The sequence below is a fragment of the Pseudomonas sp. efr-133-TYG-103a genome, from assembly GCF_030209235.1.
Classification (GTDB): Bacteria; Pseudomonadota; Gammaproteobacteria; order Pseudomonadales; family Pseudomonadaceae; genus Aquipseudomonas.
The window spans coordinates 56,272-113,942 of sequence record NZ_JARVSK010000019.1; the positions used below are offsets into that span (position 1 = coordinate 56,272).

52 protein-coding genes (2 of these 52 only partly in view) are annotated in these 57,671 nt (G+C 57.6%); 11 read left to right on the forward strand and 41 right to left on the reverse strand.

Going from position 1 to position 57,671, the window contains the following annotated elements:
• From QRN36_RS16625 to QRN36_RS16635, 3 genes are all read left to right on the forward strand, one after another.
• A protein-coding gene (locus QRN36_RS16625; protein ID WP_285425054.1) for a TlpA disulfide reductase family protein crosses the window boundary here: on the forward strand, nucleotides 1–804 show its 3' portion. Its footprint begins 39 nt before the window's first position; the window shows 804 of its 843 coding nt (coding positions 40–843); its start codon lies off the left edge, out of view; it ends in the stop codon at nucleotides 802–804.
• Nucleotides 801–1,568: a thiol:disulfide interchange protein DsbG gene (gene dsbG, locus QRN36_RS16630; protein ID WP_285425055.1), complete on the forward strand. Its 768-nt coding sequence runs from the start codon at nucleotides 801–803 to the stop codon at nucleotides 1,566–1,568. Before QRN36_RS16625 ends, dsbG begins: the two co-directional genes overlap by 4 nt.
• A 125-nt stretch (nucleotides 1,569–1,693) precedes the next feature.
• Nucleotides 1,694–2,257, forward strand: coding sequence for a TetR/AcrR family transcriptional regulator (locus tag QRN36_RS16635; protein WP_285425056.1), 564 nt, complete (start codon nucleotides 1,694–1,696; stop codon nucleotides 2,255–2,257).
• Nucleotides 2,258–2,301: 44 nt separating this feature from the next.
• On the opposite strand, the gene fabF is transcribed toward QRN36_RS16635, so the two are convergent.
• From fabF to mtnA, 32 genes are all read right to left on the reverse strand, one after another.
• Nucleotides 2,302–3,576, reverse strand: coding sequence for a beta-ketoacyl-ACP synthase II (gene fabF / locus QRN36_RS16640; RefSeq protein ID WP_285425057.1), 1,275 nt, complete (start codon nucleotides 3,574–3,576; stop codon nucleotides 2,302–2,304).
• A gap of 41 nt (nucleotides 3,577–3,617) precedes the next feature.
• Nucleotides 3,618–4,424 (reverse strand): SDR family oxidoreductase, encoded by an 807-nt coding sequence (locus QRN36_RS16645; protein ID WP_285425058.1) that lies wholly within the window; start codon nucleotides 4,422–4,424, stop codon nucleotides 3,618–3,620.
• 178 nt (nucleotides 4,425–4,602) lie between these two features.
• The gene (locus QRN36_RS16650; protein ID WP_285425059.1) at nucleotides 4,603–4,932 is read right to left on the reverse strand and encodes a helix-hairpin-helix domain-containing protein; all 330 of its coding nucleotides are present in this window, start codon (nucleotides 4,930–4,932) and stop codon (nucleotides 4,603–4,605) included.
• Between the two features lie 223 nt (nucleotides 4,933–5,155).
• A complete protein-coding gene (locus QRN36_RS16655; protein WP_285425060.1) occupies nucleotides 5,156–6,532 on the reverse strand; it encodes a phosphomannomutase in 1,377 nt (458 codons plus the stop codon).
• Nucleotides 6,533–6,800: 268 nt separating this feature from the next.
• Nucleotides 6,801–8,795 (reverse strand): nucleoside-diphosphate sugar epimerase/dehydratase, encoded by a 1,995-nt coding sequence (locus tag QRN36_RS16660; RefSeq protein WP_285425061.1) that lies wholly within the window; start codon nucleotides 8,793–8,795, stop codon nucleotides 6,801–6,803.
• 66 nt (nucleotides 8,796–8,861) lie between these two features.
• The gene (locus QRN36_RS16665) at nucleotides 8,862–9,911 is read right to left on the reverse strand and encodes a glycosyltransferase family 4 protein (protein WP_373568762.1); all 1,050 of its coding nucleotides are present in this window, start codon (nucleotides 9,909–9,911) and stop codon (nucleotides 8,862–8,864) included.
• A 20-nt stretch (nucleotides 9,912–9,931) separates the two neighbouring features.
• On the reverse strand, nucleotides 9,932–10,681 hold the full coding sequence (locus QRN36_RS16670) for a glycosyltransferase family 2 protein (protein ID WP_285425063.1): 750 nt from the start codon (nucleotides 10,679–10,681) through the stop codon (nucleotides 9,932–9,934).
• 4 nt (nucleotides 10,682–10,685) lie between these two features.
• On the reverse strand, nucleotides 10,686–12,101 hold the full coding sequence (locus QRN36_RS16675) for a mannose-1-phosphate guanylyltransferase/mannose-6-phosphate isomerase (RefSeq protein WP_285425064.1): 1,416 nt from the start codon (nucleotides 12,099–12,101) through the stop codon (nucleotides 10,686–10,688).
• Between the two features lie 78 nt (nucleotides 12,102–12,179).
• Nucleotides 12,180–13,154: a GDP-L-fucose synthase gene (locus QRN36_RS16680; RefSeq protein ID WP_285425065.1), complete on the reverse strand. Its 975-nt coding sequence runs from the start codon at nucleotides 13,152–13,154 to the stop codon at nucleotides 12,180–12,182.
• A gap of 1 nt (nucleotide 13,155) precedes the next feature.
• Nucleotides 13,156–14,274 carry a GDP-mannose 4,6-dehydratase gene (gmd, locus tag QRN36_RS16685; RefSeq protein ID WP_285425066.1) on the reverse strand — a complete coding sequence of 373 codons (1,119 nt, stop codon included), beginning with the start codon at nucleotides 14,272–14,274 and terminating at the stop codon, nucleotides 13,156–13,158.
• A gap of 48 nt (nucleotides 14,275–14,322) precedes the next feature.
• Nucleotides 14,323–15,447 carry a hypothetical protein gene (locus QRN36_RS16690; RefSeq protein WP_285425067.1) on the reverse strand — a complete coding sequence of 375 codons (1,125 nt, stop codon included), beginning with the start codon at nucleotides 15,445–15,447 and terminating at the stop codon, nucleotides 14,323–14,325.
• Nucleotides 15,437–16,369, reverse strand: a complete 933-nt coding sequence (locus QRN36_RS16695) for a hypothetical protein (RefSeq protein ID WP_285425068.1) — start codon at nucleotides 16,367–16,369, stop codon at nucleotides 15,437–15,439. Before QRN36_RS16695 ends, QRN36_RS16690 begins: the two co-directional genes overlap by 11 nt.
• Nucleotides 16,350–17,408: a pseudaminic acid synthase gene (gene pseI, locus QRN36_RS16700; protein ID WP_285425069.1), complete on the reverse strand. Its 1,059-nt coding sequence runs from the start codon at nucleotides 17,406–17,408 to the stop codon at nucleotides 16,350–16,352. The genes QRN36_RS16695 and pseI overlap by 20 nt, the downstream gene beginning before the upstream one ends.
• Nucleotides 17,405–17,935, reverse strand: a complete 531-nt coding sequence (gene pseH, locus QRN36_RS16705) for a UDP-4-amino-4,6-dideoxy-N-acetyl-beta-L-altrosamine N-acetyltransferase (protein ID WP_285425070.1) — start codon at nucleotides 17,933–17,935, stop codon at nucleotides 17,405–17,407. Before pseH ends, pseI begins: the two co-directional genes overlap by 4 nt.
• Nucleotides 17,936–18,004: 69 nt before the next feature.
• Nucleotides 18,005–18,706, reverse strand: a complete 702-nt coding sequence (gene pseF, locus QRN36_RS16710) for a pseudaminic acid cytidylyltransferase (protein ID WP_285425071.1) — start codon at nucleotides 18,704–18,706, stop codon at nucleotides 18,005–18,007.
• On the reverse strand, nucleotides 18,706–19,863 hold the full coding sequence (pseC, locus tag QRN36_RS16715) for a UDP-4-amino-4,6-dideoxy-N-acetyl-beta-L-altrosamine transaminase (protein WP_285425072.1): 1,158 nt from the start codon (nucleotides 19,861–19,863) through the stop codon (nucleotides 18,706–18,708). The genes pseF and pseC overlap by 1 nt, the downstream gene beginning before the upstream one ends.
• Before the next feature lie 2 nt (nucleotides 19,864–19,865).
• Complete coding sequence (pseB, locus tag QRN36_RS16720; protein WP_285425073.1) at nucleotides 19,866–20,864, reverse strand: UDP-N-acetylglucosamine 4,6-dehydratase (inverting); 999 nt, start codon at nucleotides 20,862–20,864, stop codon at nucleotides 19,866–19,868.
• An 18-nt stretch (nucleotides 20,865–20,882) separates the two neighbouring features.
• Nucleotides 20,883–22,220, reverse strand: coding sequence for a hypothetical protein (locus tag QRN36_RS16725; protein ID WP_285425074.1), 1,338 nt, complete (start codon nucleotides 22,218–22,220; stop codon nucleotides 20,883–20,885).
• A gap of 78 nt (nucleotides 22,221–22,298) precedes the next feature.
• Entirely contained in the window at nucleotides 22,299–22,820 is a 522-nt protein-coding gene (rfaH, locus tag QRN36_RS16730) for a transcription/translation regulatory transformer protein RfaH (protein ID WP_285425075.1), read from the reverse strand.
• 117 nt (nucleotides 22,821–22,937) lie between these two features.
• Entirely contained in the window at nucleotides 22,938–24,389 is a 1,452-nt protein-coding gene (locus QRN36_RS16735; protein ID WP_285425076.1) for an MBL fold metallo-hydrolase RNA specificity domain-containing protein, read from the reverse strand.
• Between the two features lie 115 nt (nucleotides 24,390–24,504).
• Nucleotides 24,505–25,590: an LPS O-antigen chain length determinant protein WzzB gene (locus QRN36_RS16740; RefSeq protein WP_285425077.1), complete on the reverse strand. Its 1,086-nt coding sequence runs from the start codon at nucleotides 25,588–25,590 to the stop codon at nucleotides 24,505–24,507.
• Nucleotides 25,591–25,750: 160 nt separating this feature from the next.
• The gene (locus QRN36_RS16745; protein ID WP_285425078.1) at nucleotides 25,751–26,818 is read right to left on the reverse strand and encodes a Wzz/FepE/Etk N-terminal domain-containing protein; all 1,068 of its coding nucleotides are present in this window, start codon (nucleotides 26,816–26,818) and stop codon (nucleotides 25,751–25,753) included.
• Nucleotides 26,819–26,966: 148 nt separating this feature from the next.
• A complete protein-coding gene (locus tag QRN36_RS16750) occupies nucleotides 26,967–27,224 on the reverse strand; it encodes a LapA family protein (protein WP_285425079.1) in 258 nt (85 codons plus the stop codon).
• A 26-nt stretch (nucleotides 27,225–27,250) separates the two neighbouring features.
• The gene (ihfB, locus tag QRN36_RS16755) at nucleotides 27,251–27,550 is read right to left on the reverse strand and encodes an integration host factor subunit beta (protein ID WP_037011901.1); all 300 of its coding nucleotides are present in this window, start codon (nucleotides 27,548–27,550) and stop codon (nucleotides 27,251–27,253) included.
• Between the two features lie 269 nt (nucleotides 27,551–27,819).
• On the reverse strand, nucleotides 27,820–29,505 hold the full coding sequence (gene rpsA / locus QRN36_RS16760; protein ID WP_093460660.1) for a 30S ribosomal protein S1: 1,686 nt from the start codon (nucleotides 29,503–29,505) through the stop codon (nucleotides 27,820–27,822).
• Nucleotides 29,506–29,626: 121 nt separating this feature from the next.
• The gene (gene cmk / locus QRN36_RS16765; protein ID WP_285425080.1) at nucleotides 29,627–30,316 is read right to left on the reverse strand and encodes a (d)CMP kinase; all 690 of its coding nucleotides are present in this window, start codon (nucleotides 30,314–30,316) and stop codon (nucleotides 29,627–29,629) included.
• Nucleotides 30,313–32,520, reverse strand: coding sequence for a bifunctional prephenate dehydrogenase/3-phosphoshikimate 1-carboxyvinyltransferase (locus QRN36_RS16770; RefSeq protein WP_285425215.1), 2,208 nt, complete (start codon nucleotides 32,518–32,520; stop codon nucleotides 30,313–30,315). The genes cmk and QRN36_RS16770 overlap by 4 nt, the downstream gene beginning before the upstream one ends.
• 28 nt (nucleotides 32,521–32,548) lie before the next feature.
• The gene (gene hisC / locus QRN36_RS16775) at nucleotides 32,549–33,661 is read right to left on the reverse strand and encodes a histidinol-phosphate transaminase (RefSeq protein ID WP_285425081.1); all 1,113 of its coding nucleotides are present in this window, start codon (nucleotides 33,659–33,661) and stop codon (nucleotides 32,549–32,551) included.
• A 124-nt stretch (nucleotides 33,662–33,785) separates the two neighbouring features.
• A complete protein-coding gene (pheA, locus tag QRN36_RS16780) occupies nucleotides 33,786–34,880 on the reverse strand; it encodes a prephenate dehydratase (RefSeq protein WP_285425082.1) in 1,095 nt (364 codons plus the stop codon).
• Nucleotides 34,880–35,965 carry a 3-phosphoserine/phosphohydroxythreonine transaminase gene (serC, locus tag QRN36_RS16785; RefSeq protein ID WP_285425083.1) on the reverse strand — a complete coding sequence of 362 codons (1,086 nt, stop codon included), beginning with the start codon at nucleotides 35,963–35,965 and terminating at the stop codon, nucleotides 34,880–34,882. Before serC ends, pheA begins: the two co-directional genes overlap by 1 nt.
• A gap of 277 nt (nucleotides 35,966–36,242) precedes the next feature.
• Complete coding sequence (gene gyrA, locus QRN36_RS16790) at nucleotides 36,243–39,038, reverse strand: DNA gyrase subunit A (protein WP_093460675.1); 2,796 nt, start codon at nucleotides 39,036–39,038, stop codon at nucleotides 36,243–36,245.
• Between the two features lie 304 nt (nucleotides 39,039–39,342).
• Nucleotides 39,343–40,419, reverse strand: a complete 1,077-nt coding sequence (mtnA, locus tag QRN36_RS16795) for an S-methyl-5-thioribose-1-phosphate isomerase (protein WP_285425084.1) — start codon at nucleotides 40,417–40,419, stop codon at nucleotides 39,343–39,345.
• 225 nt (nucleotides 40,420–40,644) lie between these two features.
• Between mtnA and QRN36_RS16800 the strand changes: the two genes are divergently transcribed.
• From QRN36_RS16800 to QRN36_RS16820, 5 genes are all read left to right on the forward strand, one after another.
• Nucleotides 40,645–41,973 (forward strand): TRZ/ATZ family hydrolase, encoded by a 1,329-nt coding sequence (locus QRN36_RS16800; RefSeq protein ID WP_285425085.1) that lies wholly within the window; start codon nucleotides 40,645–40,647, stop codon nucleotides 41,971–41,973.
• 65 nt (nucleotides 41,974–42,038) lie between these two features.
• The gene (gene ubiG, locus QRN36_RS16805) at nucleotides 42,039–42,737 is read left to right on the forward strand and encodes a bifunctional 2-polyprenyl-6-hydroxyphenol methylase/3-demethylubiquinol 3-O-methyltransferase UbiG (RefSeq protein ID WP_285425086.1); all 699 of its coding nucleotides are present in this window, start codon (nucleotides 42,039–42,041) and stop codon (nucleotides 42,735–42,737) included.
• Nucleotides 42,738–42,740: 3 nt separating this feature from the next.
• On the forward strand, nucleotides 42,741–43,412 hold the full coding sequence (gene mupP, locus QRN36_RS16810; RefSeq protein ID WP_285425087.1) for an N-acetylmuramic acid 6-phosphate phosphatase MupP: 672 nt from the start codon (nucleotides 42,741–42,743) through the stop codon (nucleotides 43,410–43,412).
• Nucleotides 43,413–43,563: 151 nt separating this feature from the next.
• Nucleotides 43,564–44,310 (forward strand): YciK family oxidoreductase, encoded by a 747-nt coding sequence (locus QRN36_RS16815; RefSeq protein WP_285425088.1) that lies wholly within the window; start codon nucleotides 43,564–43,566, stop codon nucleotides 44,308–44,310.
• A gap of 295 nt (nucleotides 44,311–44,605) precedes the next feature.
• On the forward strand, nucleotides 44,606–45,529 hold the full coding sequence (locus QRN36_RS16820; RefSeq protein ID WP_285425090.1) for a GGDEF domain-containing protein: 924 nt from the start codon (nucleotides 44,606–44,608) through the stop codon (nucleotides 45,527–45,529).
• Nucleotides 45,530–45,533: 4 nt separating this feature from the next.
• On the opposite strand, the gene QRN36_RS16825 is transcribed toward QRN36_RS16820, so the two are convergent.
• The 7 genes from QRN36_RS16825 to QRN36_RS16855 form a co-directional block, all read right to left on the reverse strand.
• Nucleotides 45,534–46,334, reverse strand: a complete 801-nt coding sequence (locus QRN36_RS16825) for an iron-containing redox enzyme family protein (RefSeq protein WP_285425091.1) — start codon at nucleotides 46,332–46,334, stop codon at nucleotides 45,534–45,536.
• Nucleotides 46,335–46,370: 36 nt separating this feature from the next.
• On the reverse strand, nucleotides 46,371–48,836 hold the full coding sequence (locus tag QRN36_RS16830; RefSeq protein WP_285425092.1) for an EAL domain-containing protein: 2,466 nt from the start codon (nucleotides 48,834–48,836) through the stop codon (nucleotides 46,371–46,373).
• 263 nt (nucleotides 48,837–49,099) lie between these two features.
• Entirely contained in the window at nucleotides 49,100–51,001 is a 1,902-nt protein-coding gene (locus tag QRN36_RS16835) for an ABC transporter ATP-binding protein (RefSeq protein WP_373568763.1), read from the reverse strand.
• Nucleotides 50,931–51,533, reverse strand: coding sequence for a DsbA family protein (locus QRN36_RS16840; protein WP_285425217.1), 603 nt, complete (start codon nucleotides 51,531–51,533; stop codon nucleotides 50,931–50,933). The genes QRN36_RS16835 and QRN36_RS16840 overlap by 71 nt, the downstream gene beginning before the upstream one ends.
• 36 nt (nucleotides 51,534–51,569) lie before the next feature.
• The gene (locus tag QRN36_RS16845; RefSeq protein WP_285425093.1) at nucleotides 51,570–52,541 is read right to left on the reverse strand and encodes a rhodanese-related sulfurtransferase; all 972 of its coding nucleotides are present in this window, start codon (nucleotides 52,539–52,541) and stop codon (nucleotides 51,570–51,572) included.
• Between the two features lie 331 nt (nucleotides 52,542–52,872).
• Nucleotides 52,873–53,169 carry a BolA family transcriptional regulator gene (locus QRN36_RS16850; RefSeq protein WP_285425094.1) on the reverse strand — a complete coding sequence of 99 codons (297 nt, stop codon included), beginning with the start codon at nucleotides 53,167–53,169 and terminating at the stop codon, nucleotides 52,873–52,875.
• A gap of 12 nt (nucleotides 53,170–53,181) precedes the next feature.
• Complete coding sequence (locus QRN36_RS16855) at nucleotides 53,182–53,718, reverse strand: DUF2059 domain-containing protein (protein WP_093460708.1); 537 nt, start codon at nucleotides 53,716–53,718, stop codon at nucleotides 53,182–53,184.
• A gap of 261 nt (nucleotides 53,719–53,979) precedes the next feature.
• Here QRN36_RS16855 and QRN36_RS16860 point away from each other — a divergent pair, with 261 nt between their 5' ends.
• The 3 genes from QRN36_RS16860 to QRN36_RS16870 all read left to right on the forward strand — a co-directional run bounded on the left by QRN36_RS16860 (nucleotide 53,980) and on the right by QRN36_RS16870 (nucleotide 56,463).
• Complete coding sequence (locus tag QRN36_RS16860; RefSeq protein ID WP_093460710.1) at nucleotides 53,980–55,374, forward strand: class II fumarate hydratase; 1,395 nt, start codon at nucleotides 53,980–53,982, stop codon at nucleotides 55,372–55,374.
• The gene (locus QRN36_RS16865) at nucleotides 55,367–55,981 is read left to right on the forward strand and encodes an NAD(P)H-dependent oxidoreductase (protein WP_285425095.1); all 615 of its coding nucleotides are present in this window, start codon (nucleotides 55,367–55,369) and stop codon (nucleotides 55,979–55,981) included. Before QRN36_RS16860 ends, QRN36_RS16865 begins: the two co-directional genes overlap by 8 nt.
• Before the next feature lie 263 nt (nucleotides 55,982–56,244).
• Complete coding sequence (locus tag QRN36_RS16870; protein WP_285425096.1) at nucleotides 56,245–56,463, forward strand: DUF6316 family protein; 219 nt, start codon at nucleotides 56,245–56,247, stop codon at nucleotides 56,461–56,463.
• A 1-nt stretch (nucleotide 56,464) separates the two neighbouring features.
• Here the strand turns inward: QRN36_RS16870 and QRN36_RS16875 are convergent, their stop codons facing one another.
• Together QRN36_RS16875 and QRN36_RS16880 are read right to left on the reverse strand one after the other, a co-directional pair.
• Nucleotides 56,465–57,058: a tRNA-uridine aminocarboxypropyltransferase gene (locus tag QRN36_RS16875; protein ID WP_285425097.1), complete on the reverse strand. Its 594-nt coding sequence runs from the start codon at nucleotides 57,056–57,058 to the stop codon at nucleotides 56,465–56,467.
• A 12-nt stretch (nucleotides 57,059–57,070) separates the two neighbouring features.
• Nucleotides 57,071–57,671, reverse strand: partial view of a LysR family transcriptional regulator gene (locus tag QRN36_RS16880; RefSeq protein ID WP_285425098.1) — the 3' portion only. The gene runs 293 nt beyond the window's last position; only the last 601 of its 894 coding nucleotides appear in the window; its start codon lies beyond the right edge, outside the window — the gene reads right to left on this strand; its stop codon occupies nucleotides 57,071–57,073.

Consider the following 57,671-nt stretch of genomic DNA (forward strand, 5'->3'; position numbering starts at 1 on the left):
ACGCATCTGCTGCTGTTGATGGCCCTGGCGCTGGCGACACTGGTCGGTTGGCTGGCCGGTCGCAGGCAGCGGATCAATCCGGAGCGTGCGTTATTTGCGCTGTTCCTTCTCGGGCTTCTGGTCGCACGACTGGCCTTCGTCGCCGCGTACTGGCCGCAGTATCAAAGCCAGATTCTGCGCATCGTCGACATTCGTGACGGCGGGTTTCTGATCTGGCCTGGCGTTGTTGCTGTGGTGATCGCCACCACAGTGCTGGCCTGGAAGCGGCCGCTGCAACGCACGGCCCTGGGACTTGGCGTCGCGAGCGGATTGCTGTTCTGGTGGCTGGCGGGGCTCGTCGTCATCGCGCAGCATCAGAATGTTTCCCTGCCCGACCTCACGCTGCGCGATAACGCGGGACGGCCGGTGCAACTGAGCGACTATGCCGGACGCCAGCTGGTCATCAACCTGTGGGCGACCTGGTGCCCGCCGTGTCGTCGTGAAATGCCGGTGCTGCAGGCCGCGCAACGGCTCAATCCCGATGTCGTGTTTCTGTTCGTCAATCAGGCAGAAAGTCCTCGGGAGGTGGCGACTTTTTTCGCCAGCCAGGGTCTGCATCTGGACAACGTTTTATTCGATGACAGCGGTGAGCTGGCCAGAAGCGTCGGTTCCGCCGCCCTGCCCACCACCCTGTTCTACAACCCGGACGCGAGCCTGTCGGGCAGCCATCTGGGCGAACTTTCCGACGCCAGCCTGAAGCATTATCTGGACAATCTCAGCGCACCGGCGATGCCTTCTTCCTCCCAGCCAAGGAGCACTCAATGAGTTTCATGCGTTTATCGATCATGGCCGCAGCCGGCGTGCTTACCCTGCAGAGCACGCTGTTGCAGGCCGAAGAATTACCCGCGCCGATCAAGGCGCTGGAGGCAAAAGGCGCGACCATCAAGGGCAGTTTCGATGCGCCCGGCGGGCTCAAGGGTTACGCCGCGCAATACCAGAATCAGGGCATGGCGCTGTACCTCACGCCCGATGGCAAGCACGTGCTGGCGGGTAATCTGTTCGACGAAAAGGGCGAGGACATCAGCGAAGCGCCGCTGCAGAAGCTGGTCTACGAGCCCATGACCAAGGCCATGTGGACCCAGATGGAGAACAGCGCGTGGATCGAGGACGGCGCAAAGACCGCGCCTAAAGTGATCTATCTGTTCAGCGACGCCAATTGCCCCTACTGCAACATGTTCTGGGAACAGGCGCGGCCGTGGGTCAAGTCCGGCAAAGTGCAGTTGCGCCACATCATGGTCGGTGTGATTCGCGAAGACAGCGCCGCCAAAGCCGCCGCCCTGATGGCTGATGCCAACCCGGAAATGGCGCTGCAAAAACACGAACAAGCCGGTAAAAGCAGTTCGCTGAAGCCTCTGCAGACCATTCCAAAAGACATTCAGGCCAAGCTCGACGGCAACATGAAACTGATGGAAGACATGGGGCTGTCGGCAACGCCGTCGATCTTCTACAAGGACGAAAACGGCCACGTGCAACAGCAGCAAGGGGCGCCCCGGCCTGAGGTGCTGGCGAAGATGATGGGCCCCAAATAAGTGTCTGCGCGCGTGTGACCAACTGACCAATGGCAACCTGGCCCGAAAAGTGGATACTGCATCGGCACACCATACATGTAAAAATGTCGATCAACATTTCAAGGGCCAAGCGGGAGGCTCGTTCCATGCGTTACGCCGAAGATCACAAAGCCCAGACTCATCAGCGAATCCTCAACGAGGCTGCCGCACGCTTTCGTCGCGACGGCATCGGTGCCACGGGGTTGCAACCGCTGATGAAAGCCCTGGGCCTGACCCACGGTGGCTTTTATGCCCATTTCAAATCCAAGGATGATCTGGTCGAAAAAGCCCTGCGTTGCGCAGTGGACCAGATGAGCGAGACCCGGGACGAGAAGTTGGCCGGGGACGCTTCGACCCAGGCTTTCATTGATATGTACCTGAGCAAGGCCCATCGCGACGAGCCGGAAAAAGGCTGCCCGTTGCCCACCATGGCGTCGGAGCTGGGCCAGCGCGGTCAGCCCAGCGAAATCACCGACGAACTCATCACCGACATGCTGCAGACCCTTGAGTCGGGCATGGCAACCGAAGAGGACAGCGAAAAAAGCGTGATGCTCATGTCGAGCCTCGTCGGTGCACTGGTGCTCTCTCGCAGTGCAAAGGATCCGGCACTGGCCGAGCGCATTCTCAGCAGCACCCGTGAGCAGCTGAAGCAGCAGATCAAAGCCGCCTGACCCCGCACTCCCCTGTCAGCGATGACAGGGGAGCTTTGCGTCACTCAGGGCTGCCAGCGTCGGAACAGCACGCTGGCATTCACGCCCCCGAATCCGAAACCATTGGAAAGCGCGTACTCGATCTGCATCTCGCGGGCCTTGCCGTGAACGATGTCGATGCCTTCGGCAACTTCGTCCGGGTTTTCGAAGTTCAGGGTCATCGGCGCGACCTGATCGCGAATCGCCAACGCCGTGAAAATCGCCTCGATGCCTCCCGCCGCGCCCAGCAAGTGCCCGGTCGCGGATTTGGTCGAGGTCACGGCGACGCCATTCTGATCGCCAAATACCGTCTTGATCGCCGCCATTTCACCCTTGTCGCCGACCGGCGTGGACGTCGCGTGCGCATTGAGATGCTGAATCTGCGCAGGCTCGATGCCCGCCTGCCGAATGGCCGCCTGCATCGCGCGACGCGCCCCGCTGCCGTCTTCCGGACCGGCCGTGAGGTGATAGGCATCGGCGCTGGTGCCGTAACCCACCAGTTCGACAATCGGCGTGGCGCCCCGGGCAAGCGCGTGCTCCAGGGTCTCGATGACCATGATGCCGGCGCCCTCACCCATGACGAAGCCGTCGCGGTCGCGGTCGAACGGCCTTGAAGCGCGTTCCGGCGTGTCATTGAAACCGCTGGACAGCGCCCGTGCAGCCGCGAATCCACCCAGCGCGACACGATCGATACAGGCTTCGGCGCCGCCGCAGATCGCGATGTCCGCTTCGCCATTGCGGATCAACCGGGCCGCATCGCCAATCGCCTGCACCCCGGCCGCGCAAGCGGTCACCGGTGCGCCGAGCGGACCCTGGAAACCGTGCTGGATCGACACGTGGCCGGCCGCCAGGTTGACCAGAAACGACGGAATGGTGAACGGCGAAAGACGCCGCGGGCCGCGCGAGTCGGTCGTGCGCACCGCGTCGGCAATGGCGCCGAAACCGCCGACGCCTGCGCCGATGATGGTCGCGGTACGCTCGCGCTCTTCGTCGGTCGAGGGTGCCCAGCCTGCCTGCGCCACGGCCTGTTGCGCAGCGCCGAGGGCAAACAGGATGAAGCGGTCCATTTTCTTCTGCTCTTTGGGAGGCGCTGCAGCGTCGGCGTCAAAACCGGCCTCAGGATCTTCCGCCAGCGTCGGAACCGGCCCGCCCACTTTGCCCGGCAAGTCAGCAACGGTCTCCTCGGGCAACCGGACGATGCCGGAACGCCCTTCGAGCAAGCGCCGCCAGACCGCCTCGACACCTGTGCCCAAAGGCGTGACCAGCCCCATTCCCGTCACTACGATGCGACGTTCGCTCATGCATTCACCTTTTCAACATTCATGGCGTAAACAGGTACGTTTCACGCACCCGACGTTTTGTAACGCGCCGCTGCGTGCTGCAGCGAGAGATTCGGCCCCAACGCGAGACGTGCATTGACGAAGTTCTGCCAATCCTCTGCGTTTGGCAGCGATGGAATGGTGACCAGCTCTTTTTGATCGAAGCCGGCCAGCGACGCGTCGACCATTTCGTTGACGTCCATCACCATCTCCGCCGGGAAGGCGCTCAGGTCCATGCCGGCACGTTCCCAGATTTCGGTACGCGTCGCGCCAGGCATCACCGCCTGAACCTGCACGCCCTTCTCACCGATTTCAGCATTCAACGATTGGGTCAGGCTCAGCACGTATGCCTTGCTCGCTGTGTAGACCGCGTTGAAACGCTCGGGAATCATCGGCACCACAGACGCGATGTTGATGATCGCTCCGCGCTTGCGAGCGACGAAACCAGCGGCGGCCGCTGCGGCCAGGTGCGTCAGCGCGGTGATGTTCAGCGAGATCAGTCGGTCGACGTCGCCCAGGTCTGCTTCCGACAGCGGCGCGTTCAAGGCCACGCCCGCGTTATTGACCAGCAGCGTGATCGCCGCATCGTCACGCAGACGCTGCTCGACCTTGGCAACGTCGGCAGCATCGGTCAGGTCAGCCTTGAGCACTTCGACGCTGGCCGACGTGTTCGCCCGCAGATCATTGGCAAGCGCTTCCAGACGTGACTGGTCGCGCGCCACCAGCAAGAGGTCGAAACCCCGCTTGGCCAGGCGGTCGGCGTAGGTGAAACCGATGCCAGAGGATGCGCCGGTGATCAGGGCTGTACCTTTGCTGCTGTTAGTGCTCATGGGCATTTCTCCAAGGATGTTCAGGTTAGTCGCCAGCGCATATTACGCTCGTAATTTTACAAATTATATGTCGATCGACATTTTTAATGTCAAGCGTGAAGAACAGGGCGCCAGGCCGGTGATCGACGGGCAAAAAAAAGACCGATCGCTTGATCGGTCTTTCTGGCTTGAGGGTGTTTCAGTCTATCGAGAGTTTTTCGCGATTCTTGTCCAGGAGCGCTTTGCCGATGCCTTTGACCTCGATCAGCTCATCGACCGAGGTGAAGCCTCCTTGCTCGTCACGGTAGGCGACGATCGCGGCGGCCTTGGCTGCACCGATGCCGGACAGCTCTTTTTGCAGGACTTCGGCGCTGGCGGTGTTGATATTGACTCTGCCGGTCTGCTCGACCTTGGCCGAGGCGACCGCAGGTTTCGCGGCTTCGACGGGCGCAGCGGGGGCTGCGGTCACTGCAACCGAGGTGCTGGCCAGCAGTGCAAAAATCAAAGAGGACAGGTAGGGAATACGCATGAGGGGTGCTCCATGGACATCGTAAGTGGAAGCAGCTTTCCTGAGCTGCCCTGCAAACCTAGACGATGCTGATGGAACCCGGATGAGGGTGTGCGTGACGGGATGTGTAGCGGTGGTGATTGACGGCGTGTTTCACGAAGATCGACGACGATCTGCCAGCCAGAACAGGCGGCGGGAGATAAATTGAAACCCTTGGTCACCAGACCAAGGGTTTCGCTGCAGCTTACTGACCTTGTTTGAGCAGGCCTTCGATTTCTTTGACCTTGGCCTCGACCAACGCCGGATCGCGACGGCTTTCCACGTTCAGGCGCAGCAGCGGCTCGGTGTTGGAGCCACGCAGGTTGAAGCGCCATTCGGCGAACTCAAGGCTGATGCCGTCGGTGCGGTCGATGTTCGACGCGCTCGGCGAGTAATGCTCGAGCACCTGACTCAGCACCGATTTGACGTCGGCCACTTTGTAGTTGATCTCGCCGCTGCACGGATACGCCGCCATGCGCTCGTCAACCAGCTCGGAGAACTTCTTGCCCGAAACGGACATCAACGCGGTCACCAGCAACCACGGAATCATGCCGCTGTCGCAGTAGGCGAAGTCGCGGAAGTAATGGTGGGCGCTCATCTCGCCGCCATACACCGCGTCTTCGTTACGCATGCGCTCCTTGATGAACGCGTGACCGGTTTTGCACAGAACCGGCGTACCGCCCGCCTGTTGAACCTGATCGATGGTGTTCCAGGTCAGGCGCGGGTCGTGAATGATCTTCGAACCCGGCTCTTTCTTGAGCAGCATTTCTGCCAGCAGACCGACCAGGTAATAGCCCTCTACGAAGCGCCCTTTCTCGTCGAAGAAGAAGCAACGGTCGAAGTCGCCGTCCCACGCCAGACCGATGTCGCAACCGTGCTTGAGCAATGCGTCGCGGGTGATGCTGCGGTTTTCCGGCAGCAGCGGGTTTGGCACACCGTTAGGGAAATTGCCATCTGGCTCGGCGTTGATGATCACCCACTCGAACGGCAGCTGCGACTTGATGGCCTCGAGTGCCGGTCCGACCGCGCCGTTGCCCGGGTCGGCAAGGATCTTCAGCGGGCGAAGATCGACGCCGCTGACATAACTCAGCAGGTGCTTGATATAAGCGGCCTTGTCGGGGCGGGAATCCACACGGCCCTGACGTTCGGCCTTGTCACCGATATTGCCGGCATCGACGCGCTCACGGATGGCGTCCAGCCCGGTGTCGCCACTGATCGGCCGAGACTGGCCTTTGACCAGCTTCATGCCGTTGTACCCTTTCGGGTTATGGCTGGCGGTCACCATCACGCCGCCGTCGGCTTCGTAGTGGCTGGTCGCAAAATACACTTCTTCGGTGCCGCACAGGCCGATGTCGATGACATCCGCGCCGGCATCCTGAATGCCTTTCATCAACGCCTGAGCCAGCGGCGGGCTTTCGAGACGCATGTCGCGGCCCACCACGATATTTTTCGCACCCAACTCCAGCACCAATGCCCGCCCGATACGGTAGGCAATGTCGTCGTCCAGATCGGTGGGGACCTGGCCACGGATGTCATAAGCTTTGAAACAGCGGGTCTGAATAGCGGGATAGACGGAATTCATGTCTAAAAACCTATATGCAAAGAACCCACGGGTTCCGTTCAGTATGAAGCAGCCCAAACGACAGGCCACACGCATCCCTCGCGCACTTCAGTCCGGAGGCGAGGGTTAGGCAGTGGAAAACGGGATTTGTTAACTGGGGGGTGGAAATTTTTCTGGGCGGGCCGAGGAATACAGCGCGGCTCAGGCCGGAAAGGCCTGGGCTTGCGTCAGGTAAAGGAACAGGGCGTCGCTTACGGCAGCGCTGACCACCTGAAAAATCTGAAACGTCTCAGACCTTTGGTTTTCTTGCCATATGAATCCAGTCGACGATTTCCCCTTCTGGGGTGTAGCCGCTCACTGTTTCGCGCAATATCGAACGGACCCTGCCGTAATCATCCACTCCAGTAGCTGCGAGCAACTCAGACAATCTCGCTTTAAGTACATCCCAGGTAAGAAAGTCTTCGTGTGCACTCATAATCATCGCGTGTCGAGTTGGCACCACGTTATCCCCGATCAAAAGCTCTTCGTAGAGTTTTTCTCCGGGGCGCAAACCGGTGAACTCGATCTCGATGTCGCCATGAGGATTTTGTTCGGAGCATATGCTGAGCCCTGACAGGTGAACCATTTTCTCAGCCAACTCGACTATCTTCACGGGCTCGCCCATGTCCAGGACAAACACATCACCACCCAGGCCCATTGACCCAGCTTGAATAACCAGCTGCGCTGCTTCCGGAATGGTCATGAAATAACGCGTGATGTTCGGATGAGTCACGGTGACGGGTCCCCCGGATTTTATCTGCCGGTGGAACAGTGGAATGACCGATCCGGAGGATCCTAGAACATTACCGAAACGCACCATCGTGAATCGCGTCTTGTTCACCCTGGCCACGTTCGACGGTTCCCCGAACATGACCGGAGCAGCTTCCTTGCTGAGCGCCTGCAGGACAAGTTCGGCTAGCCGTTTTGTGCCTCCCATGACATTGGTAGGTCTGACGGCCTTATCCGTCGAGATCAACACGAAGTTAGCAACGCCCGCCTGTAACGCAGATTGCGCTGTGTTCAGCGTTCCTATGACATTGTTGAGCACACCCTCAGCGATGTTGTGCTCGACCATAGGCACATGTTTGTACGCGGCGGCGTGGTACACAGTTTCCACCCGCCACGTTTTCATCACGTCCAGCAACTTTGGCGCATTACGGATAGTGCCCAAAATGGGCAGAATTGTGACCTGCAGCGATTCTCGACGCGTGCGCAGTTCAAGCTCCGAGAGGATGCTGTACAAGTTGAATTCGCTGTGATCAAACAGCAACAGCGTAGCGGGACCGATCGAAAGAATCTGACGGCACAACTCCGAGCCAATGGAGCCACCTGCGCCGGTGACCATCACGACTTTGTCCCTGATGCAGCGCTCCAGAAGGTCAGCTTGCGCAGGTACAGGATCGCGGCCCAACAAATCAGCGATGTCGACTTCCTGAATATCGTCGACCTTCACTCGCCCGCTGGCGAGATCCATAAATCCGGGAACGCTGCGAACATGCAGCGGGAATTGCTCGAGAAAACCAAGAATCTCTCTGCGTCTCGTCCGGGTACATGATGGGACTGCAAGCAGTATTTCTTGTGCCCCGGTGACATCCAGCATCTGTTGAATATGCTTGGGCTTGTAGACCTGCAGTCCGGATATAACGCGGTTGGAAATCGTCGGATCGTCATCGATGAATGCAACCGGGCGCATCAGTCTGCCCATCCTCAAAGCCGCGACCAACTGATTACCAGCAGCCCCTGCCCCATAGATTGCGACCCTGGGAAGTGAATCATGACGAGGTACGAACGGTACGTGACGCGTCGCGGAAAACCAGTCACCGAGAAAATACTGGCGCATGGCAAGGCGCAGCCCGCCTATCAAAATCAGGCTAAGCCACCAGTAATTGAAAATAATGGAGCGCGGTACGACCGGAATATGTTGGTTGTTCCAGTAGACAATCAGCGACAGTGTCAGTGAGGACAGACTCACCGCTTTGATGATCGTGATAAGCGCATCATTGCCGAAATACCGCAGCACAGCACGATACATTCCCATCCTGATGAAGAATGGCAGTGCAACTATCGGTGCAGTGAGAAACAACCAACGATGCTGCGTCAGGGGCATCCACGGGTTTTCAATGCCTAACCTGACGATGAACGCCATCTCAAGCGCCAGCCACACCAGAGCGACATCGACCAGGACTTGTAAAAATCGTTTTTGGCGACGGGTCAAGCTCAACAAATAAGCCTTCAATTTATCCATCATCCTACGCCTCAAAACTCTCCAGAAAAAACGACAGCCCTTTAAAAAAAGCCCGGTAACCTTGCGTTAGACGCGCTCAGGCGTTCCAGCATTGTATCTGATTGCCAGTGCGACCAGTGGAGCATAGGCGACCAACAAAGCAACAGGACCGTCAAGTTTGAACAGCACCACAGCAGCCGCCCATGGAAACAACCAAAGTACGTTGATCAGCAGCACGGTGAGAGTCACCGGCAAATGCGCCTTGTGCTGGCGGGAAGCATATTGATAGGCATGGGTGCGATGGGCTTCATAAACACGCTCACCGCGAAGGAGTCTGCGCATGAGGGTGAAAGTCGCGTCGACGATGAACACACCTAACAGAATTAACCAGGCCCACAGAAAATCAGGGTTGTTCTGGCTGGCCTGGAGTGACAGCGCCGCCAGCACAATGCCGAGGAACCCGCTCCCCGCATCACCCATGAAAATCCGGGCCGGCGGAAAATTCCAACACAAAAATCCACCTGCACTGACGGCTAAAAGCAGTGAGGTGGGGATGAGCTTGTTCTCGCCAATCCAGAAATACAAAACGCAGGCGCCAACGCATGTAGTAATGGTTTGAACACTGGCGAGGCCGTCAATACCGTCCATGAAATTATAGAGATTGAGCAGCCAGACAATATAAAAAGCACCCAAAACGGTTCCGATCCACCCCAAGTCAAAGCGGGTGCCGAACATCTCGATGGCTGGCAAGCCTCCAAGCCAGAACAGAATCCATCCTGAAGCAATGAAGTGCCCGGCTAGACGCCAGCGAGCAGCGATATGCCCGTGATCATCAAGAAAACCCAGGATCGCCAAAGCGCCGCCTGCGCCAAGCAACCCGCACATATCTGAGAACTGCAATAGCTCTGAATACCAGAGGTAAGGCAGCACCGCCATAAAGGAGATGACGATAGCCACCCCGCCGCCACGAGGGGTAGGAACACTGTGCGAACTGCGCTCATTCGGAATATCGATCACGCTGTTTCGCAGCGCATACATTCGCAAGAGCCAGGTCAAAATAACGGAGAACAGAAAAACGACCAGCGCCGATAGCCATAACACTTTCACGATAACGCACCCATGTACCAAGGACTCCATCCGAGGGCAAAAACCAAGCATCAGCGCTTTAGATAGCTTGCCAGCTTAAAGGGCACCTTTAACGCGATCATTGCCAGGTTGGTGTAGATCCCGTTTTCCCTGCACGCTCTGACGATCTCCATATTCTGGTGCACGCGCCACCAAAATCCTGTGGTACTGATGCCACCATCGCGCATTTTCACAAACGTCGCCGGTATCCGCGCCATTGTGACGCCCTTCGACATAAACCTCGCCATCAATTCAAAGTCAGCCGAGACGCGGTAATTAATCTTGTAATGACCCAACTTCGAAAATAATTCGCGGCGCGCATAGAAGGTAGGATGAGGAATCATGAAGCCAAAGCGTATTTTCCATGGGGAAAAGCCAGCAGAAGAATAGGTGCGCGTGACGGCATCGGTGTTGGTTCTCTCGACGAATACAAGATCTGCGTACACGGCGCCGATATCAGGTAGACGCTTCAATTCTTCGGCCAGTAAAGCAATGACACTGGCATCCTTGAAAACGTCATCAGAGTTCAAGATCCCGACGTAATCACCCGTGGCGAGCGCGACCCCCTTATTCATCGCATCGTAGATTCCCTTATCGGGCTCGCTGATGAATTTCGCTATTCGCCCTTCGTACTCGCCCACGATAGAAACGGTGGCATCCTTCGATGCGCCGTCCACAACAATATATTCAATATCAGGATAACTCTGCGCCAGGACGGACTCGATTGTATCGCGAATAGTCGCCGCGCTGTTGTAGCAAACTGTAATTATAGAAATTTTCAAATGCTTAACCTTTTACCCGGCCGTATTTATCTTCGAAACGAACGATATCATCCTCTCCCAGATAAGAGCCGGACTGAACTTCAATTAACTCAAGGGGAATGACGCCCGGATTTTCAAGCGCGTGGATCTGCCCAATTGGAATGTAGGTCGACTGATTCTCAGTGACCAGATAGGTATCTTCACCATTGGTCACTTGCGCAGTACCGCTCACGACAATCCAGTGTTCCGCACGATGATGATGCTTCTGTACGGAAAGCTTCGCGCCTGGGTTGACGGTGATTCTTTTAACCTGGTATCGGGGGCCCTGATCAATAGAGTCATACACGCCCCACGGCCGGTACACCTCTCTGTGTTCAAGGTGTTCCTGACGACCTTTTTCCTCAAGCTGTGCGACGATGCGCTTAACATCCTGAACGCAGTCCTTCTGGGCGACCAGCACCGCGTCTTTCGTCTCCACGATGATCAGGTTATCAACGCCGAGCGTGGCCACGAGGCGATGATTGGCGCTGATATAGCTGTTCTTGCTCGCTTCGGTGACCACATCGCCTACCACGACATTATTGGCGCTGTCTTTCTCGCCAATATCCCACAGCGCTGACCAAGATCCGATGTCGCTCCAGCCAGCATTCAGCGGCAGAACAACCGCATCTTGGGTGTGCTCCATGACGGCATAATCGATCGAGTCGCTTTTGCACCTCACGAAAGCATCGACACCAATGCGCACGAAATCCAGATCTTTTCGAGCGCTGGCCATTGAGGCCCGACATGCTGAAGCGATAGCAGGCGCATGTACATCCAGCTCCGCCAGATATCGACGTGCCTTGAACATGAACATGCCACTGTTCCAGTAGTAACCGCCCTTGCTAACGAACTCTTCAGCGTGCTGGCGATCCGGTTTTTCAACGAATTGATCTAACCGGTAACTGCCGTTCGTAGAACGCTCCCCGCATTTGAGATACCCATATCCAGTCTCTGCGTAGGTCGGCACGATTCCAAAAGTAACAAGCTTTCCATTATCGGCAAGCTGCTCAGCTTCAGCCAGGCTGGAGTGGAAAGCGCTCACGTCTCCTATGAAATGATCCGCCGGCAGAACGAGAAGCGTCGGGTCATCTTCGAACTCCAAGGCGTGCAACGCTGCCAATGCTACCGCTGGGGCGGTGTTTCTACCCTGTGGCTCAAGCAAAATATGCGCGTGGATCCCTTTGAGATGCCTCAGCTGTTCAGCTGCAAGAAAGCGATGCTCTTCATTGCAAATCACGATCGGCGAACCGAACGTACAGCCAGTCAGCCGACCCACCGTCGATTGCAGCATTGATACTTCGGGATCGACCAGAGGTAAAAACTGCTTTGGGTTCAAATGCCGCGACTGTGGCCAGAGCCTGGAGCCAGAGCCACCCGCCAAAATTACCGGATAAAACATTGTGCAATCCTTCACACGGATGCAGGGTTAACGCTGCTGGTGACTTTAAAATGAGCTGAATTCCGGGGGATGCAAACGTCAGCTTCTCGCCTCAAGACGATGCTCTACGAACCAACGGTAAGCATCTGCCAGGCCTGCTTCCAGACTGATGCTGGACTTCCACCCCAAGCGTTGTAGACGACTGACATCCATCAGCTTACGAGGCGTCCCATCAGGTTTAGTGCTGTCGAAAACCAGGTTGCCGCGAAAGCCGGTTACCTGAGCAACGGTCTCGGCCAACTCCCTGATCGTGCAATCTTCCCCTGTGCCAACGTTGATGTGGGAAAGCATGGGTTGTGTGTGTGTGGCATAGACATCGGAAGGCAGCTCCATGACATGCACGCTGGCTGCGGCCATGTCGTCAACGTGGAGAAACTCGCGCATCGGTTTACCGCTTCCCCAGATCACCACCTCAGCTACATTCTCCGACACAGCCTCATGAAATCTTCTCAGCAGTGCAGGGATAACGTGGCTGTTTTCAGGATGAAAATTGTCGTTGGGGCCATAGAGGTTCGTTGGCATCACGCTTCGGTAGTCACGCCCAAACTGGCGATTGTAACTTTCACATAACTTGATGCCTGCAATCTTCGCGATCGCGTACGGCTCATTGGTAGGCTCCAGCACGCCGGTCAATAGCGCGTCTTCTTTCATAGGTTGTTCAGCATCACGGGGATAGATGCAGGACGACCCGAGAAACAACAGCTTTTGCACACCAGACAAATGCGCGGCCTGGATGATGTTTGCCTCGATCATGAGGTTTTGATAGATAAAGTCGGCGGGCATGACGTTATTGGCGTGAATCCCCCCCACCTTTGCAGCAGCCAGATAAACTTGATCAAACGAATGCGCGCCGAAGTATTCGTTGACCGCATTCTGATTGAGAAAATCTACTTCATCACGCCCAGCGCAGACGATGTTCGTGTACCCAAGCTTCTTCAATTGGCGGACGATCGCGGACCCGACCATCCCCTTATGTCCGGCGACAAAAACCTTCGCTGACGTTTCCATAGCCATCTCAATTCTCCACAGATACGGGAATTTCGTGGCCGTGGGACTTCAGCAGGGCATGCCGTTGGGCTGCCTTCAAGTCTTCCCTGACCATTTCCGCGCACATTTCCTGAACGGTGATCTCAGGGGTCCAGCCAAGCTTTTCTTTCGCTTTTGAAGGATCCCCCAGCAATGTTTCGACTTCTGCCGGACGGAAATAGCGGGGGTCAACGCGGACGATGACGTCTCCCACATTCAGGACTGTCGAAATGGCCCTGTCTACGCTGTCCACGATACCGACTTCGTCAACACCTGTTCCTTCGAATCTAAGAACAATGCCCAATTCAGCCGCGGACCACCGTACGAAGTCGCGCACCGAGTGCTGCACACCGGTCGCGATCACATAGTCCTCAGGGGTGTCTTGTTGAAGCATCATCCACTGCATGCGTACATAATCCTTCGCATGCCCCCAATCACGCAGCGCATCCATATTGCCCAGATACAGACACGGCTCCAAACCTTGAGAGATGTTGGCAAGCGCTCGGGTGATCTTTCTGGTTACAAACGTCTCTCCCCGACGTGGCGACTCATGGTTGAACAGAATGCCATTGCACGCAAACATGCCGTAGGACTCACGGTAATTGACCGTAATCCAGTACGCATAGAGCTTTGCGACTGCGTAGGGAGACCTTGGATAGAAGGGAGTGGTTTCTTTCTGCGGTGTTTCCTGCACCAAGCCGTACAACTCAGAAGTCGAGGCCTGATAAAACCGAGTTTTTTTCTCAAGCCCCAGGAGTCGAATCGCTTCCAGAATACGCAACGTGCCCATGGCATCCACATCGGCAGTGTATTCGGGCGACTCGAAACTGACCGCAACGTGCGATTGAGCGCCGAGATTGTAAACCTCATCAGGAGCCACCTCCTGGATGATCCTGGTGAGGTTTGACGAATCAGTTAAATCGCCGTAGTGAAGCACGAAATTGCGATTGTCGATGTGTGGGTCTTGGTAGATATGATCGACCCGCTGGGTATTGAATGAAGATGCACGGCGCTTGATGCCGTGAACTTCGTAGCCCTTTTCTAACAGCAGCTCAGCTAGGTAGGAGCCGTCTTGGCCAGTAATACCGGTAATTAAAGCTTTTTTCATGAAGAGTTAACCTTGGAGTTTATTTTCGCCAACTAGCTAAAGAGAGCCTCAAGACCTCAAAAGCGCGTCACCACTATTACGAGACTGGTTCAGATACCTACGGAAGTACCAATGAAAAACCAATGGGAAAACGAGGAAATCGAAAAGATTGAATAAATAAAAAATATCGAAATAGGCTCTAAACAAATATAAAAAAAGAACAAAAGCCAGAAGATATTTTTTATCTACCAGAAGTTGGATTAGCGACACAAACACCACTACAAGAAAGGGTAACAGAGCAGCTCCATAAAATGACTGCAGTCTAATGTAAGCATTGTGAGGGTTCCCACCGAAATCGACGACAGCGTCGACTTGGCTCAAGTCTGTACCTTTGAGAACATTCAGGAAGTTTAAATGCGCAAGGAAATCGCCTGCAATTTTGAAACGATCACTTGTGAGCCCCGCACCAAGATTAGTGTCCACCATAACGGCGTCCATTATCTGGCTCCAGAACAAAGCGACGGCAACCATTGAAAGAAAAGCACACACCGCTGCCGCTATGGGACTACGCTTGATTAATACGAAAGAAAATAGAAGGACCGAAATTACAAGCCCATTGCGACTATACAGAGGAATGCTTATAACGACGACCAAAAACAAAGGCCACAGCGCTATAACCTTGCCTGTTAAAACACGAGAATAAATGTATCCGCTTGCAAGCGCTATCAGCGCGCCTGAATAGACGTTCCTGCTAGAACCTTCCAACAGGTTATTAAACTGAGATGGGCCATACCCCTCTACAACGATGAGATACAGGCTAAAGGCAAGCATCAAGTAAAAAGGGTATTCAAAAAATACGGCAGTCTTTTCGTAGTCCAAGGTGAACCAAGCGACGCCAAAGCACCCCAAAAGTATAAACACTGTGAACACGCTTCGAAATGAGGTTTCTTCAGAATTAAGCCACGAAAATCCAAAGATACATAAGAATACCAAGATGGTGCATACAAAAGGCTGCCCGAGTCTTCTTCCTCGGTTAGCAAGCATCATAAAAAAAATTAGTGTACCGACTATTACAACGCTTGTCCTCAATGCGAGGTCACCATAATAAAACGCTGCTGCACACAACCCAACGTAAGCACAGCTCAGGCATAGCATAGTGAGATATATGAATCTCGCCAAAATATTATGACGCATTATCGACCCCAGCACCTTCGGGAACCCAAACTCCCAATAGTTCAGACGAGGGGGATACCTTCGAGGCCGAAAGCAAAGTCACGCCCTCCTGTTCCAATGAGCGCTTCAGCTCGATTAGAAGAGTGCGCGTTCCCACTCCGCTCTCTCCTATCGCCGTTTTGTGTGGCGTTACCATCTCATCCGAAAGAGGGACCAACCCAATGTCCGCCGCATCGTCAAAAATCATTGCCTCTGGGCTGCTGCCATAAAAATGCGGCCCGCCGAAATCCAGACCGTGAATAACGATATTCTTGAACCCCATGTTTCGAGCAAGGAATATCATGCTGATTACGCTAGAGACCGCCTGGGGCAAGACACTGCGTTCAGCCAGAGCTTTCTTCAGAATATGCGGCACACCTTGCGGGCTAAATATCCGAAAATGGCGATCTTGCATAAACAGTCCATTATCACTGTAAAGCCCTGCTATCATGTTATGCGAATTTTTTAATTCGGATATATTTTTAAAGACAATCTTAGAACGATCAAACGCCTTTGATTTTTTCAGGCCAGAGTAAATCCACGTTGTTGCTTGGATAAAGCGTTTATCCTTATGAGAGGCACATTCTATAAAGTGAATGTCCGGGTCAGGACATTTCAAAAACGAATAGTTGAAACCAATCACATAAGCGGCAGACCGGGGAATTGTGTTGAAAGTATAATTCAGACTCCAACCTGATGCGAGAATATGACATTCCGACTTAGCGGTCTGCTCCTCGGACATCTTGAATTCTGCCATCCCTCGCTTGCGGAGACGATTTGCCCGATAAAGCTGAAGCTTAGACTCCCATAACATCCAGAACAGGTCCGCGATGGCTAATTGCAGCGACACAGGCGAGTGCTGTAATAACGATCTAATATTTTTCTTAACTAAAGTCGAGCTCATCGAGTAGCACCGGAGTATTGATTAAAACATCACGGGTCACTGTACAGCCCAGAATTTTATCAAGCAATTTGGGAGACGCGCCAAATCCAGGCCTAACGCTCCGGATAGAGTCTTCTGTAATTACGGACCCAGCTTTAAGTGCTTTAACAAAGTACAGTGACCGCCGGAACTGCACATTTCCGACCTCACTGGACTTTCGCCCATAGTCGATGCTCCCCAAAGCGCTCCAGGCGGTCTTAGTGTCACGGCAAAGCGCCGCCAGCTCCGCAGGCTGTAGAGAAAACGAGTCGTCGGGGCCACCGTTGTTTCGATCTAGCGTCACGTGCTTCTCAATGATCGACGCACCTAGAGCAACGCTGGTTATCGCAGTTGTGTTATCCAGTGTATGGTCCGACAACCCCGTTACCAAGCCAAACCTCTTCCTCATATCCGAAATAGTATGAAGATTATAGTCAGCAGCCGGAGCTGGATATCCACTCACGCAGTGCAAAATGGCAAGCTCTGTACAGCCCCCCTCCTGTGCAGCACTGATCGCCTCAGATATCTCTTCAGCATCAGCCATCCCCGTCGAGATAATCATGGGTTTCCCGGTGGACGCGGCGTATCTGATCAGTGGCAAGTCGATCGCTTCGAATGAAGCAATTTTGTAAGCAGGGGTATTAAGATCTTCAAGAAGATCGATCGCAGTTTTGTCAAATGGCGAACTGAAAATCGTGATATCCAAACTTCGTGCAAATTCAAAAAGGGGCCGATGCCAATCCCATGGCATATGGGCTTCTTGATATAGATCATAGAGCGTTCTGCCATCCCATAAACCGCCTCGAATTTGGAAGTCAGGACCGTCGGATTTAAGCGTGATGGTATCAGCGGTATACGTCTGTAATTTTACAGCGTCAGCGCCTGCCAGCTTAGCCTCTCTAATAATAGCCTTTGCGGTCTCAATATTACCGTTATGGTTCGCCGACAATTCTGCAATAATGTAAGGCGGCTCATTACTTCCGATGCAGCGACCATTGATCTTAATCGTAGGAGTCTTCATACCTTAACCTTGTCACTGGCCCATTCTTCGGCCAGGAGTCCGAAGCATATTACAGAATTATATTCCTTGCCATCAAATGCATGACTTCGCAAACAACCTTCCTGTACGAACCCTAAATACTCATGAAACCCGATGGAGGCGTTATTGTATTCAAGCGCTTGGCCACATATTTTATGCAATTTTAAATTATCAAACCCGTAACGCAATCCCTCTAAGCCAAGATGCCGGCCATCGCCTTTCTGATGGTCGGGGTCCATATAAAAACCCCAGTCCGCCACCCTTCCCTTGCCTTGGAGCGAAAAGTTGAGAAAACCGATGGGCTTTCCCAGCTTTTCGAAGATTAGAAGACATTTCGCGTCATCTGCACAAGCGCGTTTAAACCAAGCTTGATGCTCTTCCATGCTGATAAGATGCTGGGTATACATGTAACGCCGAACTTCCGGATGATTACGCCAACCCAAAACCAGGTCGAGATGTTCATCACCCATCAGTCTGAGCTTATAAACGCTGCCGCTGCTATTTTCCACAATCATCTCCCCAAACATTCAGACCGCGCGCTCCCCTATTGTCAGATAGCTGACGGAAGCTGCGGCGGGTTAATTCTCTCCGGAGGCTAATGCGAACGCCTTGAACATCCACTCTGCCCGGATCCAGTCTTCCTCGGTATCAATATCTTGAACGAGATGCATCGGAAGATGAACAGGCACTGATTCCACTGAAAAGATGTGGGTTCCTCGAAGCCAAGCTTGAGTTTTTCCCCAGTAAAATTGGCCCGCATCATGATAAGCCTCTTCCAAATCTTGAGACCGGACGCTGAACATTTCCGGGCTAAACATTTGTACACGACCTTCTTCATTCAGCCTGACCGCGCGCTGAATAGGAAACGGGTATTTCGTAACGGAAAACGCATACGACGCATCGGATAAGTTCAGCTCGTGCAGCCCGCGACTGATGTCGTCAGGTCTGACGAAAGGAGCAGTCGCGTATAAACAACATACTTCTTGGAAATCGGTGCCGTCGCTGGAAAGCGATTGGATTGCGTGCTGGATAACCGGGATCGTTCCAGTGAAATCGTCGGAAAGATTTTCAGGCCTGATGAAGGGGACGTCTGCCCCATAGTTTTTAGCAACATTGCTGATTTCGACGTCGTCAGTGGACACTATCACCCGATCAAAGCATTTACTCTTTAACGCAGCTTCGATGGACCAAGCAATTAGAGGTTTACCACCAAACTCCTTGATGTTCTTACGAGGAATTCGCTTACTTCCTCCGCGGGCAGGAATGACGGCCAGTCTCATCACAGCAACGCCTGATGTAGAGCTGCGATTACAGTATCCTGGTCGACTTCAGACATCGTTGGGAAAAGCGGGAGGCTAATCGCTTCCTCATAATAGGCCTCAGACTCGGGAAAGTCCTCGCCGCTGAATCCCATTTGCTTATAGTAAGGCTGTTTATACACAGGAATGTAGTGCACGTTTACACCAATGCCTTGGGCGCGCAGAGAACGGAACACCTCCAGGCGGCTTTTTGATATTTGATCTAACTGAAGGCGTATTACGTAGAGATGAAAGCCGGAATAGCTTTCAGGATGCTGCCAAGGCGTTACTACCGGGAGCGAGGCAAGCAAGTCATCATACCGAGCTGCAAGAGCGTGCCGCTTACTGACATATTCATCGAGGCGGTCCAGTTGACTGATTCCCAACGCGGCCTGCAATTCAGTCATCCGATAATTGTAGCCTAGATCGATCTGCTCATAATACCAAGGAGCAGGACTGGCCTCTTCCATTAGGTCTGGATTGCGCGTAATACCGTGACTTCGCAGCAGCTCCATCCTTCCCGAAAGCGCTGCGCTATTGGTCAGCACCAAGCCGCCCTCGGCTGTGGTAACAATCTTCACAGGGTGAAAACTGAATACCGTGATATCACTGTATTGGCAACCACCTATAAAATGACCTTTATACTTGCCGCCAATTGCGTGAGATGCATCCTCTATTACCTTGAAACTGTAGCGCATCGCCAAAGCATGTATCGCTTGCATATCACAAGATTGGCCGCAAAGGTGCACGACGACCAGTACCTTCGGCAGTTTTCCTTCGCGAGCTGCATCTTCCAGCTTAAGGCTCAATGCGTTTGGGCAAATATTGTACGTTTTCGGATCGATATCGACGAAGTCGACGCTCGCCCCGCAATAAACACCACAATTCGCGGATGCTACGAAGGTCACGGGCGACGTCCACAACCGATCTCCCGGACCCAGGTCCAAGGCCAGACAGGCAATATGCAGGGCGGAAGTTGCACTGTTAACAGCGAGGGCATATTTCGCGCCCACATGCCTCGCCACGCGGGCCTCGAATTCTGGAACCTTGGGTCCCTGCGTCAGGAAGTCAGATTGCAACACCTCAACAACGCTATCGATGTCCGCCTGCGTGATATCCTGCCGGCCATATGGAATCATTCTTAAATACTCCCTATTTTTCCTTCATTCGCTTCAATCCATCGCTGCAAATCTTCGTCAGTCATCCACTCACTGTTGTTATCGCTCGAATAAACAAATCCTTCGGGGACTTTCTTCCCATCTTTTATTCTGGTTGGGCAGCTAGCCCATTCATTGATGACGGGTAGAATTTTGAAGTGCTCAGGGTATTCGTACGTATAATAAGCATCTTCTGCACTGATCATCTGCTCGTGCAGCTTTTCCCCGGGGCGAATACCGACGATCTTTTGACTGGCATTTGGAGCAACAACACGCGCAAGATCCGTAACTTTCATGGACGGTATTTTCTTGACGTAGATTTCGCCTCCCTCCATATCTTCGAACGCATGCCAGACCAGCTCTACTCCCTCCTCCAGCGAGATCATGAAGCGCGTCATTCGCGCATCGGTGATTGGAACTTCGCCTGTGTCTTTCACTGACATGAAGAAAGGAATAACCGAGCCCCTTGATCCCATGACATTGCCGTACCGCACTACCGCCATCCGAGTATCATGTCCGCCGGCGTAAGAGTTGCCTGCTACGAACATTTTGTCGGACGCAAGTTTAGTGGCACCGTATAAGTTGATCGGGCTACTGGCCTTGTCAGTAGACAGCGCTACCACTCGCTTCACGCCCTTATCGATACAGGCGTCAATCAGATTCATTGCGCCGTTGATATTGGTTTTGATGCATTCGAACGGATTATACTCGGCTGTTGGAACGATCTTGGTTGCAGCGGCATGAACGACATAATCAACGCCGTCCAACGCTCTGTACAAGCGATCCTTATCACGGACATCACCAATAAAAAATCTAACACGTGGATCCCCAGCGAACTTTTTCGCCATATCCCACTGCTTCATTTCATCGCGAGAAAAAATGATTATCTTTTTCGGATTGTATTTTGCTAGGGTCATCGGAACAAAGGTGTTGCCGAACGAACCAGTACCACCGGTAATGAGGATGGTTTTGTTAGTGAACATATCCACTTCCTTACATACTTAATAAATTCTAGACGACAACATATTATGTTGCAGTACGAAACTCAGCGTTTTCCAGCAAAGGATCATCATTTGCGCCACGCACACCGCAACAGGAATTCCGAGCGCACCAAGTTGGTCCACCAAAATCCACGCCGATCCGCAGAACACTACGAACCCCACTAGGTGACTTTTGATGATCGGCGCGTCAATCCCCTTAGCATAAAGACCGTAATGGGGAATCATACTCAAACCACTCAACACGGTCCCGGCCAGTATCCACGGAAAAAGATCGCGCTGCTGTATATATACGTCTTTTCCTAGCCACTCCAGCATTGGATCTATCGCCAAAAAAGCGATGATAGAAAACGCCAGACTGACAAAAACGGTATGTATCATTAATTTTTTCAGTTCATCATTAAATTCGTTAACTTTTTTCTCGTGATGCAACTTGATAAGATTCGGATAAATGAAGGAAAAAACCCCTGCATCTAAAAAGGAAATCAAAGCGGCACTTAGGCCGCCAAACAATACATAGGCACCTAAATAGCGCAGCCCAGCGGTGTGTTCGAACCAATACCTGTCAACCGTCGATATTCCTCTCAGCGCTAAGGTCGCGATCACCAAAGGAACCGCTACCTTCAAGCCTGTCGCAATCCAACGCCAATCAACGTCGGCCCGCCAGCCTCCGATATTCAGCCGCGAAAGCTTATGGAGGGCGATCACCATAGCCACTCCACCACCAATCAGCCAAGCGCCCAGCACTACTGGCAACGTACGATAATCCTCGTCGTAATACATCAAGGCCGTCACCAAAATCGCCCAGGCGCCTGACCTGACGAACAGCATCACGCTGACAGTTAATTGCTCTGAAACTGCTACGAGCAATCTGCTGAGTTCCTGATTGAGATGTTCCAACACCAACAGAGCAAAAAACCAGCTCAATAATGCCCAAGGCAACAGGTCTTGATAGAACAAGATGGATAGCCCAGGCATCGCCAATGCGTACAGCACTGCTGTCAGTGCAACTTGAGACTTCAAAAATTCGCCCCAACGACTCCGATCATATTTCAAGAGTTCTCGGGTCGTGTAGGTGTAGAAATCAAAACCCAACACATACAGTGCATAACTGACAGTCACGACCATCAAGCCGTATAACCCGAGGTCCTCAGGATTCAGCAACCGGGCCAAAAAAAAGACGAGCACAAATTTGCAGCCGAGCGTCAAACTGCGGAGCGCCACGCTCAGAAGTCTTCGATAACTTGCTGACATCATCGCAAAGATTCCCATGAACGTCGGGCAAGGGGCGAATGGGTGAGCAGCAGGTCTGTATTCTTGGTCATAGGTCTCTTCGGACACGCTACCGCCCCAGGATTTAACGTTCGTTTCCTGAAAACGCAGCTTCTGATTGTCTGGCCGACGACAAGCCGGCCCGGTTTAGCCCAACGCTATGCTCGCCAGCGGCACACTGACCTGTTGCTGGCGGTTCAAAATATTGATCAGCAGAATCACACGCTCCTCGCCGTCCTTCCCGAGGAAAACGGCGTCGAGATCTGCGTACTCTTCGTGCTGGAATTTCACGGTTACGCCCGCCTTCAGCGGCGCAGCCGTCGTATCGATCACCCGGTTCTTCAACTCGGCGACCAACGATGCGCGAACGGCCAGTGGCTTACCGCCAAAGCTGACGATACGGGCCACGCCGCGAGTCGAGCGCAAAGGCGCCCAACTGGTGTCGTATGGAAGGTTGATGAACAGATAACCCGGAAAAAGCGATTCGGAAAGGGACTGCATGGATCCCTTGACCACTTCCTGGCGCACACACATGGGCCGAACACACTCATAGCCCTGACGAAGCAGGTTGTCTTGAGCACGCGCGTCCTGACGAGGCTTGCATTGCACCAGATACCAGCTTTCCTGCGGTATCTGACGTGGGGCACTGGTAACGCTTAAAATATCCATCTCCTGTCACCGCTTGCGTATGCGTCCATCGCATTGCGGCCTTACTGCTGGCTGATGCGTCTTGAGTCGGTCCGTCTGCCTGGCAGATTTCATCCAGGCAGATCGTTGGAGGACCGCTTATTCGATAATCAACGGCATGCGCTTGAGTTCGTATTTCCTCATCAGCACGCTGCGTAATGCCTTCCTTGCTTGTGGCTCGCCGTGGACAAGCCGGATTTCGGACGGCCACTGTGACATTTCAGTCACGAACTTTACCAAACCCTGCTGATCGGCGTGTGCAGAATATCCGCCCAATGTCGTGATTCCCGCATGAATGTCGTAACGCTCTCGATCAAGCTCGACATAACCGCCTTGCGGCCCATGCTTTTGAATCGAGGCGCCGGGCGTGCCTTTGGCCTGATAACCCACGAATACGACATTATGCCTCGGGTCACCGAGCATGGCTTTGAGGTAGTCGACAATGCGACCGCCGGAGCACATGCCGCTGCCCGCAATCACGATAGCGGGTCTGCGGGTGCTGGTCAGGTAATTGACTACCTGCAAATGGTCGGCATGCGTCTCGACCTTGATCAGCTGTTTGAAATTGAGCGGGTTTCGCCCACCAGCCGCACGAAGGGTTGCTTCTTCGTCCCAGTAATCGGCAAGTCCCTCGTACACCGCGGTCAGCCTGGTCGCCAATGGCGAGTCGAGGATGATCGGAAGGGTTGGCCAGTCAACGCCCATTCCGCCCGCTTGCGTCGTTTCGCTCTTGGCCGCCACGCTAACGGGAATGGCTTTACGGTGGAGAATATCTTCGATTTCGTAGAGCAGCTCCTGCGTACGCCCCAGACTGAATGCGGGGATAAGGATCGTGCCCTGATCGGCGAGCGCCTGTTCGATCACCTTCTCGAGGCGCTCATGCCGCGTGCTGCGGTCTTCATGCAGGCGATCACCATAGGTGCTTTCCAGCACCAGCGTGTCGGCGCGCTCGGGTGACATCGGACTCGGCAGGATCGGCGTGTCCGATGCTCCCAGATCACCCGAGAATACGATCCGCTTGCTCCGGTTTTCCAGCGGGTACTCAACGTCACATTCGACGTACGCCGACCCCAGAATATGCCCGGCACGCTGAAGTCTGATGCGGCATTTGAGCTCTTGGGCGTCGACGATGCCGAACCAGTGACCGAACGGCAGTGCAATGACGCGTTCGGCGATCTGCTTAAGGTCGCGCTCGACCAGCGCGCCATCGTGGCTGTACTGAATGCTGAACGCGTCTTCAAGCACTACTGGCAGCAGTAACGCCGATGGCTCGCTGCAAAGGATCGGGCCCTTGAACCCGGCGGCGAGTAGTTCGGGAAGTCTTCCTACATGATCGGCGTGTACATGGGTGATGACCAGCGCCTTGATCGAGGCAACCACATTTTCAAACGAAGCGCCCTCCGGGTTCAGCCGGTGCTGGGTCGCTGCCTCCTCACCCTGAAACAGCCCACAGTCAATCAACAGGCTCAGCGCGGCGTCCAGCGCCAACTGGTGACACGACCCCGTGACGCCCTCGACTGCACCATGGTGAATGATTTTCGGGTATTGCATGAGAGTCCCTCTCAACAGACTTAAAGAACCACGCCCTCAAAAAGGGCGACGTAGCATAGCGACTGAGCCAGCGACGTCTTGTCTTTAACGTTTCAAGGTATGACCAGGTATCGGCTCACTTGAAGAGGGATCTGCTGCGACGCATGCCTGCCAAATGCTGAATGCTGGCGATCAGCACGCCAATGACGGCACCCAGAATCAATGCGAGGCAGACGATCAATACTTTTCGCGGTTTGACGGGTCTCTCAGGCGCCTCGACCGCACCATCGCCGATATACACCCTCACCGTGGCAGGATCGATCTGGATGGCATGCAGGTATTCGGCGCGCGCCTGCAGGGCTCGCAAGTTCGGGATAAAAGGATCGTCGGAAGTACGCGCCTTCAGATTGTCGATCTCTGCGCGCAATGCCTTGGCGCCCCTCATATAAACAAGCGAGCCGTTCATGTCTGCGGAAATACGCGAGGGCCCACCGGCCGTGATAATGGGTGGGTTCTCCAGGCCGATGTTTTCGGCGATGCGCAAGGCCTCATTCAAACGAGCCAGCAAGTCGCGACGGTTCAACTGCGCGCTCTCGCGCAGGCCAGCGATTTGCAATTCGATATTGCGCGCCAGCACCTGGTTCTCGCTTGAAACGTTGAGGATCATCTCGGTCTTGGACGCTTCTTCGATCCAGTCGATATAGGTCTGCAGCCAGTGCGCTGCTTGTGGCGCGTTGGTGTGCAGGAAGCGCACGCTGTTGCGGCCAAGTGGTGCGAGGCTCTGCCCACGCACCACTGGATCGGTGGCCACAACCGAAATGGACCGCATGAACTTGCTGTACAGCGCGGTGCGTGAACCCGCGCGTTGCTCGGCACTGAGCGAAGGCAGGTAGAGCTCTTCGAAGAATCTCTGACGCAACGCTTCGGATTGCAGATTGCGCAGGAAGATGCCGTAGACGTCATCAACGGTGAAAGGCACGACCCCTTCCTCTTCCGACCGGCCCGCATTGAAAGCGGCTATGCCGTTCGCCGAAGGTGGCAGCACTGAAGTCCTGGCTTCATACATTGACGGGGTCAGGAATAAGTAAGTGCACGCAACGATAAGGCATACGCCAACGCTTAGCGCGACTGACAACTTGCGCTGCCAGACCACTTCAAGAAAAGAAAAGAGATTAATTGACTCTAAATGAGAATCACTGCGTTCTAAAACAGCCTTGTTCAAACCAACCGCCTGTCATCAGTCCAATCAATGCAGGCGCGTCAACTCTAACGGTTGATGTGCTTGGAAATGCCACGGCATGTTTCCACCTACAGGTATGAAGTCATCGTGCCATCAAACGAGTGGATTTCCAAGACTTGACATCAATGCGTAATGAATTTTCCTACAATTGTGATGACTCTATTCTCTTCGCACTTCGGAAGCGTCTCACAACATACCTGGCGATCGCGACTACGACACCCAAGACGCCGCCACCCAATACACCCAGCAACAACAAGAGCGCCTTCTTCGGTTTAATTGGGCGATCAGGCTCTTCCACGTTGCCATCCTGTCGATATAAGGCGACATCTTCGGGGTTAACATTAAGCCCATGATAAAAGCCGGCCTTGATTTGCAGGTCGCGCAGGTTCTCGATAAAAGGGTCGTTCGACTCGCGCTCTTCGAGATTTCTGATCTCGGCCCTCAGCGCTTTCGCACCGCGCATGTAGGTCAGTTGACCGTCCATGGCAGCAGAGACTTCAGAAGAGAGATTGCCGGAGATCAGGGGCGGGTTCTCCAAACCAATCGACTCTGCGATGCGCAGCGCTTCCTTCAACTGCACGATGCTGTCTTCCTGAGCTTCCTTGCCGCTGATGCGCAGGGTTTCGATCTGCTGCTCGATATTGCGAGCGCGGACCTCGGCCTCGCGGGTCACGTTGCGAATCATCTCGGCTTTCGCAACGTCATCCGCGCGCTTGAGGTATTCCGTTATCCACTGGACTGCTACAGAGGGATCGTTCGTCCGCGCACTGATTTCATAGCGGTCTGATGACCCTCGAACCGGGGCAATGGTCAGATCAGCCAGCAAGGCGGCGTATAGCAGTTCTCTGGAACCTTCTTGTTTATCTTTGGGAAGTGATGGCAGATAAACATCATCAAAGAACTTGCGACGCAATGACTCGGATTGAAGACGACGAATGAATACATCGTAGACATCCTTCACCGAGTACGGATCAAGTTCGGCCTCTTTGGTGCGGCCATAGTTGAAATCAGCGATGCTGTTGTAGGTGGGAGGCTGCAGGAACAGTTTCGCTTCGTACACGGGCTTGCTCAGAAACGCGTAAGCCCCGACAGCGACGGTAACGATAAGGGTGATGAGGATAATCAACGTCTTTTGAGCCCACAGTTCCCGGGCCACTTCGATCAAGTCAATCTCGTCCGCGTCCTGCGAATATCGGGAAGAAGTCGTCATGTATTAGTCCTTTATATTTGGAGCAAGACCAGACGGCGGATACGAAACAAAGCGTATCAAGAGTAGCCTGATCAATAGGAGATTGCGGGAGGGGCGGCATGATAGATGTCCGAACAGGACATCCCAAGCGATATGTTTTGCAAATTGTTTACTGCACAGCCTGCCGATTCCCGCGAACCGTAAGCCGACGGCGCTTTCCGAACCCCAAGATAAAGGCTACTACCGGACCAATCAACATACCCAAGAGAAACGCCAGAATAACCGGCACGGCAATGGACAGCTCGGGTGCAGTCCATCCGAAAAACACCAGCGTCACAGACTGCTGGTTTTCAAGCACGAATACTACCGTCGCCGATACGATCAGCAGGACGACTACGAAAAAGCTCAGACGTTTTAGATTTCTCATACAGCACCCACTCCCCCCCATACCGGCTATTGGAGTTCGTGCTCTTCCTCTTCGTTCACCCGGTCACGCAATTCTTTTCCAGGCTTGAAGTGAGGGACGAATTTCCCGTCGAGGCTGACGGATTGTCCAGTCTTGGGATTGCGACCGACGCGGGGCGCGCGGTAGTGCAAGGAGAAACTGCCAAAGCCCCGTATCTCGATACGGTCGCCAGTGGCAAGGCATTGCGACATCTGCTCAAGCATCGTCTTGATGGCCAGCTCCACATCTTTGGATGAGAGCAGTCCTTGATGGGTGACAATTCGTTCGATCAACTCCGACTTCGTCATATTTTTCCCTTCTTTTTCAAGCAGCTAGGTAAAGCGCTTTGAAGGTTTTAGCATGACCGGAAGATTTTGAACAGCCCATGTTTCGACTTATGTGAAAGCCGTTTCCAGGCAAGAGGCCATTATCGCGCCCAAGCCTCATGAACCGTGGCCTGGCGAGCTTATGGCCCGCAGCGACGACTGAAGCTTCAGGACCCTGGGTTGCAGCCCGCAAAACCATCACCCACAAAAAAGGGCGACCGAAGTCGCCCTTTTCAATGGTCAGACAGAACTCAGTTCTGCTTTTCCATTTGAGCACGCAGCAGGTCACCCAGAGTGGTAGGACCTGTGTTCTCAGCGGTGTCAGGCTTGCTACGCAGGCTCTGAATCGCTTCTTTCTCGTCTTCAACGTCTTTCGACTTGATGGACAAGCTGATCACGCGGCTCTTGCGGTCAACGCTGATGATCTTGGCTTCGATCTCTTCGCCTTCTTTCAGGACGTTACGCGCGTCTTCAACGCGGTCACGGCTGATCTCGGAGGCTTTGAGGGTAGCTTCGATGTCGTCGGCCAGAGTGATGATGGCGCCTTTGGCGTCAACTTCTTTAACGGTACCGCGAACGATAGCGCCTTTGTCATTGACAGTGACGTACTCGGAGAACGGATCGCTTTCCAGCTGCTTGATACCCAGCGAGATGCGCTCACGCTCTGGATCAACAGACAGGATCACGGTGTCGAGCTCGTCGCCCTTCTTGAAGCGACGTACGGCTTCTTCGCCCACTTCGTTCCAGGAGATGTCGGACAGGTGAACCAGACCGTCGATGCCGCCGTCCAGACCAATGAAGATACCGAAATCGGTGATCGACTTGATGGTGCCGGAGATCTTGTCGCCCTTGTTGAACTGGCCAGAGAAATCTTCCCATGGGTTAGATTTGCACTGCTTGATGCCCAGGGAGATACGACGACGCTCTTCGTCGATGTCCAGAACCATGACTTCCACTTCGTCGCCAACCTGAACGACTTTGGATGGGTGGATGTTCTTGTTGGTCCAGTCCATTTCGGAAACGTGTACCAGGCCTTCCACGCCTTCTTCCAGCTCTGCGAAGCAGCCGTAGTCGGTCAGGTTGGTAACACGCGCGGTGACGCGAGTGCCTTCCGGGTAACGAGCCTTGATAGCAACCCATGGGTCTTCGCCCAGTTGCTTCAGGCCCAGGGAAACACGATTGCGCTCGCGATCGTACTTCAGGACTTTTACATCGATCTCGTCGCCAACGTTGACGATTTCAGATGGATGCTTGATGCGCTTCCAGGCCATGTCGGTGATGTGCAGCAGGCCATCGACGCCACCCAGATCGACGAATGCGCCGTAATCGGTGAGGTTCTTGACGATACCTTTGACTTGCTGACCTTCCTGCAGGGATTCCAGCAGAGCTTCGCGCTCGGCGCTGTTCTCGGCTTCCAGGACGCTGCGGCGGGAAACGACAACGTTGTTGCGCTTCTGGTCCAGCTTGATGACCTTGAATTCCAGCTCTTTGCCTTCCAGGTGCGTGGTGTCGCGCACTGGACGGACGTCAACCAGAGAACCTGGCAGGAACGCACGGATGCCGTTAACGTCGACAGTGAAGCCGCCTTTAACCTTACCGTTGATAACGCCCTTGACCACTTCTTCAGCTGCGAAAGCCGCTTCCAGAACGATCCAGCACTCAGCACGCTTGGCTTTTTCGCGGGACAGTTTGGTTTCGCCAAAGCCGTCTTCGACCGCGTCCAGCGCAACGTGAACTTCGTCACCGACCTTGATGGTCAGCTCGCCAGCGTCGTTGTAGAACTGCTCGAGCGGGATGACGCCCTCGGACTTCAGGCCAGCGTGTACGGTAACCCAGTCGCCGTCGATGTCGACAACGATACCGGTGATGATTGCACCCGGCTGAAGATTGAGGGTCTTTAGGCTTTCTTCAAAGAGTTCTGCAAAGCTTTCGCTCATTTTAATTCCTGTTGATAAGGGCGAAGTAACCGCCCATCTGCCACGCTCCAGACAACGTGGGTTTCGTTCATATGAAAGAAAGCCTGCGGGACTTTGACTGGTCTCCCACATGGCTTCCTGGTCATCCAGCGAGATCGCGAAGCGCGACTTCACTCAGGATGCGTTCAAGCACCTGCTCGATGGACAATTCGGTGGAATCCAGCTGAATGGCGTCATGCGCCGGCTTGAGCGGGGCTACCGCTCGCTGGGTGTCGCGCTCGTCGCGGACACGTATCTCATCTAGCAGACTCGACAGACTAACATCGTCACCCTTGGCCTTCAACTGCAAATATCGGCGACGGGCACGCTCTTCGGCGCTGGCGGTCAGAAAAACCTTCAGGGGCGCGGACGGAAAGACCACCGTGCCCATGTCCCGGCCGTCGGCGATCAGCCCGGGAAACTCCTGGAATGCGCGCTGGCGCTGCAGCAATGCTTCACGCACCGCCGGCAACGATGCTACCTGCGAAGCGCCGCTGCCGATCTGCTCGTTGCGGATCGCCAGGGTCACGTCCTCGCCTTCCAGAATGATGCGCTGACCATGGTCGTCGGTCGCCGCCTCGAACTGGACATCCAGGTGCGCCGCCAGAAGTTTCAGTGCCTCTTCGTTGGTCAGATCGACGCCATGATTGCGGGCTGCAAATGCCAACAGACGGTACAACGCGCCGGAATCCAGCAAGCACCAACCCAGACGCTTGGCCAGCAGACCGGCTACCGTACCCTTCCCGGAACCGCTAGGTCCGTCGATCGTAATGACCGGAGCTTGAGCTTTCACGATTGCCCCTCTTGCGCTACACGAATACCCACCTGGGCACAAAGCGCCAGGAAATTGGGGAAAGAAGTCGCGACGTTGGCGCAGTCCCGGATCCGGATCGGACCGGTAGCGCACAACGATGCGATGCTGAAAGCCATGGCGATGCGATGATCACCCTGACCATTGACCTCACCACCGCCGATGGTTCCGCCCTCAATAATGAGGCCATCGGCGGTGGGTTCAACCTTTATACCCAGCGTGGTCAGACCGTCGGCCATGACCTGGATGCGATCGGACTCCTTGACCCGCAACTCTTGAGCGCCACGCAACACGGTACGCCCTTGAGCACAGGCTGCGGCGACGAACAACACCGGAAACTCGTCGATCGCCAGCGGCACCAGCGCTTCGGGAATCTCGATACCACTGAGCTTCGCCGAACGCACGCGCAGATCGGCAACCGGTTCGCCGCCCACCTCCCGCGCATTCTGCACCGTAATGTCAGCACCCATCAGGCGCAGGATGTCGATGACGCCGGTGCGAGTCGGGTTGATCCCGACGTGCTCCAGCAGCAGATCAGAGCCCGGCGCGATCGAGGCGGCCACGAGGAAGAAGGCGGCCGAAGAAATGTCGGCCGGGACTTCAATGCGGGTCGCTTGGAGCGTGCCGCCCGCCTGCACGCTGACTGCAGCTTCATTGACCGTGACCGGGTAACCGAAGCCACGCAGCATACGCTCAGTGTGGTCCCGCGTCGGCGCAGGTTCGGTCACCGTGGTGTCGCCCGCTGCGTAGAGGCCGGCGAGCAGCAGACAGGATTTGACCTGCGCGCTGGCCATCGGCATGTCGTAAGCGATGCCGTTGAGGGCCTTGCCGCCACGAATCGTCAGCGGCGGGCGGCCATCGGCGGTGGTCTCGATGACTGCGCCCATCTGCCGTAACGGTTCGGCCACACGCCCCATCGGCCGCTTGGACAAGGACGCATCGCCGGTCAGCACGCTATCGAAAGGCTGCGCAGCGAGCAGACCTGACAGCAGGCGCATGGATGTGCCGGAGTTGCCCAGATAAATCGGACCCGGCGCAGGTTTCAGGCCGTTGAGGCCTACCCCGTGAATGGTCAGTCGGCCATGATGCGGCCCTTCGATGACCACACCCATGTCCCGAAACGCCTGCAGCGTCGCCAGCGCGTCCTCCCCTTCGAGGAAGCCTTCGACTTCGGAGACGCCTTGCGCCAGCGAGCCGAGCATGATCGAGCGATGGGAAATCGACTTGTCGCCTGGTACCCGGATTTGCCCGTTCACGCTGCCGCCCGGTTGGGCAACGAACGTCATATCCTCGGTAGCGGCCTTTTCGACGTAGGCACGCCGCGCGAGGATCTTGCCGAAATGCTCGCGGGCCACGCGCGCCCGGGTGAAAACGCCCAGCAGTTGATGACCGTCACCCGCGTCCACGGCGTCGCGCAGGGCGTCGAGGTCGCTGCGGAAGGTGTCGAGCGTACGCAGCACCGCTTCGCGATTGGCGAGAAAGATGTCATGCCACATCACCGGATCGCTGCCGGCAATCCGGGTGAAATCGCGAAAACCGCCCGCTGCATAGCGGAAAATGTCCAGATTCTCGTTGCGCTTGGCCAGCGAATCCACCAGCCCGAACGCAAGCAGATGCGGGAGATGGCTGGTCGCCGCGAGGACTTCGTCGTGACGCTCGACCTGCATGTGCTCGACGTCGGCGCCCAGCGCGGACCACATACGGTCGACCAGCGCCAGCGCTGCCTGATCGGTTTCGGGCAGCGGCGTCAGAATCACTTTGTGCCGACGGAATAACTGGGCGTTGGAAGCCTCCACTCCGCTCTGTTCGGAACCGGCAATGGGATGCCCGGGGACGAAGCGCGCCGGCATGGCACCGAACGCCTCGCGAGCGGCACGCACGACGTTGCCCTTGGCGCTGCCGACATCCGTCAGCACGGCGTCGCCCAGATCCAGCGTGGCCAGAACCCCGAGCAGTTTTTCCATCGCCAGAATCGGCACGGCCAGCTGAATGACATCGGCACCGACACAGGCAGCAGCAAGATTGTCTTCACAGCGGTCGACCACACCCAGTTCGACGGCCATTCTGCGCGACGGCGGGTCGAGATCGACGCCTACCACTTCGCGACACAGACCGCTCTCTTTCAGGCCTTTGGCGAACGATCCTCCGATCAGACCGAGGCCGACCACCACCAGGCGGCCGATCACAGGCGCGCCGGATTGCGCCGAGATGACATCAACCACGCGCCAGAACCTTGCTCAACGCCTCGAGAAAACGGCTGTTTTCAGCAGGCAGGCCGATGCTCACGCGCAAGTGATGAGGCATGCCATACCCTGCGATCGGACGCACGATCACGCCTTCGCGCAGCAGACCGTCGTACACCGGGGCGGCTTCGCGAGCGAGGTCGACCGCGATGAAGTTGGCTTTGGACGCGATCCAGTTCAGGCCCAGCTGACGCAGGCCCTCTTCCATCTGCTGCATGCCCGCCTCGTTCAACTGACGGCTTTGCGCAACATAGTCGGCGTCGTCCAGTGCAGCACACGCAGCGGCCAACGCCAGGCTGTTCACATTGAAGGGCTGGCGAACACGATTCAGTACATCAGCCACCACCGGCGAAGACAGCGCGTAACCGACCCGCAGCGACGCCAATCCATAGGCCTTGGAGAACGTGCGCGATACCAGCAGGTTCGGGTAATCCGCCAGGAAATTCAGGCCGTCCGGCAACTCGGCGCCTTCGGCGTATTCGATGTACGCCTCGTCCAGCACCACCAGAACGTCTTTCGGCACTTCAGCGAGGAAGGCCGCCAGCGCTTGGGGGCCGAACCAGGTGCCGGTCGGGTTGTTCGGGTTGGCAATGAAGACCACGCGCGTGTTGCTGTCGATGGCCGCGAGCATGGCTGGCAGGTCGTGCCCCCAGTCCTTGGCTTTCGCCACGCGCGCGTCGGCGCCCACTGCCTGGGTCACGATCGGGTAGATCGCGAAGGCGTGCTCGCTGAAGACTGCGTTCAGTCCGGGAGCGAGGTAGGCACGGGCAACGATCTCGAGGATGTCGTTGGAGCCGTTGCCCAGCGTGACCTGATTCGGCGCGACGCCGCAGACTTGCGACAGGCGTTTTTTCAGGTCGAAACCGTTGCCGTCGGGGTAGCGGGTCAGTTCTGCCAGGGCATCGCTGATCGCCTGCAGCGCCTTGGGGCTCGCGCCCATCGGGTTTTCATTGCTGGCAAGCTTGATGATTCGAGCCGGATCGATATCCAGTTCACGGGCCAGTTCGTCCACCGGTTTGCCAGGGACGTATGGCGAAAGTTTTTGCACACCAGCCTGCGCCAGCGCGAGGAAGTCGCCGCTCATTTACCGCTTTACCTCTTTATGAAACTTCAGTCCTGCGAGTTCAGGTCGCTCTGAAAGCCGACCCACCGAAGGCGACTTGAAAAAGTCGCCCCGGGGCGCGTCATGCCGTTTCAGGCCATGACCGTCAGAGAACCGCTTTCGGATAGGAACCCAGCACTTTGAGCGCCACGGCTTCCTGGCTGATCTGCTCCAGCACCGCCTTGATCAGCGGATCCCGGTGATGCCCTACGAAATCGATGAAGAACACGTAGGTCCATTTACCACTGCGCGAAGGCCGGGTCTCGATTCGGGTCAGGTCGATGCCATTTTCATGGAAAGGCACCAGCAGTTCATGCAGCGCGCCGGGCTTGTTGCTCATCGACACGATGATCGAGGTTTTGTCGTCCCCGGTCGGCGGCACTTCCTGATTGCCGATCATCAGGAAGCGCGTCGAGTTGTCCGGACGGTCTTCGATTTTCTCGGCAATACGGGTCAGGCCATACAGACCAGCGGCCATGTCGCCGGCAATGGCGGCAGAATTCCACTCGCCCTTGACGCGCTTCGCCGCCTCGGCATTGCTGGAAACAGCGACGCGCTCGACGTTGGGGTAATGCGCATCCAGCCACTTGCGGCATTGAGCCAGCGACTGTGCATGGGAATAGATGCGGCTGATGCTGTCGGTCTTGGTGTTCTCGCCGACCAGCAGGTGATGGTGAATACGCAGCTCGACTTCGCCGCAGATGACCATGTCGTGCTCGAGGAAGCTGTCCAGCGTGTGGTTGACCGCGCCTTCGGTGGAGTTTTCCACCGGCACCACGCCGAAATTGACCGCACCCGCGGCCACTTCACGAAAGACCTCGTCGATGGCCGCCATCGGTTTGCTGATCACCGCGTGACCGAAATGCTTGAGCGCCGCGGCTTGGGTGAACGTGCCCTCAGGGCCCAGATAGGCAACCTTGAGCGGCTGCTCCAGCGCCAGGCAGGACGACATGATTTCGCGGAACAGGCGCGCCATTTCTTCGTTGCTCAGCGGGCCGCGGTTGCGCTCCATGACGCGCTTGAGCACCGCAGCTTCACGCTCCGGACGATAGAAAACCGGCTCCTCGCCTTCGGCCAGGTTGGCCATCTTGACTCGCGCCACTTCCTGCGCGCAGCGAGCGCGTTCGCTGATCAGCTCCAGAACCTTTTCGTCCAGGCTGTCGATGCGAACCCGCAGCGCCTTGAGCTCTTGTTCCGACATCAGCCGTGTTCCTTCTCGAATTCGGTCATGTAGGCCACCAGTGCTTCGACGGCTTCCAGACCCAGTGCGTTGTAGATCGAGGCACGCATGCCGCCGACCGAACGGTGGCCCTTGAGGTTGAGCAGGTCACGCGCCTCGGCGCCCGCGAGGAAGGCCTTGTCCAGACGCTCGTCGGCCAGACGGAACGGCACGTTCATCCACGAACGGGCGTTATGGCTGATCGGGTTGGTGTAGAACTCGCTGCCGTCGATGAAGCCGTACAGGCGCTCTTTCTTGGCGCGGTTGCGCTGCTCCATCGCCTCGACGCCGCCCTGCTCCTTGAGCCACTCGAACACCAGACCCGAGAGGTACCAGGAATAGGTCGCCGGGGTGTTGTACATGGAGCCGTTGTCGGCCGAAATCTTGTAGTTGAGCATGGTCGGGCAACTGCTGCGCGCCTGACCGAGCAGGTCTTCGCGCACGATCACCACCACCAGGCCGCTCGGGCCGATGTTTTTCTGGGCTCCGGCGTAAATCAGGCCGAACTGCGAGACATCGATCGGGCGCGAGAGAATGTCGGACGACATGTCGACCACCAGCGGGACGTCACCGGTCTGTGGCACCCAGTCGAACTGCAGGCCACCGATGGTCTCGTTGGAAGCGTAGTGAACGTAAGCGGCATCTTTGGTCAGGTTCCACTCGTTCTGACCCGGAATGGCCAGGTAGTCGAACGGCTTGGCGCTGGCGGCGACGTTGACGTTGCCGAAACGACGAGCTTCCTCGATGGCCTTTTTTGACCAGATGCCGGTCTCGACGTAGTCAGCGGTGCCGTTTTCCGGCAGCAGGTTGAGCGGGATCTCCGCGAACTGCTGGCTGGCGCCGCCTTGCAGAAACAGGATTTTGTAATTGGAGGGAACGGACAGCAGCTCGCGCAGATCCTGCTCGGCCTTCTCGGCGATTGCCGTGTAATCGTCGCTGCGATGACTCATCTCCATCACTGACAAGCCTTTGCCGTGCCAATCCAGCATTTCGGCCTGGGCACGCTGCAGAACAGCATCAGGAAGCGCGGCAGGACCTGCGCAGAAGTTAAAGGCTCGCTTGCTCATATCCACTCTCGTCAGTAACGCGTTTAATTTGAAACGGGTGAAAGCGTTGCGGGGCGGTGCTGCGGCGCGTCAGGTAGACCGCATTCGTCCGGATGCGGCCCAGACCGTCGTAACTCCGATTTTTCCTACAGGGTTCGCGTGTGCATCAGCGTCATGTTCTGACCGAGATCAACTGTAGGCGCAATCGGAGGTTACGACGGTCGCGATGCGGTGCGTCTGACACACCCACATCACGGCCACTCCAACCGGGGCCTGTCACCAGCCCCCCGCGTTTACATCAGTCTTGCGATTCTTCTTCGTCGGCAGCGCCGTCGGCTTGCAGATCGCCGGCAGATTCATCGACATCCGAAAGGTCCGCGACCTCGCCGTCCACGATCTCGCCTTCGTACTCCTCGCCTTCCAGCACATCGCCTTCAACCTCGGAAGGCTCCTGAACGCGCTCAAGACCCACCAGTTTCTCATCCTTGGCCAGCTTGATCAGGGTGACGCCCTGAGTGTTGCGGCCCAGACTAGAGACTTCGTCGACGCGAGTACGAACCAGCGTGCCCTGGTCGGAAATCAGCATGATTTCCTCACCGTCCTGCACCTGAACCGCGCCGACCAGACGGCCGTTACGCTCGTTGCTGACCATGGCGATAACGCCCTGACCGCCACGCTTGTACTCAGGGAATTCGGTGATGGCGGTGCGCTTGCCATAACCGCGCTCGGACGCAGTGAGGATCTCGCTGCCCTGCTCCGGAATCAGCATGGAAATCAGCTTCTGACCTTCTGGCAGACGCATGCCACGCACGCCGCGAGCGGTACGGCCCATGGCGCGTACTTCGGATTCCTTGAAGCGCGTCACCTTGCCGCCGTCGGAGAACAGCATGATTTCCTGCTCGCCGTCGGTAATCGCCGCGGAAATCAGGATGTCGCCTTCGTCCAGTTCCAGCGCGATCAGACCGACGCTGCGTTGACGGCTGAAGGCCACCAGCGGGGTCTTCTTGACGGTACCGTTGGCGGTCGACATGAAGATGAACGGTGCCTTCTTCTTGTCTGCGGCCTTGATACGCGCCTTGCGCTCTTCTTCGGTTTCGTTGCTGTTCTCGATGTCTTCGGCGTCGGTCTCGACACCTTCTGCCTCTTCCTCGTCAGCCCGCTTGCGCATGGCTTCCAGGTCGACCGGCAGCATGGTGGTGATGTATTCGCCTTCGCTCAACGGCAGCAGGTTGACCAGCGGACGACCACGGGCAGCGCGGGACGCTTCCGGAATCTCGTAGGTCTTGAGCCAGTAAACCTTGCCCTTGCTGGAGAACATCAACAGTGTGGTGTGGCTGTTGGCGACCAGCAGATGAGCGATGTAGTCCTCATCCTTGACGCCGGTCGCCGACTTGCCTTTGCCGCCGCGACGCTGAGCCTGATAGACGGCCAGCGGCTGAGTCTTGGCATAACCACCGTGAGAGATGGTCACGACGCGCTCTTCTTCCGGGATCATGTCGCCCAGCGTCAGGTCCAGACGCGCATCGAGAATTTCGGTGCGACGCACGTCGCCGTACTCGGCGCGGATCAGCTCCAGCTCTTCGCGGATGACTTCCATCAGGCGCGTGGAGCTGTTGAGGATGCGGATCAGCTCGCCGATCTGCGTCAGGATTTCCTGGTACTCGGTGAGCAGCTTTTCGTGTTCCAGACCGGTCAGACGGTGCAGGCGCAGTTCCAGAATCGCCTGGGCCTGTTCCGGCGACAGGAAATACTTGCCGTCACGCAGGCCGTATTGCGGATCGAGGTTTTCCGGACGGGACGACTCGGCGCCTGCGCGCTCGACCATCTCCACCACGGCGCTCGATTCCCACGGCGTATTGATCAGGCCTTCCTTCGCTTCAGCCGGTGTCGGCGACGCCTTGATCAGCTCGATGACCGGGTCGATGTTCGACAGCGCGACGGCCTGGCCTTCGAGGATGTGGCCGCGCTCGCGGGCTTTGCGCAGTTCGAACACGGTGCGACGGGTGACGACTTCGCGGCGGTGACGGATGAAGGCTTCGAGCAGGTCCTTGAGGTTGAGGATCCGCGGACGGCCGTCGATCAACGCAACGATGTTGATGCCGAACACGCTTTGCAGCTGGGTCTGGGCGTAGAGGTTGTTGAGGATGACCTCAGGCACTTCGCCACGACGCAGCTCGATGACCACGCGCATACCGTCCTTGTCGGACTCATCGCGCAGTTCAGTGATGCCTTCGAGCTTTTTCTCTTTGACCAGCTCGGCGATCTTCTCGATCAGACGCGCCTTGTTCAGCTGATACGGCAGCTCCGTGATGACGATCTGCTGGCGGCCGCCAACCTTGTCGATGTCCTCGACGATGGAGCGGGCGCGCATATAGATGCGGCCACGACCGGTCTTGTAGGCTTCAACGATACCGGCACGACCGTTGATGATGCCCGCAGTCGGGAAATCAGGGCCGGGGATGTACTGCATCAACTCGTCGACGGTCAGGTCGTTGTTGTCGATGAGGGCCAGGCAACCGTCGATGACTTCACCGAGGTTGTGCGGCGGAATGTTGGTCGCCATGCCGACGGCGATACCGCTGGAACCGTTGACCAGCAGGTTGGGAATCCGGGTCGGCATGACCGCCGGGATCTGCTCGGTACCGTCGTAGTTGGGCACCCAGTCGACGGTTTCTTTGTGCAGGTCGGCCAGCAGCTCATGGGCCAGCTTGGTCATGCGCACTTCGGTGTATCGCATGGCCGCAGCGTTGTCGCCGTCCACCGAACCGAAGTTGCCCTGGCCGTCTACCAGCAGGTAACGCAGGGAAAAGGGTTGCGCCATACGCACGATGGTGTCGTAGACCGCGGTGTCACCATGCGGGTGATACTTACCGATGACGTCACCGACCACACGGGCGGATTTCTTGTACGGCTTGTTCCAGTCGTTACCCAGTTCGCTCATTGCGTACAGTACACGCCGGTGCACGGGCTTCAAGCCGTCGCGCGCATCGGGCAGAGCTCGTCCGACGATGACGCTCATCGCGTAGTCGAGGTAGGACTGCTTCAGCTCGTCTTCGATATTGACCGGGAGGATTTCTTTGGCCAGTTCGCCCATGAGAAGCCTGATTCCTTTTTCTGGTGAAACCTCGTTCAGCCATCCGGGATGAACGAAGCTCGCCGCCGCCGACAATTGCCAGGCGACGACTTACGACAAATCAGCGAGTTATGCCTAGGATTTGCGCAGTAAAGAGGGCCGCAATGCGCCCCCTTGGAAACCGCCGGATGTTACCACAATCGCCGTCAGGCACGAAGCCTTTGAAGGCGCTGAAAACGAGCCATTTCGTCAGCAGACGCCTGAGACGCGCTTACAGGGCCCGATAGCGCCTTCGCAGCGCTCGCCATTACTTGAAAGCCAGCGATCAGTGCAAACGCTTGCGGCACATCAACTGCGCCATTTTCACCGTATCGGGCCGCTCGACGATGCCCTTTTCAGTGACGATCGCGTCGATCAGATCCGCCGGCGTGACGTCGAACACCGGGTTGAATGCGTCGACTTCGGCGCCGACACGCTGACCGCCGACCTCAAGCAGCTCTCGACCGTCGCGCTCCTCGATGGGGATGTCTTCGCCGCTGGGCAGGTTCATGTCGATGGTCGAACTGGGCGCAACCACCATGAAACGCACGCCGTGATGCATGGCCGCGACCGCAAGCTGGTACGTGCCGATCTTGTTCGCCACGTCGCCATTGGCAGTGATGCGATCGGCACCGACGATGACCCAGGTGATGCCTTTGGTCTTCATCAGGTGCGCGGCGGCCGAGTCTGCGTTCAGCGTGACCGGGATGCCTTCGTTGACCAGTTCCCAGGCGGTCAGCCGCGAGCCTTGCAGCCACGGGCGGGTTTCGTCGGCGTACACGCGCTCGATCATGCCTTCTATATGGGCAGCGCGAATCACGCCCAGCGCCGTGCCGAAGCCGCCGGTCGCCAGCGCGCCGGTGTTGCAGTGGGTCAGTACGGTCTGCAGATTGCCCTGATGCTTGCGGATCAGCTCGGCACCCAGCTGCGCCATGGTCAGGTTGGCCTCGCGATCGCTCAGGTGAATGGCGACAGCCTCGGCCTCCATCGCCTTACGCGGATCTTCGTGATCTTTGAGGCGATACAGACGCTCGCGCATGCGATTGAGCGCCCAGAACAGATTGACCGCCGTGGGCCGGGAGTTGGCCAACAGGTCGAAGTCCTCCTCCAGCGCCATCTGCCAGTCACCGCCTGCGGCCAGACGGTCGACCACCGCCAGCACAATGCCGTAGGCCGCGCTGATGCCGATGGCCGGCGCGCCGCGAACGACCATCGAACGGATCGCCTCGGCAACACCGGCGGCACTCTTATAGGGATGCCAGGTTTCCTCGAACGGCAGAATCCGCTGATCCAGCAGAAACAGCGTGCCGTCCCGCCAATCGATGGCTTTCACCTTCTCCGCAGCCAGTAATCGATCGCGCATTGCACACCCCACATGATGAATTGTTGAAGACCTGAGGAACCGGTGCCCGCGCCACGTTCTCGGTGACAGTACCCTGACAACCGCGAGCACGCTCCTTTCCACAGGACTGCGGGCCAGGAATCAAATAGCCAGCAGCTGAAAAAGCCGCCGATTATAGCGAGCCGCCCGCCAAGACGCTCGGGTATACTTCGCCGTCCCTGTAATAAGCCATTGGATGCTCGCGCCATGCCTCAGTCCGCTGCCCCGCTCGACCTTCTTCTCCTGCCTGACTGGCTGGTACCGGTCGAACCCGCAGGCGTCGTGCTGCAACAGCACGGTATCGGCATCCGTGATGGCCTGATCGCTTATATCGGGCCCCGCGCCGAGGCGCTGCGCCAGAATGCCCGGGAAGTGCGCGAGCTGCCCGGCATGCTGCTCAGCCCCGGCCTGATCAACGCCCATGGTCACGCCGCGATGACGCTGTTTCGCGGCCTGGCGGACGATCTGCCGCTGATGACCTGGCTGCAGGACCATATCTGGCCTGCCGAGGGGAAATGGGTCGATGAAGCCTTCGTGCGCGACGGCACCGACCTGGCCATTGCCGAGCAGTTGAAGGGCGGTATCACCTGTTTCTCCGATATGTATTTCTACCCGAAAGTCGCCTGCGAGCGCGTGCACAACAGTGGCATTCGGGCACAAATCACTGTGCCGGTGCTGGATTTCCCGATACCCGGCGCACGCAACACTGACGAAGCGCTGCACATCGGCGTCGAGCTGTTCAACGATCTGGCTCATCACGATCGCATCAGAATCGCCATGGGCCCGCATGCGCCCTACACCGTCAGCGATGAAAACCTGGAGAAGATCCGGGTGATCGCCGACGAACTGGACGCCATGATCCACATGCACGTCCACGAGACCGCCTTCGAAGTGCAGGAAGCCGTGCAGCAACGCGGCGAACGTCCACTGGCCCGGCTGCAACGCCTGGGTCTGCTGGGCCCGCGTTTTCAAGCCGTGCACATGACCCAGATCAGCGATGAGGATCTGGCGATGCTGGTGGAAAGCAACTCCAGCGTGATCCATTGCCCTGAATCGAACCTCAAGCTGGCCAGTGGCTTCTGCCCGGTCGAGCGCTTGTGGCAGGCCGGCGTCAATGTGGCGGTGGGCACCGATGGCGCGGCCAGCAACAACGATCTGGACTTGCTCGGGGAGACCCGCACCGCCGCCCTGCTCGCCAAGGCCGTTGCGGGTTCAGCCACGGCGCTGGATGCTCACCGGGCCTTGCGCATGGCCACACTCAACGGTGCTCGCGCCATGGGCATCGACGATCACACCGGCTCGCTGCAGATCGGCAAGGCCGCCGACATCGTCGCCTTCGACCTGTCGGGGCTGGCGCAGCAGCCGATCTACGACCCGGTTTCGCAACTCATCTACGCCACCGGCCGCGATTGCGTCAGCCACGTCTGGGTCGCGGGCAAACAGCTGCTCGCCGACAAGCGTCTGACGCGCATGGACGAAGAAGCGCTGACACGCACCGCCAAAGCCTGGGGCAATCGCATCGCCGCCAAGGGCTGACATTTCTGCAGTCACGGCCGCTGGCCGGGACCGAACATCGAATTCAAGTTTTAGAGGGATCACACATGAGCAACGTCGACCACGCCGAAATCGCAAAATTCGAAGCCCTGGCTCACCGCTGGTGGGATCGCAACAGTGAGTTCAAGCCACTGCACGACATCAACCCGCTGCGGGTGAACTGGATTGACGAGCGCGTGAATCTGGCCGGCAAGAAAGTCCTGGACGTCGGCTGCGGCGGCGGCATTCTCAGCGAGGCCATGGCGTTGCGCGGCGCGACCGTGACCGGCATCGACATGGGCGAAGCGCCGCTGGCCGTGGCCCAGCTGCATCAGCTCGAATCCGGCGTAAGCGTGGAGTACCGGCAGATCACCGCCGAGGCGCTCGCCGAAGAAATGCCTGAGCAGTTCGATGTGGTGACGTGCCTGGAAATGCTCGAACACGTGCCGGACCCGTCGTCGGTCATCCGCGCCTGCTACAAAATGGTCAAACCGGGCGGCCAGGTGTTTTTCTCCACCATCAACCGCAATCCCAAGGCCTATCTGTTTGCCATCATCGGCGCCGAGTACATCATGAACCTGCTGCCGCGCGGCACTCATGATTTCAAGAAATTCATCCGTCCCTCCGAGCTGGGTGCCTGGAGCCGTAGCGCCGGGCTCGAGGTCAAGGACATCATCGGCCTGACCTACAACCCGCTGACCAAGCATTACAAACTGGCTTCGGACGTCGACGTCAATTACATGATCCAGACATTGCGGGGAGCCTGATTCATGCGCCTGAGAGCAGTTCTATTCGACATGGACGGCACGCTTCTCGACACCGCGCCTGACTTCATCGCGATCTGCCAGGCGATGCTTGCCGAGCGGGGCTTTCCGGCGGTGGAAGACAAACTGATCCGCGACGAGATTTCCGGCGGCGCCAAGGCCATGGTGTCGGCGACGTTCGCAATGCCGCCGAGCGAGCCTGAATTCGAAGCGCTGCGTCTGGAGTTTCTCGAGCGTTACCAGAAGGATTGCGCGGTGCACAGCAAGCTCTTCGACGGCATGTCGGAGCTGTTGGCAGACATCGAGAAATCGAACCTGCTCTGGGGCGTGGTGACCAACAAGCCTGTGCGTTTCGCCCAGCCGATCATGGAACAGTTGAAGCTGGCCGAGCGTTCCGCGGTGCTCATCTGTCCGGATCACGTGACCAAGAGCAAGCCGGACCCCGAGCCCTTGCTGCTCGCCTGCAAGATGCTGGACCTGGACCCGGCCAGCGTGTTGTTCGTCGGCGACGACCTGCGCGACATCGAATCCGGGCGCGATGCCGGGACCAGAACGGCTGCCGTGCGCTACGGCTACATTCATCCCCACGACAACCCTGACCACTGGGGCGCCGATGTGGTGGTGGACCATCCGCTGGAGCTGCGGCGGGTGCTGGATAATGCGTTGTGCAGTTGCTGAACCAAACGCGGCGTCTGTAGGAGCGCCCGCGATTGCGGTTCATTAGCCACATCGATGGTGAACCGTCCATCGCCTTCGCGGGCAAGCGCGCTCCTGCAATGCTCTTCATATCCTCGCCACCGCGTTCCGTATCCGTAAAAATGGAGCCCCCATGTTCAACTACACCGCCCGCCCCGAACTGCTCAAGGACCGTATCATCCTGGTGACCGGCGCTGGCCGTGGTATCGGTGCCGCGGCAGCCAGAGCCTATGCCGCCCACGGCGCTACCGTGCTGTTGCTGGGCAAGACCGAGTCGAACCTCACGGCGGTCTATGACGAGATCGAAGCGGCGGGATACCCGCAACCCGCAGTCATTCCGTTCAATCTGGAAACAGCCCTGCCCCATCAATATGACGAGCTGGCGGCAATGATCGAGGGCGAATTCGGGCGCCTTGACGGGCTGCTGCACAACGCGTCGATCATCGGCCCGCGCACGCCCGTCGAGCAGTTGTCCGGCGAGCACTTCATGCGGGTGATGCACATCAACGTCAACGCCACGTTCATGCTGACGGCCGCGCTGTTGCCGCTGCTCAAGCTGTCGCAAGACGCCTCGGTGGTGTTCACCTCCAGCAGCGTCGGGCGCAAGGGACGTGCGTACTGGGGCGCTTACGGGGTGTCGAAGTTCGCCACGGAAGGGCTGATGCAGACCCTGGCCGATGAGGTCGAGGGCGTCGCGGCGATGCGCGCCAACAGCATCAACCCAGGCGCCACGCGCACCGACATGCGGGCGCAGGCGTATCCGGCAGAAGACCCGATGAAAAATCCGACACCTGAGCAAATCATGCCGGTGTACCTGTACCTGATGGGCGCGGACAGCGTCGGCATCAACGGCCAGGCGTTCGACGCGCAGCAAAAATGATCTGCGCTGATCGCACTCGCTAGCCTGCAGGGCACAGCGTCCGTGCCCTGCAGGAAAATCAACGCGTCCGAAAAGCTGCCTGCCTTTCATCTCCTCGGCGGTTTTCCGTCGCCTCTTGGTAGTCCATTCGTGTGTAAACCGGTACGTTAGCCAATTCCAAGGCGCCGACGATTGGCGGGCCGTTGATTACAGGCGCTAAGTGGTTGATCTACTTGATATTCCTTCACAGCAGACGAATTGGCACGACTTTCGCTCCAGCGAATTCAAGCCCGATTAGAGGCGCAGGAGCGAAAACATGAGTTTTCCGACAAGAACCAACGCCATTGACTTCGACAGTGCGCGGCTTCAACGCCATGGCTTCGTGCCAACTCACTCTTCTGCGCAGCCGCTGGATTACGAGCAGTTGCAGCGTCAGCTTGGCCTGCAACTGCAGACCAGCCTCGAAGCGGACAAGATCCTGTCGATCTTCTTCAACCAGGTGCAGCAACTCATTCCGCTCGATGCGCTGAGGTACAAGCATCTGGGCACAGACTTGCGCCTGGAGCTGGGCGAACGCGCGCGGCACAACGCCAGCTATTGCATGACCCACGAGGGCGAGCAGATGGGCGAGGTGTCATTTCAGCGCGAACGCCGCTTTGGTGAGCAGGAACTGACCCAACTGGAATCGCTGCTCACTCACTTGCTGTACCCGCTGCGCAATGCGCTGCTGTATCGCAATGCCAGCCTGAGCGCCCTGCGCGACCCGCTGACCGGTGCCGGCAACCGCATCGCCATGGAGCAGTCCCTGACCCGTGAAGTGGAAATCGCTCGACGCCAGCAGCAGCCGCTGTCGGTGCTGATGCTCGACATCGACCATTTCAAAGTCATCAATGACACACACGGTCACGCCACCGGCGACGCAGTGCTGCGAGCGGTGACGGACGCGGTCAAGGACCGGCTGCGCAACATCGATCAGGTGTTCCGTTTCGGCGGGGAAGAATTTCTCATCGTGCTGACCAATACCGGTCGCGAATCGGCCGCGCTGGTCGGCGAACGCTTGCGCAATGCCGCGCTCAAGCTCAGCTATCCGGTGAATGACCAGACGGTCGAACTGACGGTGAGTCTGGGCTGCTCGACGCTGCTGCCTGGCGAATCCTGCGACAGCATGCTCAGACGCGCCGACACGGCCCTGTACGCGGCAAAGCGCCAGGGCCGTAACCGCCTCGAAATGGCGGGCTGAAGGTTTAGACGCCGAGCGCGAACCGACGCTCGCGCAGCGGTGCGTTGGACTCCTGTTGCGGTCGTTCCTGAACCATGCAGCGCTCAAGGAACAGGTACATGTACTCGTAGCTCTTGCAGACCGCCATTCTCAGGTCCGCCTGCAATTGCTCGCTGGGGTTGTTGCCGGCCAGCGTGCAAATGATTTCCAGGGCTTCCCAGGGATGGGCGTCGTCGTACTGTGCATGCATCTTCAACCACTTCATCGCCCGTTTGCGCTGATCCGGCGGGAACATGTCTGCGTAGGTCTCTTGCGAGCACACGACAGCAGACCATTCACCAGTGGCGCCTTCAATCGCATAGTTGGTCGCGGCAATTGCGACGACCAGCGAGTCGGAGGAGCAACTGTGCCAGCACCAGTGGCTCAGCGCGTGCAGTTCAGAAGGCACACGTTGCGCCTGCAGGTCTTCAAGCGTGACGCCGTGCGCGGCGCTCCAGTTTACCCAGTAATCGGCATGATTGAGTTCGACCCGAATATTGCGCATCAGCCAGCGACGCGCCATGTCTTCACCCGGGTGCCGGGCGAAACGGGTTTTGGTCAGGTTGTGTGCCATGTAGACCGCGAACTGTTCAACCACAGGCCAGCCACCAATCAAATACTGGCGCATGGTTTTCGAACTGAGCCGCCCATCTCTCATACGTTGATAAAGTTCATGCCCTACCACTCTTTCCTTGGCGTCGCTGCAATCCTTGATCAATTGCTGCGCCCAGGCGGGGTAACTGCTGGCATCCATCAGCGGACCGGTTCTTATGAACATATCGATCACTATGTCGCTCCTTATTTGATGTTGCATCGGTGCCATTCAGCGAAAAGTCCCGGGTGCGCTGAATAACATGGGGGTCTGCCTCGCGGGCCGTGCGTGCAGACATTCGCAGGTGAATAATTGCGGTCGCTCGATAACATACCCCTGAGCGTAGTCCACACCGATTTCCAATAATGCCTGCTCTATCTGAGGGCTCTCGACGAACTCGGCGATCGTCTGTTTGCCCATTACGTGCCCGATATGGTTGATCACTTCCACCATCGCCCGGTTGACCGGGTCATCGAGCATGTCCTTTACGAAACTGCCATCGATCTTCAGAAAATCCACAGGCAAGTGCTTCAAGTAAGCGAATGACGACATCCCTGCACAGAAGTCATCCAGTGAAAAACGACACCCCAGACTCTTGAGTTCATTAATGAACCGAATGGCACTGCCCAGATTGGCGATTGCACTGGTTTCGGTGATTTCAAAACAGATAAGTTCAGGGGGTATTGCGTAGATCTGGAACTGCTGTCGCAAATATTCGAGAAAGGCGTCGTCACCAATGCTGGTGCCGGACAAGTTGATCGCACAGACCGCCAGCGGGCCCTGACGATGATTACTGGTCAGGCAGTCGGCAATGATCTTGAAGACGTTTTGCACCACCCAACGGTCCAGGGTGGTCATCATGCCGTAGCGCTCGGCGGCCGGAATGAAGCTGTCGGGCAGGATCATGCGTCCGGACTCGTCACGCAGACGCAGCAGAATTTCGATGTGCCCCGTGCCCTGCCCCGCCTCGCGCCCCAAGGCCGCGATCTCCTGGGAGTAGAGACAGAAGCGGTTGTCTTCGAGGGCCATGTGCAGCCGCTGAATCCAGGCCATCTCGCCAAAACGGGTGGACAGTTCGGAATCGTCGTCGTGATAGATCTGTACGCGATTGCGACCTTTTTCCTTGGCCATGTAGCAGGCCATGTCGGCCGAGCGCAGCGACGCTTCCAGTGTCATCGGCGCCTGAGAAAGGTGAACCAGGCCGATGCTGACGGTGGTCACGAATGGCCGGCCCTTCCAGACGAAATGAAGGCTCTCGACGGTTTCGCGCAGCCCTTCGGCAATCCGTTCGGCGGCGTCGGGCGCACAGTGCTCGAGAAGAATTCCGAACTCATCGCCGCCCAGCCGCGCCAGGGTATCGCCGTCGCGGATGCCTTGTTGCAGCAGGGTGCAGATGTGCCGCAGCAATTCGTCCCCCGCCGCATGGCCGCTGGTGTCGTTGACCAGCTTGAACTGATCCAGGTCCAGAAACATCAGGGTGTGGTGTCCGGGCTGTCTGGCCAGGCCGTTGAGGGCCAGTTCGAGTCGGTATTCGAATTCCCGGCGATTGGCCAGACCGGTCAGGGCATCGTGGGTCGCCTGCCACGACAGATTCTCAATGTATTGACGCTCCTGCGTCATGTCATGAAGCACCAGCACCGCGCCGCTGACCTTGCCCTCGGTGCGAATCGGCGAGCCCACCAGCGCCACCGACACCGTGCTGCCGTCCAGGCGCTGAATCACCCGGGAATTCTCACTGCCGCCACCCAGCTTGCCGCTGAGCATGTGTTCAAGCAGCGTCGAACTGTCTTTCTGATCGTTTTCGTCGATGAGGTTGAACAGCGCCGCGAGGGGCAATCCTGCCGCCTGCTCGTTTTTCCAGTGGGTCAGTTGCTCGGCGGCGGGGTTCATGTAGGCAATGGCACCGTCGACGCCGGTGGTGATGACGCCGTCGCCGATGGACTCCAGCGTGATCTGCGCCCGGTCTTTTTCGGTCTGCAAGGCCGTGGCGAAGGCGTGTCGTTGCTCCAGCAGTTTATGCGTGCGCAGCAACGCAAGAATGATCAGGCAGACCGCGGTCGCCAGATTGACCACCAGCAGGATCCGCAGGATGACCCGCGAGCCCTCGCCCAACGCATCGCTGAACGCCGTTGCGGCTGGGGTGACGCCTTCGTTGATCGCGTTGATCCGCTGGCGCCACACCAGCACATCGCTGTTCGTCACGCCGCCTTCGAGAATGCGCTCGTGCATTTCCCGCGCGACTTCATCGAGCTGCACCAGGTAGTTGTCACCGATCTTCCAAAGATCGATGGCCTTCTCCAGGTAACTGAAATGACGAAAATTCAGATAAAGCCAGATGATGCTCTTCGCGTCATCGGGGTGGTTTCCGCCCTGCAGAATGCCGGCCGTGGCGCGCGGAATATCGGGAACAGGCTGATCCATGGCGATCCGCAGATCGTGGCCGCCCTGAGGGATGGCGATGGCCTGCTGGTATTTCAGGTAATTGATCTCATCGCGGCTGTTGGCGTAGAGATTGAGGTAATAAATGGCGTCTTTCTGGCCCTTGGACCAGAGGCTTTCACCGCCGACGTAACTGCGCACCGCCGACATCATATAAAGGCTGACGCAGCCGAGCAGCGCCTGTAACAGCACTACGGCGATAAATGGCCACACGATACCCAGAAGACGTGGCTTCTCGAGAATCCGCTTTTGCTTCATGGTGTCCCTTTCATCAGCACTGCCAGATACTCACTTCTGCGATCCAGACTACCTTTCTGAAACCGGAGAACTCGGCTAATTCCACGATGCAGCGGGCGATCTTACGTCTTTGCGCTATTCCATCCAGATGGATCTCAAAGACGTAAATATGACGCTTTTCACACGTTCGTTACGCACAGAGCTCTAGCGTAGCCCAAGAATTGACGTATTCCACTGGCGATGCGCCATTTGCATAAAGCACTGCGAAAAACCGACGGGATGTATCACACCTGCTGCAGGTGTCCATACAAACGGGCATAAAGACCGCCATCGGCAATCAATTGTTGATGGTCGCCGTCTTCGGCGATGCTGCCGCCGTCGAACACCAGCACCCGGTCGGCCTGCTTAACGGCGGACAGACGATGAGCGATGATCAGCGTGGTGCGGCCGCTGAGGAAGCGGTTCAGCGCTTGATGAAGGTTGTATTCGGTGGCCGCGTCCAGGGCGGACGTCGCCTCATCGAGAATCACCACTTTGGGGTCCGACAGGACCATGCGCGCAATCGCCAGGCGCTGGCGTTGCCCGCCGGACAGTCGCACCCCGGAGCGCCCGACGACGCTGTCCAGCCCCTGAGGCAGCGCACGAATGGTTGCGTCCAACTGGGCAATCTCCAGCGCCTGCCAGCAGGCGTCGTCGTCGCGCTCTCGACCCATGAGCAGATTGGCGCGCACCGTGTCGTTGAACAACGCCGGATGTTGCAGCACCACCGCGACGTTCTCGCGCACCGTGTCCAGCCCCATCTCCTGCAGGCTGGCGCCGCCAAAACGAATGGTCCCGGCCTTGGCGCTGTACAGCCCCAACAGCAGTTGCACGAGCGTGCTTTTGCCACCGCCGCTGGCACCGACGATGGCCACCTTCTCGCCAGGGCTGATGGAGAGGTCGAGCTGGTCGAGCACCAGTTCGTCGTTGTAACCAAAACACAGGCCGCGCACGTCGATGCTGACCGTTTCGCGGCCCAGGAATGGGTTGACCTGCCCTTCATACTGCGGCTCATCGGCGCGCGCCAGCAGTTCATTGATGCGCGTCAACGCACCGCCCGCGGCATAGAACGCGTACTGCAGGTTCAACAGTTGTTCGACCGGGCCGATCATGAACCACAGGTAACTGAACACCGCGAGCATGTGGCCGATGGACAGGTCGGAGAACAGCACCGTAAGCATGGCTGCCGCCCGGAAAATATCGATGCCGAACTGGAACAGCAGGCCACTGGCGCGGCCTGACGCGTCGCTTTTCCATTGCGAAGACACGGCGTAATCGCGAACTTCCCGGGCACGCAATCCGAGCAAGCCCAGAAAATGCCCCTGACGGTTGCTGGCACGGATTTCCTGAATCGCGTCCAGGGTTTCCGTCAGCGCCTGGGTGAAGCGCGAGGTGCTGTCGTTCTCGAGTTTTTTCAGGTGTTTGACGCGCTTGCCCAGCTTCACCGTGGCGAACACCACCAACGGATTGAACAGCAGAATCAGCAGCGCCAGTTGCCAGTGCATCCACACCAGAATCGCGGCAGTGCCGGTCAGTGTCAGCATGGCCACGAGAAACTTGCTGAGCGTTTCGCCGACGAATTTATCCACTGTGTCCAGATCGGTGACCAGATGCGCAGTCACCGTGCCACTGCCCAGGCTTTCATATTCGCTCAGGGAAATCCGCTTCAATCGTTCAATCAGCCGCGTGCGGATGCGGTAGACGATGTCCTTGGCCAGCCCCGCAAACAGCCGTGCCTGAATCACGTTGAACAGCAGCGCGCCCAAGCGCAGACACAGCGTCGCACCCAGCATCAGGCCGATATACCCCACCGGTTTGTGCAGGCTCTCGGGCAGGAACTGGTTCATGAAGACCAGCGCGCCATTGCCCTTGCCCAGCAGCACTTCATCCACGAGCAAGGGCAGCAACAGGGGAATCGGCACAGAGCAGAGGACGGCCAGAACGGCGACGCCATTGGCGATCCACAGCGCTTTTTTATGCTGAAGGGCCAGACGTCGGATCTGCGCCCAGCTCAGGCGGTCGACGTGCGCCAGTGAATCATCCGGCGCTTGAGGGCGGTGTTCGATCTCGGCGGGATCACGCACTGGCGGCGCGCTCCAGCCAGCGGCTGAGCAACGGCGCCAGTTCGTCCAGCGATTGATAGCCATTGGTCAGCAACGCCAGTTGACCATTGCGCTCGGCCAGCATCGTCGGGAAACCGGCAATCCCCAGGTCCTGCACCCAGGAGAAATCCGAAGCGGTGGCCGCGCGCTGCTCGGCGCTGTCGAACGCATCGGCGAACTCGATGCGCGGCAGACCGGCGGTTTCAGCGAGCTCGGCCAGCACCGACGCCTGAGTGACGTCGCGGCCTTCGAGGTAAAAAGCCTGCTGAATGTGCTTGACCAGTTTCCAGGCGATGTCCGGCGCCAGGCTGCGGGCGGCGACGATGGCGCGGCACGCAGGCTCGGTGTCATAGACAAATCCGTCGGACAGCGCGCCATCGAACTTGAACGACTGGCCGGTGGTGTTCTGCACCGCCTGCCAGTGTTCGAGAATGTAGCGCCGGGTCGAGGGCTCGAGCGATGCGCCGCTGCCGGTGCGCAATCCGCCGACCACCAGATGCAACGGCAGGCCCGCGGCCCTCGCCTGCTCGACCAGTGCTTCGGCCACCGGGGCAAATCCCCAGCACCAGGAACACATCGGGTCCATCACGTAGAGCAGGCGGGCATGCATGACTCAGGCCTCGTGGGTGTGGTTATCGGCAGCCTGAGCGTCCAGCAGACGGTAATTGCGCCCGATCGGATGTGGCTGGTTGCGCGCCTTGGCCAGCTCGATCTGCTTTTGCCGGTCGATGGCGCTGCGCCGGGTTTTCTCGCTCAGCGAGTCCCAGCAATGCGGGCAACTGACACCGGGCGAGTAATGCTCGCTGGCACGGTCTTCGGCGCTGATCGGCGTGCGGCACGCATGACATTGATCGTAGTCGCCTTCGGTCAGGTCATGACGGACAGTGACGCGATTGTCGAACACGAAGCAGTCGCCCCGCCACTGGCTTTCTTCCTGGGGCACTTCTTCGAGGTATTTGAGAATGCCGCCTTTGAGGTGGTAAACCTCTTCGAAGCCTTCGCCAAGCATGTAGCTGGAGGCTTTTTCACAGCGAATGCCACCGGTGCAGAACATCGCGACCTTCTTGTGTTTGGCCGGATCGAAGTTCGCCTTGATGTACTCGGGAAACTCACGGAACGTGGTGGTTTTCGGGTCGATGGCGCCTTCGAACGTCCCGATGGAAACCTCATAGTCGTTGCGGGTGTCGATCAGCAGCACTTCGGGGTCTGCGATCAGCGCGTTCCAGTCCTGGGGCTCGACATAGGTGCCAACGGCCTTGTTCGGGTCGACGCCGGGCACGCCGAGGGTGACGATTTCTTTCTTCAGTTTGACCTTGGTGCGGTAGAACGGCTGCTCATCGCAGTACGACTCTTTGTGGTCGATATCGTCCATGCGGGGATCGTTCTTGAGCCAGGCCATGAGCCCGTCAATGCCTTCGCGGGTACCGGAAACCGTGCCGTTGATGCCTTCTTCGGCGATCAGCAGGGTGCCTTTGATGCCGTTGGCGATCATCGCTTCGAGCAGCGGCTCGCGCAGCTGGACGTAGTCCGAAAGGGTGACGAATTTGTACAGCGCCGCGACGACGATGGGTGCGGTTTGGGTCATGTTGCGTCTCCAGGTGGTGACCCTCGCAAAGGGCCTACCGGATGTGATGATTCAAGTGAATGCGGGCCAAGCGGGCAACGCGGCGCGGATTCTAGCAAAGATCTGAGGGCAGCAGACAGGGCGCTGGATCAGCGGGGAATTGACGCGGGTCAACAGACACGCCAGACACCGAACTTGCCGGTGGCGCAAATTCAATTGCAGAAAACCGGGGACCCAGACGCGTTGCACTGGCAGGCCAGCGTCTCGCGGAGCGCCGCCCGGAATGAATGCGCACCCACGAGGGGCACGCATTCATTCACGGAAACGGGCTAAGAGCGGGTTGAACACCTGCTCAGTCATGCCCACCGGCGCAGGTCGGCGATGCAGGCGCGGTGCCCAGTTTCGACCATTCCTGCGGCGTGTAGGTGTGCAGCGCCAACGCGTGAAACTCACCCATCAGACCACCGAGGAGGCCGTAGACCTTCTGATGGCGCTTGACTGCGTTGAGGCCGGCGAACTGCTCGCTGACCACCACGGCCTTATAGTGAGTGTCCGTGCCGCGACTGTGCATGTGGCTTTCATTGAGCACCTCAAGGTACTCAGGCTGAAAGACCGCCAACGCGGATTCGATTCGCTGTTGCATGCTCATGTCGGGCTTCGCTTATGGCTTCTTGGCGGGAGCCGGAGCGGTGGCTGGCTTGCTGCCCGCCGGCGTCAGCTCGTTGGTCATGTCGGCTAACAGTTTGTTGACCACAGGCACCGCGCTTTCCAGCTTGCTTTGCGTCAGCTGGAAGGACTGCTGGCTGATCTGCGGCATTTTCGCCTGGACTTTCTTGCCCAGCGGCGACTGGTAGAAAGCGACGAGGTCTTTAAGCTCGCTTTCCGTGAAGTTCGAGGTGTACAACTTGACCATGTCTGGCTGCAGCTTGTCCCAGCTGATGACCTGATCCAGCGCAGCGTTGGCTTTGGCCTGGTAGGTTTCAAGGGTGGCTTGCTTGGACGCTGGCGCTTTGGTTTCGGCAAAACGCTGGGCGAACATCTGCTGGACTTGCATGTAAACCGGCGCACCCAGTTGATCGGCGTGAGCCAGTTTGAGGAACGCTACAGCACTGGCGTCATGGCTGGCGGTGTCGGCGAGAACCTGGCCGCTGGCACATACCAGAGCGACCGCAGCACAGATGGCACGAAGACGGGTCATCGAGTTTCCTTATCTAGCAGGCGAGGCAAAACCCCAAGGCCGAGCATTCTGCGCCCCTTTGCGCACTGCGCTCAACCCCTGTCCCTACGAGCGGTTGTCACAGGCGACGGACAAAAGCGCGTATACGAAGGTTTAAGGCGACCTTTTCCGGCGTTTTGTCGCACACTGTCCTCTCCAGTGCCTGCCACCCGGCCGCTACCGGGAACCCGTCCGGCTTTGCGGGTACTAAAACTGCGCAATTGACCTTAAGGAGTGAGTCCAGTGAGCCGTACCGAAACCGACAGCATAGGTCCGATCGAAGTCCCAGAAGACGCTTACTGGGGCGCGCAGACGCAACGCTCTCTGATCAACTTCGCCATCGGTCAGGAACGCATGCCGTTGCCTGTCCTGCATGCGCTGGCGCTGATCAAGAAAGCCGCCGCGCGGGTCAATGATCGCAACGGCGACCTGCCTGCCGATATCGCACGCCTGATCGAACAATCGGCCGATGAAGTGCTCGGCGGCAAGCTCGATGACCAGTTTCCGCTGGTGGTCTGGCAGACCGGCAGCGGCACGCAGAGCAACATGAACGTCAACGAGGTGATCGCCGGTCGCGCCAATGAGCTGTCCGGAAAAGGTCGCGGCGGCAAATCGCCGGTTCACCCCAACGACCACGTCAACCGCTCGCAAAGCTCCAACGACTGTTTCCCGACGGCCATGCACATCGCAGCGGCCCAGGCGGTCAAAGAGCAACTGCTGCCGGCCATCGCCGAGCTGTCCGCCGGCATCGCCGAGCAATCGTCGCGGCACATGAAACTGGTGAAAACCGGCCGCACGCACATGATGGACGCCACCCCGATCACCTTCGGCCAGGAGCTTTCCGCTTACGTCGCGCAACTGGACTACGCCGAAAAGAGCATCCGCGCAGCCCTGCCCGCCGTCTGTGAGCTGGCTCAGGGCGGCACCGCCGTCGGCACCGGGCTGAACTCTCCGCATGGTTTTGCCGAGGCAGTCGCCGCCGAACTGGCCGCGCTTTCCGGGCTGCCGTTCGTGACCGCGCCGAACAAATTCGCCGCACTCGCCGGCCATGAGCCGTTGACCGCCCTCTCCGGCGCTTTGAAAACCCTCGCGGTCACGCTGATGAAAATCGCCAACGACTTGCGTCTGCTGGGCTCCGGCCCGCGCGCCGGGCTGGCCGAAGTCAAACTGCCGGCCAACGAGCCCGGCAGCTCGATCATGCCAGGCAAGGTCAACCCGACCCAGTGCGAAGCGCTGTCGATGCTGGCGTGCCAGGTCATGGGCAACGACACCACGATCGCCTTTGCCGCCAGCCAGGGTCATCTGCAGCTGAACGTGTTCAAGCCGGTGATCATCCACAATCTGCTGCAATCGATTCGCCTGCTGGGCGATGGCTGCCGCAACTTCAACGAGCACTGCATCGCCGGGATGGAGCCGGATGCCGGCAAGATGGCCGAGCACCTGGAACGGGGGCTGATGCTGGTGACGGCGCTCAACCCGCACATCGGCTACGACAAATCCGCCCAGATCGCCAAGAAAGCCTACAGCGAAGGCCTGACGCTGCGCGAAGCCGCGCTGCAACTGGGCTTTCTGACCGATGCCGAGTTCGATGCCTGGGTCCGGCCTGAGAAGATGCTTGAGGCGGGCAGCAATGGCTGAGCCAATCAGCGGCGCCACCCCACTGGAAGGGTACGGCAAGCGCATCCTGATGATCATCGGTACGCCGAAGACCATCAGCCTCGGTCACGCGCTGGGCGAAGCCTATGCCCAGAGCGCGCGCAGCCAGGGTCACGTGGTGCGGGTGCTGAAACTTGAAGAAATGGACTTCGATCCGGTGCTGCACGGCGGCTATGAATCGAGCCAGACACTGGAACACGACCTGCTCGAAGCCCAGCGTGAAATTCACTGGGCCCAGCATCTGGTGTTCGTTTACCCGGTCTGGTGGGGCGGGTTGCCAAGCCTGCTCAGCGGCTTCTTCGACCGGGTGTTCATGCCCGGTTTCGCCTTCAAGGCCCATGGTCGCCATCATCCGTCCAACGAGTTGCTCAAGGGCCGCACCGCGGAGTTGCTGGTGACCATGGACACGCCTTCGCGGTACTTCCGGTGGGTTTTCAAGGCGCCGGCTCATCGGCAGATGATCAAGACGATCCTGGAGTTCTGCGGGATCAAGACGACACGCCTGACGGAGTTTTCCCCAGTGCGCACGTCCACCGAAGAACAGCGCCAGCAGTGGATTCATCAGGCTGAAGCCTTGGGCAAGCGCTGACGCTTTCGACGCTTGAGCGTGTGCAATGGCGCAGGTAAAAATCGAGGGGGCCCGCTCGCTGGGCCCCTCGAACTTCGCCACCTGGCAGGTGCGTTCGAACCCGCCGCTTCACGGCATTGCACCAAACCTTGTGGTTTGGAGTAAATTATCGAACGTCCAGCCGACTTTTTCGTCTCACGCTGTGGAATCGTCAGTTGGCCATCGTGACACAAGGTTTAGCCGTCCTGATTCCTCCCCCCACACTCCCCTCGCCGGAGAAGGCCATGTTGAGCAAGCGTGAACAAGATCCAGACGTCACCGTGCACTTTCGCAGCGACCGCGTTTCCCGCGTCAATGGCCTGTACTTTTTCAGTACACGAGAAAACACCCTTGAAGGCCCGTTCTCCAGCAAGGAAGACGCCGAGCGGGAAACCGAAGCCTATATCCGCCGCATGCAGGCTGGGCGGTTTTCAAACCCCGACGCGTCGTCACTGAACGCCTGACTCACTTCTGATGATTGCGGCGAAACGTGTCCTCGCCCATCGCTGCAATCTGCCCTTCGATCAACGCATCGAAGGGGCGCAACAGGGCATCGAATGACGTCGCCGGCTCCAGCGTCTGAAGCGCATGGACAATGGCCTCCAGCGTTGACAAGGCATCGGGGTCGGGTGCCTTGCGCAGACGATAGCGCGAAGACGGCGCGTCGCTGAGGGTGACCCGCGGCAATGCGGCAAGCAGCGGGTTGAGGTGCAGCAGCTTGCGCGCCTTGCGCCAAGTGCCGTCGGGCACCACTAGCAGCGTCGGCGGCTGTTCATCTGATTGAGCACTCAGCGCGGTCGCCGCTTCTCCCGGAAACAGCAAACGCGCCTGATAACCGGGAACGTTGAGCTGTCGGGCGAGATCCTCGAACACTTCCCCCACCAGCAGTTGTGCATTCTCAAGCCCCAACGCCACCAGACGTGCGGTGTTCAGCGCATGGTTGACCTCGCTGGGGTGTTGCAGGATCAGCACCCGGGTCCGGCTGCCGAGCCGCGGAATCAGCGCGCACAGACAATGTTTTTCAGGACGCAGGCAGCGCTCGCAGCGGGCTCGTGACATCGTGGGCGGTCCTTAGACGGGGTTCAGTTGCGCTTTGAGCAGATCGCGGAACGTCTGGATCAACGGTTCGCGACTGCGGCCACGGCGCAGGATCATCGAAAACGGCGCCTGATAACCAAAGGTGGCCGGTAGCAGAACCCGCAGATGCCCCGAATCGACCCACGACTGCGCGTAATGCTCGGGCAAATAGCCGATATACGCGCCCGACAACACCAGAATCAGCTGCGCTTCCATACTTTCCACCGTGGCCGCGCTGTGCTTGAAACCGTGGCGCGCAAGTTCCGCCTGGCTCCAGTAACCCCGGCCCACCATGCGTTGCTGGGTGATGACCGGCTCCGGAATACGCCGCTCGGCGAACAGCGGATGGCGGTTGCTGCAATACAACCAATGCTGCTCGCGGTACATCGGCTGGTACAGCAGCCCGTTCATGCGCGTCGAAAACGACCCGATCGCAAGGTCCAGGCGATTGTCCAGCACGCCCAATTGCAGTTCGTAAGGACTCATGACCGACAGGTGCAAGTGCACGGCGGGGTGTTCTTCGCTGTAGGCGCCGATGACTTCGGCGAACGGCAAGGCACGATCACTGACGGTCGAATCCAGCACGCCCAGATTC

Excerpts from the sequence above, each read along its gene's own strand:
- dsbG (WP_285425055.1), top strand. The coding sequence starts at position 801 with ATGAGTTTCATGCGTTTATCGATCATGGCCGCAGCCGGCGTGCTTACC.
- QRN36_RS16635 (WP_285425056.1), top strand. The coding sequence starts at position 1,694 with ATGCGTTACGCCGAAGATCACAAAGCCCAGACTCATCAGCGAATCCTC.
- fabF (WP_285425057.1), bottom strand. The coding sequence starts at position 3,576 with ATGAGCGAACGTCGCATCGTAGTGACGGGAATGGGGCTGGTCACGCCT.
- QRN36_RS16645 (WP_285425058.1), bottom strand. The coding sequence starts at position 4,424 with ATGAGCACTAACAGCAGCAAAGGTACAGCCCTGATCACCGGCGCATCC.
- QRN36_RS16650 (WP_285425059.1), bottom strand. The coding sequence starts at position 4,932 with ATGCGTATTCCCTACCTGTCCTCTTTGATTTTTGCACTGCTGGCCAGC.
- QRN36_RS16655 (WP_285425060.1), bottom strand. The coding sequence starts at position 6,532 with ATGAATTCCGTCTATCCCGCTATTCAGACCCGCTGTTTCAAAGCTTAT.
- QRN36_RS16660 (WP_285425061.1), bottom strand. The coding sequence starts at position 8,795 with ATGGATAAATTGAAGGCTTATTTGTTGAGCTTGACCCGTCGCCAAAAA.
- QRN36_RS16665 (WP_373568762.1), bottom strand. The coding sequence starts at position 9,911 with ATGGAGTCCTTGGTACATGGGTGCGTTATCGTGAAAGTGTTATGGCTA.
- QRN36_RS16675 (WP_285425064.1), bottom strand. The coding sequence starts at position 12,101 with ATGTTTTATCCGGTAATTTTGGCGGGTGGCTCTGGCTCCAGGCTCTGG.
- QRN36_RS16680 (WP_285425065.1), bottom strand. The coding sequence starts at position 13,154 with ATGGCTATGGAAACGTCAGCGAAGGTTTTTGTCGCCGGACATAAGGGG.
- gmd (WP_285425066.1), bottom strand. The coding sequence starts at position 14,274 with ATGAAAAAAGCTTTAATTACCGGTATTACTGGCCAAGACGGCTCCTAC.
- QRN36_RS16690 (WP_285425067.1), bottom strand. The coding sequence starts at position 15,447 with ATGCGTCATAATATTTTGGCGAGATTCATATATCTCACTATGCTATGC.
- QRN36_RS16695 (WP_285425068.1), bottom strand. The coding sequence starts at position 16,369 with ATGAGCTCGACTTTAGTTAAGAAAAATATTAGATCGTTATTACAGCAC.
- pseI (WP_285425069.1), bottom strand. The coding sequence starts at position 17,408 with ATGAAGACTCCTACGATTAAGATCAATGGTCGCTGCATCGGAAGTAAT.
- pseF (WP_285425071.1), bottom strand. The coding sequence starts at position 18,706 with ATGAGACTGGCCGTCATTCCTGCCCGCGGAGGAAGTAAGCGAATTCCT.
- pseC (WP_285425072.1), bottom strand. The coding sequence starts at position 19,863 with ATGATTCCATATGGCCGGCAGGATATCACGCAGGCGGACATCGATAGC.
- pseB (WP_285425073.1), bottom strand. The coding sequence starts at position 20,864 with ATGTTCACTAACAAAACCATCCTCATTACCGGTGGTACTGGTTCGTTC.
- rfaH (WP_285425075.1), bottom strand. The coding sequence starts at position 22,820 with ATGGATATTTTAAGCGTTACCAGTGCCCCACGTCAGATACCGCAGGAA.
- QRN36_RS16735 (WP_285425076.1), bottom strand. The coding sequence starts at position 24,389 with ATGCAATACCCGAAAATCATTCACCATGGTGCAGTCGAGGGCGTCACG.
- QRN36_RS16745 (WP_285425078.1), bottom strand. The coding sequence starts at position 26,818 with ATGACGACTTCTTCCCGATATTCGCAGGACGCGGACGAGATTGACTTG.
- QRN36_RS16750 (WP_285425079.1), bottom strand. The coding sequence starts at position 27,224 with ATGAGAAATCTAAAACGTCTGAGCTTTTTCGTAGTCGTCCTGCTGATC.
- ihfB (WP_037011901.1), bottom strand. The coding sequence starts at position 27,550 with ATGACGAAGTCGGAGTTGATCGAACGAATTGTCACCCATCAAGGACTG.
- rpsA (WP_093460660.1), bottom strand. The coding sequence starts at position 29,505 with ATGAGCGAAAGCTTTGCAGAACTCTTTGAAGAAAGCCTAAAGACCCTC.
- hisC (WP_285425081.1), bottom strand. The coding sequence starts at position 33,661 with ATGAGCGGCGACTTCCTCGCGCTGGCGCAGGCTGGTGTGCAAAAACTT.
- pheA (WP_285425082.1), bottom strand. The coding sequence starts at position 34,880 with ATGTCGGAACAAGAGCTCAAGGCGCTGCGGGTTCGCATCGACAGCCTG.
- serC (WP_285425083.1), bottom strand. The coding sequence starts at position 35,965 with ATGAGCAAGCGAGCCTTTAACTTCTGCGCAGGTCCTGCCGCGCTTCCT.
- gyrA (WP_093460675.1), bottom strand. The coding sequence starts at position 39,038 with ATGGGCGAACTGGCCAAAGAAATCCTCCCGGTCAATATCGAAGACGAG.
- mtnA (WP_285425084.1), bottom strand. The coding sequence starts at position 40,419 with ATGCGCGATCGATTACTGGCTGCGGAGAAGGTGAAAGCCATCGATTGG.
- QRN36_RS16800 (WP_285425085.1), top strand. The coding sequence starts at position 40,645 with ATGCCTCAGTCCGCTGCCCCGCTCGACCTTCTTCTCCTGCCTGACTGG.
- ubiG (WP_285425086.1), top strand. The coding sequence starts at position 42,039 with ATGAGCAACGTCGACCACGCCGAAATCGCAAAATTCGAAGCCCTGGCT.
- mupP (WP_285425087.1), top strand. The coding sequence starts at position 42,741 with ATGCGCCTGAGAGCAGTTCTATTCGACATGGACGGCACGCTTCTCGAC.
- QRN36_RS16815 (WP_285425088.1), top strand. The coding sequence starts at position 43,564 with ATGTTCAACTACACCGCCCGCCCCGAACTGCTCAAGGACCGTATCATC.
- QRN36_RS16820 (WP_285425090.1), top strand. The coding sequence starts at position 44,606 with ATGAGTTTTCCGACAAGAACCAACGCCATTGACTTCGACAGTGCGCGG.
- QRN36_RS16830 (WP_285425092.1), bottom strand. The coding sequence starts at position 48,836 with ATGAAGCAAAAGCGGATTCTCGAGAAGCCACGTCTTCTGGGTATCGTG.
- QRN36_RS16835 (WP_373568763.1), bottom strand. The coding sequence starts at position 51,001 with ATGGCTATCAATCGCTGGACGAACTGGCGCCGTTGCTCAGCCGCTGGC.
- QRN36_RS16840 (WP_285425217.1), bottom strand. The coding sequence starts at position 51,533 with ATGTGTTCCTGGTGCTGGGGATTTGCCCCGGTGGCCGAAGCACTGGTC.
- QRN36_RS16845 (WP_285425093.1), bottom strand. The coding sequence starts at position 52,541 with ATGACCCAAACCGCACCCATCGTCGTCGCGGCGCTGTACAAATTCGTC.
- QRN36_RS16850 (WP_285425094.1), bottom strand. The coding sequence starts at position 53,169 with ATGAGCATGCAACAGCGAATCGAATCCGCGTTGGCGGTCTTTCAGCCT.
- QRN36_RS16855 (WP_093460708.1), bottom strand. The coding sequence starts at position 53,718 with ATGACCCGTCTTCGTGCCATCTGTGCTGCGGTCGCTCTGGTATGTGCC.
- QRN36_RS16865 (WP_285425095.1), top strand. The coding sequence starts at position 55,367 with ATGGCTGAGCCAATCAGCGGCGCCACCCCACTGGAAGGGTACGGCAAG.
- QRN36_RS16870 (WP_285425096.1), top strand. The coding sequence starts at position 56,245 with ATGTTGAGCAAGCGTGAACAAGATCCAGACGTCACCGTGCACTTTCGC.
- QRN36_RS16875 (WP_285425097.1), bottom strand. The coding sequence starts at position 57,058 with ATGTCACGAGCCCGCTGCGAGCGCTGCCTGCGTCCTGAAAAACATTGT.